Below are 55,147 nucleotides of genomic sequence, written 5' to 3'. Positions count from 1 at the left end.
GTCTATGACCTGAGCTATTTCAACCTCTATCCCGAGGACCCGGGGGCCTTTGACGGGCGGCCACACCGGGCCTACAACCAACCGCCGCACCCGCTGCTGGTGAACTTCAACGCCATCAGTTTCGAGATTAAGCCTACCACCGGCGGCGCCCCGCGCGTGGTGGCCGACCCCCCGCTGCCGGGGCTGACCCTGGACAACCGACTGGGCCTGCGCCAGAGCGGCTGCGGCGGGTTCCAGCGCGGGATCGCCTTCCAGGTGGTCGAGCAGCCCGGCGGCAGCCTGCCCGGGGTGCTGCTGGAGGGGCGGTACCCCAGCCATTGTGATGAGTGGCGCCTGGTCCGCACCGTGCTGCCGGTGGAGGACTATGTCCACCAGTTGTTTACCCTGCTTTGGGGGCAATGGGGCGGGATCTTTGCCGGGGGCTGGCGCGAGGGCCGGGGGCCCGCCCCCGGCGCCGAGCCGGTGGTGGTGCACGAGTCGCCGCCGTTGGGGCAGTTGCTGCGGCTGGTGAACAAGTACAGCAACAATGTGATGACCCGGCATCTGAAACTGACCCTGGGGGCGGAGCATTACGGTGCGCCGGCGACCTCGGAAAAGGGCCGCCGGTCGGTACTGGACGTGCTGCACGCCCACGGCATCGATACCGCGGGCATAGTCTTTGACAATGGCGCGGGCCTGTCCCGTGACACCCGCATCACGGCGCGCCAGGTGGCGCAGTTGCTGACGGTGGCGCGGGAGCGGCCGTGGATGGCGGAGTTCGTCTCCTCGCTGGCCATCGCCGGCACCGACGGCACCATGGGGCGCCGTTTCCAGGACGGTCCGGAGCGCGGGCGGATGCACTTGAAGACCGGCCACCTGAACGACGTGGCGGCCATTGCCGGTTACCTCCACCCGCCGGGGGCGGAGCCGTTGGTGGCCGTGGTACTGGTTAACCACCCGGATGCCCACCGCGGTGCGGGACGCGGGATTCAGGAGGCGGTGCTCCGTTGGGCCTTTGCTCAGTGAGCTGCGCCCCGGAGCGGCGGTCCGCGCCCATGGCGACCGGGCGCGTGGCGCGGTAATCTGGGGACGGTATTGGCAGCGGGTGCCCGGAGGGGTAATGAGATAATGGGGTGTCCAGGGGTGAGGCAACGGATGGATGGCGGGTGCCGGGGCGTAGCCTGATACGCGGGCTCTGGGGTGCAATGCTCCTGGTGCTGCTGCCGTTAGCCGTGCTGGTGGCGCTGGCGGCGGACATCTGGCTGTTCGGCCAGCGCGAGGACGACACCGCCGCCGACGCCGCCGTCATTCTCGGGGCAGCGGCCTGGAACGGCCGCCCTTCGCCGGTGCTGCGCGAACGGATTCACCACGCCCTCAGCCTGTATGAGGCGGGCCAGGTGGACCTGCTGATCTTCACCGGTGGCCAGGCCCCGGGCGAGCCGCTGGCCGAGTCGGTGGCCGCGGCCCGGTACGCGCTGGCCCGGGGCCTGGCGGCGGAGGATGCCTATTGCGAGGTGGCCTCGGCCGATACCTGGAACAATCTGCGCGGGGCGGCCGCCGTGGTTGCCGAACACGACCTCGGGCGGGTGCTGGTGGTGAGCGACCCGCTGCACCTGCGCCGGGCGGTGGCCATGGCGCGCGATCTGGGCCTGGACGCCCACCCGGCGCCCACGCCCACCAGCCGCTTTCGGGGGCTGGAGGCCAAACGTAACTTTCTCTGGGCGGAGGTCCGGCTCTACGGCGGTTATCTGCTGCAGCGCCCCTTCATGGACCGTTCCGCCAATCCCCACGCGATGGGTGATTGTCTGTCCGGGGAGTGACCCCGGGGGCGGGCGGCGCTCAGCCCCGTGGCCCGTCGAGGGCCCGGAGCTTCTCCCGGATCTTCCCGGCATCGTCACTCTCCGCCGGCAGCAGCGCCAGTAGCCGTTCCCAATGGCGGCGGGCCACCGCGGCATCACCCCGTTCCAGCGCGGCACTGCCGGCGAGCCAGAGGGCCAGGCGGTGGTCGGGGTCGATGTCCAACGCCCGGCGCACCAGGCGCTCCGGGTCGCCCCGCAGCCGGCCGTCCCGGCTGCCGGCGAGCAGGTCGGCGTAGCGGGCCAACAGCTCCGGGTGGTTGTCCTGGCCGTGGCGCAGGGCCGCGCGGTAGCTTTCCAGGGCCTGTTCGGTCTTCCCCAGCGCGGTGAGGGTGCGGCCCAGCAGCACCCAGTTGTCGCTGTCCTCCGGGTGGCGTTCCAGGTGGGCCTGAAGGGTGGCCAGCGACGCCTGGACCACCTCCGCCGGGGATTGGTCCGGGTGGGCGCGCGCCGCCGAGGCCTGCAGGCCCTCGTTGCCGGCACCGGTGTGCACGTAAGTGGCCAGGCCGACGGTGGGCACCAGTACCGCCAACAGACCGGCCACCGCCCAGCGCCGGCCACCACCCACCGGGGCGGCGGGTTCAGCGGGGGCGGACGGTTGGCTCAGCAGGTCCCGGGCCAGCTCCGCCTGGATCTCGCGGTAGCGGGTCGGGTCGATGCGGCCGGCGTCGCGCTCGGCGGCAAGTTCCGTCACCTGCTGGCGGTAGATGCGGAGATTGGCGTCGGCCGGGTCGTCCGGGTCGGTCGTATCCGGGCCGGTTTGGCACTGCCCATCGCGGCAGAGTGCGCAGTCCCCGCGCAGCAGCGGGATGAGCAGCAGGGCAATGGCGATCAGGCAGAGCACCATGGTGGTGAGGGGGAAGGCCATCATGTCAACCTCCTGTCGATTGCCTGGAGCCGTGCCCGTTCCTCTGCGGTCAGCGGCGCGGTGTGGCCGCCCCCCCGGCTATGCCGGCGCAGGACGGCCAGATAGAGACCGGCGCCCAGGGCCAGCAGTAGAAAGGGGCCGCCCCAGAGCAGCCAGGTGGCCGCCCGCAGCGGGGGGCGGTAAAGGACGTAGTCGCCGTACCGGTCGACCATGAACTGCTCGATCCGCCGTCGGCTGTGGCCGTCGCGCACCATTTCGTAAATCTGGCGACGGAGATCGCGGGCCAGGGCGGCGTTGGAGTCGAGCAGCGATTGGTTCTGGCAGACGGTGCAGCGCAGCTCGCGGATCAGCGTCTGGTAGCGCTGCGCCTGGGTCTCGTTGTCGAAGGTCAGCGGGGTGCCCACCGGGATGGCGGCCGCCGGCGGCGCCAGCAGCGCCAGCAGGATCAGCCCCAGGGCGGCCAGGTGGGCGGCGCGGGTGTCGAGCATTGGCGCTCGCTTCATGGGGTGGCCTCCAGTTCGCGGATCAGGGGCAGGATCTGTTCCCGTGCGATCTCGGCGGTCAGCGGACCGGTGTGCTTGTGGCGGACCACGCCCTCCCGGTCCACCACAAAGGTCTCCGGCGTGGCGTAAACCCCCCAGTCGATCCCGGCCCGGCCGTCGCCGTCCCGGGCGGTGCGGGCGTAGGGGTTGCCGGCCTCCGCCAGCAGCTCCCGGGCTGCCGCCGGGTCGTCTTTGTAGTTCAGGCCGATCAGGTGCACACCCCGGTCCGCCAGTTGCTGCAGCACCGGGTGCTCCTGGCGGCAACTGGTGCACCAACTGGCCCAGACATTCACCACCGTCACCCGGCCCAGCAGGTCGTCCCGGCTCACGGTGCGGGTGGGGTCCTGTAGATCGGGCAGGTGGAACGCGGGCGCCTCGCGGTCGATGAGCGGCGAGGGAATGGCCCGCGGGTTCAGCCCCAGGCCGACCCAGAGCAGGGCGGCCAGTGAGAGTAGCACCAGCAGTGGCAGCCCGGCCCTCAGCATGACGCCTCCCCGGGGCGAAGCGCTCCTGCCGGGCGGGCCGGTCGGGTCCGGGGGGCGCGCACCAGTCGGTAGCGCCGGTCGGTGGCGGCAAGCAGGGCCCCCAGGGTCAAGAACAGGCAGCCGCCCCAGAGCCAGGTCATGTAGGGCTTGTAGTAGACGCGCACCACCCAGGCCCCGTCGTCCAATGGGTCGCCGAGCGAGACATAGAGATCGCGGAACAGGCCGCGGTCGAGCGCGGCCTGGGTCATGGGCATCGACTGGCTGGGGTAGTGGCGCTTCTCCGGATGCAGCCGGGCGATCGCCTGACCGTCCCGGGTCACGGTCACCCGCCCGGTGTCGGCCAGGAAGTTGCTGCCCACCCGCTCGTGGGTGCCGAGGAAGGTGAAGGTGTAACCGGCTACGGTCACCTCGTCGCCCGGGGCCAGGCGCACGTCCCGCTCTACCTCGTAGGTGCTGACCATCGCCACCCCGATGAGAAAGACCGCCACCCCGGCGTGGGCCAGGTGCATGCCCAGGTAGTGCGGCTTCAGCCCCTTGAGCCGACGGCGCAGCCCGATCCAGCCCGGTGTCGCCGGGCGGAGCCGGCCGTGCAGGTCCAGGGCGATGGCCAGCAGGATAAAGCTGGCGATGACGGTACTCAGGGCGGTGAGCGGCGACCAGGCGCCCAGGGCCAGCGGCCAGAGCCCGCCGATGACCCCGGCGGCGACCACGATGCCGGCGATGGCGCGGGCGAGCTCGCCGGGGGCATGCAGCTTCCAGCGCAGCAGCGGCCCCAGCCCCATGAGGACCAGCAGCGGCAGCATCACCGGTGTGAAGACCGCCTCGAAATAGGGCGGCCCCACCGAAATGCGCCCGCCGCCCAAGGCGTCCATGGCCAGCGGATAGAGGGTGCCCAGCAGCACCGTGAGCGTGGCCACCGCCAGCAGCAGGTTGTTGGCGAGCAGGCCGGACTCCCGCGACAGGTAGCCGAAGGCGGGGCCCGGGCCCACCCGGGGGGCGCGCCAGGTGTACAGGGCCAGGGCGAGCCCCATGCTGAGGACCAGGAAGGCGAGGATGAAGGTGCCGCGCTCGGGGTCGGTGGCGAAGGCGTGCACCGAGGTGATTACCCCGGAGCGCACCAGGAAGGCGCCCAGCAGCGTCAGACCGAAGGTGACAATGGCCAGCATCAGGGTCCAGACGCGAAAGCCGCCGCGTTTGTCGGTGACCGCCAGCGAATGGATCAGCGCCGTGCCGGTGAGCCAGGGCATGAGCGAGGCGTTCTCCACCGGGTCCCAGAACCACCAGCCGCCCCAGCCGAGCTCGTAATAGGCCCACCAGCTGCCCAGGGCGATGCCGAGGGTGAGGAAGGCCCACGCCACCGCGGCCCAGGGCCGGGACCAGCGGGCCCAGGCGGCGTCGAGCCGGCCGTTGAGCAGGGCGGCGATGGCGAAGGCGAAGGTGACCGAGAACCCGACATAGCCCATGTAGAGCAGCGGCGGGTGGAAGATCATCCCCGGGTCCTGCAGCAGCGGGTTGAGATCGCGGCCGTCCAGCGGTGCCGGGATCAGGCGGTCGAAGGGGTTGGAGGTGAAGATCATGAAGGCGAGAAAGCCCACGGTCACCGCCCCCAACACGGCGATAATCCGGGCGACCATGGTCCGGGGCAGGCTGCGGCTGAAGTGGCTGACCGCGACGGTCCAGAGTGCCAGGATGAGCACCCAGAGCAGCAGTGAGCCCTCGTGGCCGCCCCAGACTGCGGTGACGCGGTAGTGAAGTGGCAGCGCCAGGTTGGCGTGCTGGGCCACATAGGCCACGCTGAAGTCGTACTGGACAAAGGCGGTGGTCAGGCAGGCGTAGGCGGTGGCCAGGAATAGCAACACCCCCCAGGCCATCCAGTGGCCAGCCGCCATCCAACGGCGGTCCCCGCGGGCGGCACCGGCCAGGGGCAGCACCGCCTGAACCAGGGCCAGGGCCAGCGCCAATGCCAGGGCCAGTTGTCCGGTTTCAGCAATCACCTCGGCCCTCCCGGTCAGTAAGCGGTGGTGGTCTCCGGATGGCCGTCCGGGCCGGGTGTGCCATTGCCCTGGCCGATACGGTCCAGGGCCTCCTTGGCCTCGGCGGGCATGTAGGTCTCGTCGTGGCGGGCCAGTACCTGGGTGGCGTGGAACCGGCCGTCGGCGCCCAGGCGGCCCTGCGCCACCACGCCCTGACCCTCGCGGAAGAGATCGGGCAGGATGCCGTCATAGCTGACCGTGATCGACTCGGCGGTGTCGGTGACCTTGAAATGGACGCGGGCGCTCGCCGCCTCGCGCTCGACACTGCCCGCCTTGACCAGGCCGCCGATGCGGATGGGCCGGTCGATGGGTGCCTCCCGCGCCATGACCTCCGAGGGCGTGAAGAAGAACACCAGGTTGTCCTGAAAGGCGGTCAGCGCGAGGCCCGCGGACAGGCCCAGCCCCCCCAGCACCAGGGCGATCAGGGTCAGTCGGCGGTGGCGCGGCTTCATGTCTCGTCCTCCTCCCGGGATGCCAGGGCCCGCCGGTGGCGCGCACGGAGCTGCCGAATCTCGAGGATCAGGAGCAGGGCCGCCAGCCCGTAGACGCCCCAGATGTAGAGGCCGTGGCCCCCCATGTGCAGCCACTCGATCATGGGCGCCTCCCCAGCAGGTCGCCGATGGGCGTGGCCGCCAGGCGGGCCGGACGCCCCCTGGCGGCGGCGGGCCGGTGACCCTGGCGCAGCCGGCGTACCCAATGGCTGTTGCCCGCCTGTTCCAGGACCATGCTGCGGGCGCGGTGCAGGGCCGCAGCGGCGGTATAGGCCCAGCAGCCCACCGTGGTCAGCAGCAGGGCGGCGAGCATGCTGGCGCTCATGGTGGGGGCCTCGGAAAGGGTGATGGAGGCCCCCTGATGCAGGGTGTTCCACCACTGCACCGAGAAATAGATGATCGGCAGATTGATCACCCCCACCACCGCCAGCAGGGAGGCGGCCTGCCCGGACCGCTCCCGGTCCTCGAAGGCGCTGTCCAGGGCGAGGTAGCCCAGGTAGAGGAAGAGCAGGATCAGCGAGGAGGTGAGCCGGGCGTCCCAGACCCAATAGGCGCCCCAGGTGGGCTTGCCCCATAGCGCCCCGCTCCAGAGCGCCAGGAATGCAAACAGCAGGCCGGTGGGGGCCAGGGCCGAGGCCATGATGCGCGCCAGCTTGATACGCCAGACCAGGTGAATGAGGCCGTACCCGGCCATCAGGAAATAGGCGAGCATGGCCATCCAGGCGGCCGGGACGTGCAGCCACATGATGCGGTAGCTGTCGCCCTGCTGATAGTCGGGTGGGGCGATCACGAACCCCACGTAGAGCCCGGTGGCCGTGAACGCCAGGGCGGCGGCCCACAGCCAGGGCAGCAGGGTGCCGGTCAGGGCGTGGAAGTGAGCCGGGGCGGCGAACTTGAACCAGCGTATCCGCGACATGATCAGTACTCCTGCCAGTCGACGGCGGTGGCGGCCGGGAACGGCATGATCAATCGAGCGCGATGCGTAGCGCCGCGGCAATGGCCGCGGGGGCGAGACTGAGGGCCAGCACCAGCAGCGCGGCCAGCAGCAGCAAGTGGCCCTGCGGGCTGGCGCCGTGCAGGCTCTGCTCCACCGCGCCGCTGCCCAGGATCAGCACCGGGACAAAGAGCGGCAGCAGCACCAGCGCCATCAGCCCGTTCCCGGCGCGCGCACCCAGGGTCAGGGCGGCGGCGATGCCGCCCAGCAGGGTGAGCACCGGGGTGCCCAGGAGCAGACTGACGACCAGGGTGAGCTGGACGGCCGGCGCCAGTCCGAGTTGCAGGCCCAGCAGGGGGGCGATGACCACCAGCGGCAGGCCCGCGTAGAGCCAGTGCGCCACCAGTTTGGCCAGTACCAGTAACGACAGAGGCTGCGGGGCGAGCAGCAGCGACTCCAGGGTGTGCTCGCCGCAGTCGTCCGCGAACAGCCGCTCCAGCGTGAGTAGACTCGCCAGCAGGGCAGCCGCCCAGATGGCACCCGGGGCGATGCGCTGGAGCAGCGCCGGCTCGGGCCCCATCCCCAGCGGGAAGAGGCTGACCACGATGACGAAAAAGGCCATGCCGTAGAGGGCGTCCTGGCGCCGGCGCATGACCAGCGTCAGGTCCCGGTGCAGCAGCGCGATGAATGCCTGGAACATGTAGGCCCTTCATGCCTCCGTACCCGTCACCCGATCGCCGGCGCTCCGTGCCCCGGCGGGGGCGGGATCGCTCAGCCAGAGTTCATCACAGGGAATGCCCCCAATCCGGAGGTGTTGGTGGCTGCAGGCGACCACGGCACCGCCCTCCTGGCAGTGGCGGGCCAGCAGCGCGTGGAAGCGCTCTGCCCCCTCCACGTCCAGCGCCGCCTGGGGCTCGTCCAGCAGCCACAACCGGCACCGTGGGAAGAGTGCCAGCGAGGCCAGCACCACCCGGCGGCGCTGCCCTTGGGACAGCTGAGACGCCAGGGTGTCCAGATGCCGGGCCATGCCCATGCCGGCCAGGGCCGTCCGCACCGCCTCCCGATCCGGGCGGTGGTGATAGAGCGCCGCCTGCCACTGCAGGTTCTCCAGCACGGTCAGCGCGCCGCGCAGGCCGTCCCGGTGGCCGCGGTACTGCAGGGTGCCGCGGTGGTCGTTGGCCGCCTGGCGGATGCAGCGGCCCGCCCGGAGGATCCGGCCTCGGTGCGGGCGGGACAGGCCGGCCAGGGTGCGCAGGAGGGTGGTCTTGCCACTGCCGTTGGCGCCGCGCACGCAGAGCAGCCCGCCCCGGGCGAGCCGGAAGCCTAGGCCCCGGAACAATGGCCGGCCGCCGCGCGCCACCTGCAGGCCGGTGGCCTCCAGGGCGGGCGCGGCGACGAGGTGCAGCGCGGTATCGCCCATGGTGTCAGACCGTGACGGTGGCCGTGTCGGAGTCGCCGTCCGTGTCCTCCCAGCGCAGGGTGAGGGTGTCGCCCTCGCTCACGCCGCTGATCTCCATGGAGAGGAAGGGGTTCTCGGCGATGGCGCTGCCCCAGCGGGCGCGTACGGCCTCCCCGCCGTTGTGTTCCACCACCAGGGTCTGGATGTATTTGTCTACGCCATCCCGCGCCTGGGTGCGCATGGGATGGTTGATCATGGCGCGGAGTTCGCAGGTATCGCCGGTCAGCCGGCTGCGCATGCGGATGCTGGACATGGGAACCTCCTGGTTTGGTTCAACAACCGGCCGCGCCGATGCGCACGAAGCTGGCGCCCCGGTAGAGGGTGCCGTTCGCCTTGACGACCGCCACTACATCGGCCGATTCGGCCATCCGGATGCGGGTGGCCAAGGTGCCGGGACAGGGGCGGGGGAAGTCGTAGCTGGCGAGCAGCGGCGGTTGGTTGCCCGCGGCGAACAGGCTGATGCTCTCCACCTCGTTCATCCCCGCGCGGACGGTGATGGGGACCTGGCCACCGTCGTCGGCGACGCCGGGCGGGCCCTCCACGACCACCCCATCGCTGTCCTCCAGCGGTAGATCGCCGTACAGGGCCTGGATGGCCTGGTCGATGTCATTGCTGGCGAAGCCCGGCCGGGTCTGGCCGGCCACGGCCTGGCCGAGCGTGATCAGGCCGCTGCCGAGCGCGGCCGCCAGGGCGCCGCCGGCCGCGGTCCCCTTCAAGAACAGGCGTCTGCTGATACCCATGTGCGCTACTCCGTACTGGTTCACATTGATCGGTTGACCACGAAGGGGCTACCGCGCCCCACCTTCAGCCCCGGCGTCGAGCCGGGCCTCCGCCTCGTCGTCGTCCAGCGGTCGGTCTTCGTGGTCCTGCAGGGGGCCGCCGTCGGCGTTCCAGCCCTTCAGGCCGAGCTTGAGCGACCGTACCCGGGCGAAGCCCATGCGCTGGAGGTTGACGCCGGCCAGGGCGCTGCGCCGGCCCGAGCGGCAGATGAGGATCACGACCCGGTCGCGTGCCGCCACCAGCTCGGGCTCGGTCTCCTCATAACCTTCCTCGGCCGCCGGCTCGAGCACCCCCCGCGGCACGTGCAGGCTGCCGGGGATGTGCAGGGCCCGGAATTCGTCCGGCTCCCGGACATCCAACAGCAGTGGCCTTTCACCGGCCTCCAGGGCCTCCATGAGTTCGCAGGGGAAGACCTCGGGCACCTGCTGCAGGGCCTCGTCGACCAGGGTCTGGTAGGTCATCGGGCGGGTCATGGCGGGCACCTCCTAGGCAGGCCGGCGGCGGTTCAGTTCGCCCGGCTCCGCGGCCTTGGGGGTCTCGTCCCCCGGTGGCCGGTACCAGTTGATCTGCTCGTACAGCCGGACCACCTCGCCGATGATGACCAACGCGGGCGACTGAAACCCCTGCTGGCGCGCCAGCCCCGGCAGGGTCTCCAGCGTGGCGGTGAGGGTGCGCTGTTCCGGGGTGGTGCCCTTTTCCACCAGCGCGGCGGGGGTCTCGGCCGGCAGGCCGTGCCAGCAGAGCTGGCGACTGAGCTCGGGCAGGCTGGCCACGCCCATGTAAAACACCAGGGTCTGCCCGGGTTGCACCATCCGTGACCAGTCCAGGTCCAGGCGGTCGTTCTTGAGATGGCCGGTGTAGAAGGCGCAGCTATGGGCGTAATCCCGGTGGGTCAGGGGGATGCCGCTGTAAGCCGCACAGCCGGTGGCCGCGGTGATGCCCGGGACCACCTGAAAGGGCACGCCGGCATCGACCAGGGTCTGCAGCTCCTCGCCGCCGCGGCCGAAGACGAAGGGGTCACCCCCCTTCAGCCGGAGGACCCGGTAGCCCTGGCGGGCCAGGGTGACCAGCTTGTCGTTGATGGCGTGTTGTGGTACCGGGTGGTGGCCACAGCGTTTGCCCACGTCGATCCGCTCGGCATCCTGGTTGACCTTGGCCATGATCGCCGGATTGACCAGCCGGTCGTAGACCACGGCATCGGCCTGTTGCATCAGGCGCAGGGCGCGCAGGGTGAGCAGATCCGGGTCACCCGGCCCGGCGCCCACCAGGTAGACCTCCCCCCGCCGGGTCTGGAGCTCTCGGGTGGCGCGGCCGATGGCCTCTTCCAGGCCCTCACGCGCGGCGTCGTCCTGGCCGGCGAAGACCCGCTCTGCCACCTCACCACTGAGGACCTCTTCCCAGAACCGCTGGCGCTGCCACGCCTCCGGCAGGACCTCGCGGACCGGCCGCCGGTACCGCTCGGCCAGACGGGCCAGCCGCCCGTAGGCGGAGGGTATGTCGGCCTCCAGCCGGTTGCGCAGCATCCGGGCCAGCACCGGGGACGTGCCGCCGGTGGAGACGGCGATCTGCACCGGGCCCCGGTCGACGGTGGCAGGCAGGGTGAAGGAGCACAGATCGGGCCGGTCCACCACGTTGATGGGGATGTTTCGGGCCCGCGCCAGCATGTGCGCGCGGCGGTCGGTGGCCTCATCCGCGGCGGAGATCACCAGGGAAACGCCATCCAGATCGCGGGCCGTGAGGGGGCGTCGCACCATGCGGCAGCCGTGTGCTTCCGTCAGGGCCGCCAGGGTCGGCAAGGGGGCCTCGGCCAGGACCGTCAGTTCCGCCCCTGCCGCCAGCAGGAGGCGGGCCTTGCGTTCGGCCCGGCGGCCGCCACCGACAACCAGGCAGCGTCGGTCGCGCAGTTTCATGAACACGGGGAGCGTTTCCATAGCGGCCTCGATGAATGCTGGAATGTCTATGTGTGACACTTCACCGCAGGCGCGCCGACCAGGAAATATCCCCGACAGGCTAGGGGGCAGGGCGGTCTATCCCTTTTGGGAGGGGGTCGGGCCGCGTTCCGGCGACCCGGGCCCGGTGGATCGGGGAGGTCAAAGACCGAGGTCGAAGCCCGGGTCCTCGTCCTCGCCCGGGAGCTTGTGCACCACGCCCTGGTGGCAGCTGATGCAGGTCTTGCCCTCTTCCATGGCCTCGCGGTGGTTGCGGCCGCCGCGACCGGACTGTTGGGCCAGGTCCATGCTGTCCCAGCTGTGGCAACTACGGCAGGCCAGTGAATCGTCCGCCTCCATGGCGTCCCAGACCCGTTGCGCCAGCACCGGCCGGCGTTCCTCGAACTTTTCAGGGGTGTCAATGGTGCCGGCGAAGTGGTGGTAGATGTCATTGATCGCCCGAACCTTGGCCGCCAGGGTCGCGCCCAGGGTGTCCGGGACATGACAGTCGGCGCACTCCGCGCGCACCCCGTGGGCGTTGGCGTAGTGGCTGCTCTCCCGCCACTCCTCCACCGCGGGGGCGATGCTGTGGCAGGAGGCGCAGAACTCCGAGGTGTTGGTGAAGGCGACAAAGGCGTTCACCGACGCGAAAAAGCCGAGGACGACAATGGCCACGGCCGAGATGACCGCACAGGTGGCCAGCTTGGTGGGCGGCCGCAGTATATAGCGGATGCCACGTTTGATCTTGCCCACGGTGTTTACCTCCGCAATCGATCGAACCGGCCGTGCGACCCGCCGCGGCCCGTTTGGGGTGACCGCGACGGGGGCGTAGTGCCCCTTAAGTCAGACGGCGGTACGGACGTTGTAGTGACGGACCACGTGCCGGGCCTCGACGAAGAACAGCCAGCGCTCCAGCAGGACCCCGGCAAAGGCGATGGGCAGCGCCAGCGCCACCGGCCAAAGGGCGGGGGAGGTGGCCATGGCCAGCAGCATCAAGGCCGGTATCACGAACCCCGCCATCAGTACCAGGCGGCGCAGGACCCGGATGCCGTCCTCATCGGCGCCGTGGATGAACTCCTCCGTGAGGAAGGTGCCGCTGGTATGCCCCGGATCCAACAGGCGGACGCGGCCTCCGGTCAGGCCGGTGGCGCTGCCGGCGTCCGGGCCGCGGTGGGCCTGGCGGCGTTGCCAGTCGTAATGCAGCAATTTGCCCAGTCCGGCCAGGACCAAAAGGAGCAGGGCCAGGGCGGTGACAGGGGTGAGGTCGGCCCCGCCGGTTCCGCGGACCAGCACCAGCAGTAACCCGCCCAGGGCCAGCCCCATCAACAGGTAGTTGATCGGGGTCAGGCTGGAGTGCCAGGCCCGGATGGTGGGCAGACAAGCATAAATCATGCCGGTGGCCAGCACCGTGCCCAGGGCCAGGATGACGGTGAGCACGCCCAGCAGGCCGGTGACCGGCCCGTGGCTCACCCCGTCGCCCAGAAGCAGTCCGAGCAGGTAGAGCGCGGCGACGGGGTAGAAAAGCACGGCCAGCACCGCTTCGCGGGACAGCCAGGAGCTGCGGAAGCGACTGAAGGCGCGCCAGGCGTTGCGCGGGTTGGCCAAGTGCCCGGTGGAGAGCAGCAGGCCGACGGTGATGAGCAGGAAACCGATAATCGCGGCAGCAGTCAGTTCCCCGCCAGCCACCGGTCCGCCGAGCTGAAGCATGGCGGCGATGACGAACAGCGCGATGAAACCGTAGCCTGCGCCGGAGAGGACGGTGAAGCCCACGACGGAAAGTGGTGGATGCATTGAGGCTCCTCCTGTCAGCGGTGGACGACGCGGTTGACCCAGTTCCGCAGCCGGTCGCCCAGACCGGGCTTGGGCTCGACGGTGGGGGTGGCTTGCGGGTTCCGGGGCGGCAGATAGCGGTTCACCGGCCGGTAGCCCAACTCATTCATCAGGCCCTGGCCGCGGCGCTCGCGGACCAGGCGGCTGACATCGGAGTCGGGATCGTTCAGATCGCCAAAGTGGCGCGCCCGGGCCGGGCAGGCCAATACGCAGGCGGGCTGGCGTTCCGCCTCCGGCAGGGACTCGTCGTAGATCCGGTCCACGCACAGGGTGCACTTCTTCATCGTCCCGGTGGCGCGATCCAGCTCCCGGGCGCCGTAAGGGCAGGCCCAGGCGCAGTAGTTGCAGCCCATGCATTTGTCCTGATCGATTAGGACAATGCCGTCCTCCTCCCGCTTGTAGGAGGCCCCGGTGGGGCAGACGGTGACGCAGACCGGGTCCTCGCAGTGCATGCAGGACATGGGTAGGTTCACCGTCTTGCAATGGGGGTAGTCGCCCTCCTCGTAGGTACGCACCCGGTTGAACCAGACCCCGGAGGGCGCCTCGCCCCATGGCTGATAGTCGGTCAGCGGCCCGAGCGTGCCCGAGGTGTTCCACTGCTTGCAGGCCACCGCGCAGGCGTGACAGCCCACGCAGGTGTCCGTGTCGATGACCAGTCCCAGCTTCATGCCCCTCTCCGGTTGAGTATGTCGTGCATGGAACGGTGCAGGCGCACCGGTTCGTGTACGGCGTAGCGCAGCTCATCGGCGGGCGCGCGTTGCACGCCGGGGATGAGTTGCAAGGTCTCGAACTGCGGCCAGCTGCCGGTCTCGCCCGGCTCGGCCTTGCGGATGCGGACCCGCAGGTCGTACCAGGCGGCCTGGCCGGTGATGGGATCGGAGTTAGTGATGTCCCGTCCGCCGTTGCGCTTGGGCAGCAGCTCGGAGATCAGGTGGTTCATGAGAAACCCCTGGCGCGCCTCCGGGGCCTCGGGATCCAGTCCCCAGGCGCCGGATTGCTTGGCAATGGCATTCCAGGTCCAGACGGTGTTCTCCTGCACGCCTTCCATGAGCCGGATCTGGACCCGGATGCGGCCCAGGTGCGACTCCACCCAGACCCAGTCGTCATCGGCCAGGCCCATGCGCTCACCCTGGGCCCGGTTGATGTGCAGCCGGTTATAGGCCTGCAGTTGACGAAGCCAGGCGTTCTGGCTGTCCCAGGAGTGGTACATGAACATGGGGCGCTGGTTGACCGCGTGGAAGGGGTAGGCCTCGCCGTCGCAACGGGTCTCCTCCAGCGGGGTGTAGTGGAAGGGCAGCGGATCGAAGTAGCTGCTCAGGCGCTGACGGTCCTCCGGGTCAGTGGGACAAGGGCCGTCGTAGAGCCCCTGGCCCGCGAGCCGGAACCGCTGCAGGGTCTCGGAGTAGAGTTCGAAGACGATGGGATCGGCGCTGCCGTTGAGGCCGGCATCGCGGGCCCACTCCAGGTAGCCCTTGTTGGCGAACTTGTAGAACTGGTGGGAGAGCGGCAGCTCGTACTTGTAGAAGCAGCCATTCTCCTTGTAGCGCGTCCACTGGTCCGGATTGGGTTCACCGCGCAGGTCCTGGTCCCCCTCCTTGCCGCGCCAGCCGGCGAGAAAGCCCACGCCGGGTGCCTTCTCGAAGCGGGTGATGAAGTCGAGATAGCCGCTGTACTTGGGGCTGCCGTCCTCGTTGGTGAACGCCGGCAGCCCGAGCCGGCCGGCCAGGTCGATCATCACCTCCTGCCAGGGGCGCACGTCGCGGTCCGGCTCCACCACCGGCTGGCGGATCGCGTCCGCGGGCCCGTCCGGCTCGGAGATGGGCCGGTCGAGCATGGAGATTACGTCGTGGCGCTCCAGATAGGTGGTGTCAGGCAGGACCAGGTCGGCGTACTGCACGGTCTCCGAGTGGAAGGCGTCCACCACCACCAGGAAGGGGATCTTGTACTCCCCGTTGCCGTTCTTCTCGCGCAGCATCTTCAGCACGCCGGAGGTGTTCATGGTGGAGTTCCAGGCCATGTTGGCCATGAACAGCATCAGCGTGTCGATGGGGTAGGGGTCGCCCTTCACGGCATTGGTGATCACCATGTGCATCATGCCGTGGTTGGCCAGGGGCGCCTCCCAGGAGTAGGCCTTGTCCAGGCGCAGCGGGTTGCCCTGGTCGTCGATCAGTAGATCCTCCGGGGCCTTGGGGAAGCCCAGCGGCGGGCCGGCCAGCGGTTCCCCCGGCGCCGTCGGTCGCGCGGGTTTGATGGGCGGTGGCACCGGCTTGGGGTAGGGCGGTTTGGCCCGATGCCCCCCGGGTACATCCACCGAGCCGAGCAGGATCTGCAGCAGGTGGATGGCCCGGCAGGCCTGAAAACCGTTGGAGTGCGCGGAGATCCCGCGCATCGCGTGCATGGAGACCGGGCGCCCGATGATGCGGTCGTGCTTACGACCCGCCCAGTCGGTCCATTCGCATTCGATCTCGATGCTCTCTTTGAAGGCCACGTGGGCCAGTTCCAGCGCCAGGCGCTCGATGGTGTCGGCGCTCACCCCGCAGACCTCGGCGGCGCGCTCCGGGCTGTAGTCCTCGCTCAGGTAGCGTTCCGCCATCAGGCTCATCACGGTCTTCACCGGGCGGCCATCGGGCGCCTGGTAGTCGCCGAACAGGGCGGGGGCGATGTCGGGTTGGGTGGCGTCGACGAACGCCTCGCGCTCCAGGTCCCAGCTCAGTGGCTTGTCGTTCTCGTCGCGCAGCAGCAGCCCGTGGCCCGGCTCGCCGGGGGTCTGCACCACCAGGTGGTGGGCGTTGGTGTAGCGGATCAGGTATTCCCAGTCGAACTGCTCCTCGCGCAACAGCACGTGGATCATCGCCATGGCGAGCATGCCATCGGTGCCGGGGCGGATGGGCACCCATTCATCCGCGACCGCCTGGTAGCCGGTGCGGACCGGATTGATGGCGACGAAGCGGCCGCCGCGGCCCTTGAGCTTGCCGATGCCGATCTTGAAGGGATTGGAGCCGTGGTCCTCGGCCACCCCCCAAAGCATCAGGTACTTGGTGCGCTCCCAGTCCGGATCGCCGAACTCCCAGAAGGCATGGCCCATGGTGTAGAGCCCGGCGGCGGCCATGTTGACCGAGCAGAACCCGCCGTGGGCGGCCCAGTTGACCGTGCCGAATTGGGCTGCCCAGAGGCCGGTCAATGCCTGCATCTGGTCGCGGCCGGTGAAGTAGGCGAGCTTCTTCGGGTCCGTGCGCCGGATCTCGGCGAGCCGCTGTGCGAGCACGTCCAGCGCCTTGTCCCAGGAGACCTCTTCGAAATCGCCCTTGCCGCGTTCGCTGCCCGGCTTGCGCATCAGCGGCTTGCTGAGCTTGGCCGGGGAGTACTGCTTCATGATGCCGGCATTGCCCTTGGCGCAAAGGGCACCCCGGTTGACCGGGTGGTCGGGGTTGCCCTGGATGAAGCGGACCTGGCCCTCCTCCAGCGTCACCTTGATGCCGCAGCGGCAGGCGCACATGTAGCAGGTGGTGGTCTTGACCTCCTGGCGGTCATGGGGCTCGAACTCGGGCAGCCGGGGACCGGCCGCCTGCGATGCCGCGGTGGTGCTCATGGACAACTCCTGACGGGAATGGTGTTACGGGATCGGTTCGTCGCGCGGGTGGCGGGCAGCGGGGCCGGCGGGCCGGCCCCGCCGCGGTCTAACCCCAGATATCCTTGGGGAAATTGCGATACCAACTCTCGGTGAAGGCGGCTTCGCGCCGCCGATACGTCTGTGACGCATCGATGGGCGAGACGCCCCCGGCGATGTTGTCGAGGGCGACCCCGGCCGGTGCGTCGGGATCCTCCTTGAGCTTGTAGACGGCGTTGACCGACACCGAGTGGTCCGGCGTGACCAGGCTGTAGCAGGCATTGGCGAACCGCGGGTCGGCCTCCGGCTCCATGCCGTTCAGGTAGGCCGCGATGGCCAGGGCGGTGACCTTGGCCTGGGAGTTGGCCGAGTAGCCGGACTTCGGCATGGCCGCCGCGATGGAGGCATCACCAATGACGTGGATGTTCGGAATGACCGTGGACTCGAAGGTGCGCCGGTCCACCGGACACCAGTCACCGCCGTCGGTGAGCCCCGCCTCAATCGCGATACGGCCTGCCCTCTGGGCGGGAATGATATTGGCCACGTCCGGTTCGAAGTCGTCGAAGGGGGTGTGGACGGTCATGTTGTCCGCATCGACCCGGGTGACACCGCCGGCGGAGTCGGACTCCGGCACCCATTCAATGATGTCCGAGTAGTACATCTCCCAGCCCTGCTCGAACAGACCCTGCTTGGAGAAGGCGTTCTTGCTGTCGAGGATGAGCAGTTTGGAGCCGGGCTTGTGCGCCTTGAGGTAGTGGGCGATCAGCGAGGCCCGCTCATAGGGCCCGGGTGGGCAGCGGTAGGGGTTCGGCGGCGGCGCCAGCACCACCAGCCCGCCCTCGGGCATGGCGCGGATCTGATCGCGCAGCCGAGTGGTCTGGTCGCCGGCGATCCAGGCGTGGGGCATGGTCTCAGCGGCTGCCTCGCTATAACCCTCGATGGCGTCGTACTTCAGCTCGATGCCCGGCGAGACCACCAGGCGGTCGTATTCGAAGGTTTCGCCACCCTCGGTGCGGACGGTCTGCGCCTCGCCGTCGATGGCGGTGGCCTTGTCGATGACTACGTTGATGCCGAGCGCTCGCAGGCCGTCGTAGCCGTGGGCGATGTCATCCAGGTCGCGCAGGCTGGCGATCACCGTGTTGCTAACGTAGCAGGTGTGGTGGACCGGCTTGGCCTCGATGAGGGTGACCTCGGTGCCGGGTGAGGCGCGCTTGATGTAACGGGCGGCGGTGGCGCCACCGGTGCCGCCGCCGATGATCACCACCCGTCCGTTGCTGCTGGCCCGGGCGCCGCCGCTGGTCAGCAGGCCGGTAGCCGGGAGACCGGCGACCAGCCCGGAGGAGCCGGCGAGTTTCAGAAAATCCCTACGATTAAGCTGTGACATGGTGCCTCCTTGGTCGATCCCGCCGGGTTACTCGAAGAGCTCCGGATCCTGCTGACTGACATAGAAATGCACCAGGGCGTCGATGTTCTCCAAAATCTCCTCGGTGGAGTAGCCCTGGGCGATCTCCATGAACTGCGAACGCTTGCCCTCGGTGAAGGGGCGTCCGAACTGGAGGTAATCGACCAGTGTGTAGCGCAGGTGGGGGGCCCATTGGCCGGCAATGATGGGCAGGTCGTCCTCGCCAACGGTGCCGTTGGCGGTGTGGCAGCTGGCACAGCTCTGCTCGTGCAGCTCCGCGCCGCGGCGGGCCAGATCGGTGTCGTAGTCCTGTTGGGCGGGGACATAATCAACGGCGGCGTAGTACTCCGCCATCGCGCGGATCTCAGCGTCGGTATAGCCCTCCCCCACCCGGTTCATGACCGAGCCGGGCGCATCGCCCGTGTGGTACTTGCGCATCACGTAGATGAAGTATTCTTCGGGCTGGCCGGCGATGGTGGGGATGGTGGGGCCATGGCTGACGCCGTCGGTGCCGTGACAGCCGCTGCAGGTGTTGGCCAGCATTTTTCCGGAGGGCGTGGTGACCTCCGCGACCGCCCAGCCGGTGGCAAGCAGCCCGCCGGCGAGCGCCAGGGTGGCCAGAGTGGCCCTTAAGCCTTTGTGTTGCATCTTCACTCTCCTCCAAGCCCGGCATGGTGGCGATGCGGGCCCGAACTTCGGCTTTTTAAATCGTTATATCGTTCTTTGTGGCAGGGCGAAGTATTAGCCCTTTTTCTTTATTAGGAACGTGAATTTGCCGCCTTCCTCGCCGTTCTCCAGCAGTTCGTGGCCGGTTTGTTTGGCGAAGGAATCGAAGTCTTTCACTGAACCGGGGTCCGTGGCGATGATGCGCAGGGTCTGGCCGCCCTCCATTTTGGCCAGTTGTTTCTTGGCCTGCAGAATGGGCAGGGGGCAGTTGAGACCGCTAGCGTCGAGTTCCTGATCAATACTCATGGTTTCCATGCCTCTCTCGCTGTGATGATGACGGGTTGTGGGGTCAATGGCGCTGCCATTGCTGGGCGCTATCGGTGCTCCCGGCCCGGCCGTCCTGGTACCCGGCCTCGTAGGCCGCGGTGACGCGTTGCTCCTCCCGCGGGGGATTGTGGAGATACCCCCCGACCCAGCCCTGGAGGTATTCCGGGTCCACGCCGCGCTCCTCGAGCTGGGTGATGGTCTTGTAGTAGGTCTGATCCATGGGCCCTCCCAGTCATGCGGATTGATGCTCAGGTGGGAGCATCGCCAGTCTGCGCCAGAGCGACAATCCGTCTGATGGGAGGGGGGTGGGGTGGGGCCTATCCCAAAGGGGATAGGGCACGATCGATCCGCCCGGGCGCGCGGTCGGAATACCAAGCGAAAAAATCAGAGAAATGAGATATGACGCAAGAAACGGTTGCGAACCAAGGATTCGCTTGGCCAGACCTTTGCCAATGGAATAACCTTATTGTATTTTTGAATGTAAGAAGCCCCGAAGAGGGCTCACAGCAGTGAATCGCGGCTGCGATGCCCCGGCATCAGGACGACGCGGTTCACCACTATAACGACAACGCCCCCGGGCGGTTGAGGAAGCGTCAGGCCCCTCGGTAACAAGGCCCTGACTGGAGGAGTGCAATGGGTAACGTGAATGCGCCCGCATGGTTCCATTCCGCGGCTCGGTCGATGGTGCCTATGGGAAAACGCCTGCCCGTCTCGCTCGTGGAGGTGCCGGCGGAGAGCAACGCGGTTCCGCCGCATGACCGGGCGGGCCCTGAGAACGACGAGATCGTGGCCCTGCGCGAGCGTGCGCGGGCCATGGAAGTGCTGTATACGCTGAGCACCTCCAGCGAACGCTGTGATGATCTGGAAACCCTGCTCAGTGGAGCGCTGGAGCAATTGATGCGCGCCACCGGGGCCACTGCCGGCGTGGTCCGCCGTATGGACGCAGAGGGCACGCTGCGCCTGGTGGCCGCCCGTGGCGTCGGCGACGACTACCCCGAAAACGACTGTGGGGTCCGGCCGGAGGACTGCGCCTGTGGTGAGGCCGCCCTCCGCGGATGTCTGATCTCCAACCCCGGTATGAAGGGTTGCCGCCATAAGCGCTACCAGCGCCCCATCGGGCACGAGGACCTGCACCTGCTGGCGGTGCCGTTGACCGCTGACGACCGCCGCCTGGGCGTGTTCAGCCTGTTCCTCGAGCCGGTCATGCTGCAGCAGTGGCAGCAGCTCAATCTGCACCGCATGCTGCAGATGGCCGGCGAGCACCTCGGGCTGGCGATGGAGCGCATCCGGCGCGAGAGCGAGGCCCGCCTGCAATCGCTGGAGCAGGAGCGCAGCCAGATCACCCACGAACTCCACGATTGCCTCGCCCAGCGGTTGGCGGCGTTGGGCCTGGAGGTGCGCAACCTGGAGGCCAGCCACGGCGGTGGACGGGCGCCGGGCGGGCTGCGTGCCGGCCTGCGCCATGTGCGGCGCGGCCTGGACCAGGCCTATGGCGAACTGCGTCAACTCATGGGGCAATTCCGTATCGCCCTGGAGGGGGGTGGCCTGGAGCCCGCGCTCAAACGGCTGGTGCACCGTTTCCAGCGCGATAGCGGCATCCGGGTGCTGCTCAGCCATGACTGGCCGCGGGGACGGCTCAGTCCCGACCAAGAGTTCCAGGTCCTGCGTATCGTGCAGGAGGCGCTGAACAATGTCAGGAACCACAGCGGCGCCCGCCATGTTCAGGTGGCCTTGCACCGGATTGGCTGCGACATGGAGCTGGTGGTGGAGGACGACGGGCGCGGTTTCGCCGATTCGCCGCCGGATCACCGTGACGGTGACGACGGCCACCACTTGGGCCTGGGCGTGATGCGCGACCGCGCCGACGCCATCGGCGGCCATCTGGAGATCCAAAGCGAACTGGGGGAGGGGACCCGGATCGCCGTCTATCTGCCTTCCTGCGGCCGTTGCCCCGGTCGGGAGGAACGGGGCTGATGCGGCTCCTGCTGGTGGATGATCACACCCTTTTGCGGGTGGCGCTGGGCGACATGCTCAGCCAGCATGGGTATCAGGTGGAACACGCAGGCACCGAGATCGAGGCCCTCAGTGCGCTGGCCAAGAGCCCTCCCGACGTGGTGCTGCTGGATCTGCGTATGCCGGGCTCCGGCGGGCTGGAGGTGCTCAAGCGCATTCGCAGCCGGGATTCGGAATTGCCGGTGGTGATGCTCACCTCGAGCGACGAGGAGCGTGATCTGCTGCAGGCCCTGCAGGCCGGCGCCAACGGCTACCTGGTCAAGGACGCGGAACCGGCGGAACTGATCCAGGGGCTGGAAAAGGTCCTGGCCGGTCAGACCGCCGTCGCCAGCCGTCTGACCGATACCCTGGTCCAGATGATGGCAGGCGGTCGCAGCCAGCGGGAGGGTGCCGAGGCGTCCCGTCCGCCGGACCCCTTCGCTGCACTGACGCCCCGCGAGCGGGAGATTCTCATGCACGTGGCCCGGGCCGAGAGCAACAAGGTCATTGCGCGTGAACTCGGGGTTTCGGATGGCACGGTCAAGCTTCACATCAAGTCCATTCTGCGCAAGCTGGGCGTGAAATCGCGGGTCGAAGCGGCGGTCAAGGCGGTGGACCTGGGGCTGACCCGCCGCGAAAAGGGTTAGTCATCTTCCAAAAGCTGGGGCCCTCAGGACGGCCCTGTCACGCCGCCCGCAGGCGCATGCCATGACCCGTGTCAGCGTTCGGCGGCGCTGTCCGCGATGCCGGCTTCACCCGCGGGCTCCGGGTTCAGGGGGCAGCGCGCGGGATCAAACCCGGGTACATCCATCCGTTGATAAATCGCCGCCAGGGCGTGGCGTTCGTTGCGGTAGATATTCTCGTCGCCAATTACCTCCTTCAGCCCCGTCCGTTCCAGCAGTTCCTGGAGAGGCAGCTTCAGACCGGCCAGGACCAGGGTGCTGCCGCTGGCGTGGAGGTTCTCCGCCAGTTTGTGCAGGGTCTCCTCGCCCGAGGCGTCGATCTGGTTGATGCCGTTGGCCACCACGAGGACGAAGCGCGCTTCCGGGTGTCGGGCCCGGGCATCGAGGATGGCGTCCTCGAAGTAGCCCACGTTGGCGAAATAGAGATCCCCGTCGAAGCGTACGGCGGCGATGTAGGGGCTGCGGGGCAGGTCGAAGTACTCGGCATCGCGCAGGGTGCCGTCGGGGTGGCGTGCGAGCAGCACCACCCGTGGCTTCATGGTCCGTAACAGATAGAGCACGATGGCCAGCCCCGCGCCGAGCAGGATGCCGTAATCCAGGTGGGGGGCAAAGATCAGGGTGGCGCTGAAGGTGACCACGGCCGCGATCCCATCGTCGCGTTTGGCCTGCCAGGCGTGGCGCACCGCCTTCACGTTCACCAGGCCCAGTACCGCCATCATGATGATGGCCGCGAGCACCGCCAGCGGCAGGTGGTAGAGCAGGGGGGTGAGGAAGAGCAGGGTGAGCGCCACCAGCAACCCGGTGATGACCGAGGACAGCCCGGTCCGGGCACCGGCGTTGTAGTTGACGGCTGAGCGGGAGAAGGAACCGCTGACCGGAAAGGCGCTGGAGAAGCTGCCCACCAGATTGCCCAGCCCCTGCCCGATCAACTCCTGGTTGGGATCGATACGGTCGCGGGTCCGGGTGGCGATGGCCTTGGCGATGGAGATCGCCTCCATGAAGGCGACCAGGGCGATGACCAGTGCCGTGGTCATCAGCGTGGTGACCGTGGTGACGCCGAGTTCCGGGATCCCCAGGGTGGGTAAGCCCTCCGGGATGCCGCCCACCACCGCGCCGCCCATGCCCTCGAAATCCAGCCATAGGCTGACCGGCGTGAGTACGGCGACGGCCAGCAACACCCCGGGGATCCGCGGCAGCCAGCGCTTGCACCCCACCATCATGGCGATGGCCGCCAGTCCCATCAGTACGGTTGGCCCGTGGGCCTGGGGCACCCGTTGCAACAGGTCGAGCACCCCCAGCAGGAAACTGCCGCTGCGGTCCATCGACAGCCCCAGCAGGCTACCCAGTTGGGAGAGCACAATCACGATGGCGGCGGCGTTGGTGAACCCGATGATGACCGGGTGGGAGATGAAGTTCACCAGGGTGCCGAGTCGGAAGGCGCCGAGCAGGAGTTGGATCACCCCGACCATGAAGGCCAGGGCGATGGCCAGGGTGATGAACTCGCCGCTGCCCGCTTCCGCCAACGGGGCCAGCGCCGCGGCCGTCAGCAGCGCCACCACGGCCACCGGCCCGGTGGCCAGTTGCGGTGACGAGCCCCAGAGGGCGGCCACGATCACCGGCAGGAAGGCGGCATACAGCCCGTAGTAGGGCGGCATGCCGGCCAGGGTGGCGTAGGCCATGGACTGTGGTACCAGGACCAGCGCCACCGTGACGCCGGCCAACAGGTCGGCCTTGAGCGTGTCGGCGGTGGGCCGGGGCCAGGCCAGGAAGGGTAGGAGCCGTTTCAGCATGCCTCTGCCTTGGCGCCGATCAGAGCGCTTCGAGCTTGCGCAGGGAGCCGGGCAACAGCTTCATGTCCACCAGGCCGGTGATCAGCGCCTTGGCAAAGGTCGCCTCCTCATCGTATAGCATCTTGTAGTACTGGATTTTCATGGTCAGTGCACTGCCCAGTATGATCGAGCCCAGGGTAAAGAAGCCACTGAGGGCGAGGGTCGACAGCCCGGTGACACCCTGGCCGATGGTGCAGCCCATGGCCATCACGCCGCCGAAACCCATCAAGGCCGCGCCGACCAAATGGTTGAGCACGTCGCGGCCATTGACGAACCACTCGACCCGGAAGCTCCGGCTGAGCAGCGCCCAGAGCAGGGAGCCGAGTATCACCCCGCTGACGGAGACCACGCCGAAGGTCAGATAGGCATTGTCGGCGCCACGGGCCAAATAATTGATCGTCTGCGCGATGGGGCCAATGAAGGTGAAGGACTGGGTGTTCACCCCGCCGGCGCTGGCAGGGCGGAAGGCCTCCTCCCCGTCGGTGACGAAATCCCACTCCTGGACGTAGCCGGGCAGCGAATGCTCGTCGCCCCAGCTATCCTGCAGTCGAATGTTGTCGGTAACCAGCCAGGCCAGGGCAATGCAAAGGCCGATCACGACGCCGGCCACGATGTTGTCGCGGTTGCTTCGGAACTCCGCGGAGCGGAATATCCACCAGCCGACGCCGGCCACCAGGGCGAGGCCGATCATCAACCGGACGCCGGTGGCGTTGTCCGGCCCGGCGAGCACGTGCCCAACGTCCTGGGCTACGGAAAACTCGATCGCCAACGGCGAGCTCCACCACCAGACCAGCAGGCCGCGCAGGTTGTGCTCGGTGCCGGGGATGGGGTTGATGGTGTAGTAGGCGACGATCCCCAGCACCACCATGACCAGAATGGATTTGATGTTGCCGCCACCAACGCGGATGAGCGTCTTGTTGCCACAGCCGCTGGCCAGGGTCATGCCGATACCGAAGATCAGCCCCCCGAGGATGTACTCCACCACGGGAAACTGCGCCCGGCGGTAGGGGGGTTGGGTGCTGCTCAGGTCGATCAGGCCGGCGGCCTCGAAGAGAATGACCCCCAACATGGCCACCAGGATGGCCAGGAACCAGGCCCGCATCCGGCCCCAGTCCTGCATGTTGACCACGTCGGAGACCGCCCCCATGGTGCAGAAGTTGGTCTTATTAACCACCGCACCGAGTATCACTGCAAGGACGAACACGGCGGCGAAATAGGCCGTCAACGCCGTGTTGAAGCTTTCGAAGATCATCGAACTCCTCCGCGTGGTTTTTGTTCCCGGTCAGGATTGTCCGCCGGCCTGTCGGGCGGCGGTGGTGTATGGCCCCGGGGCCTGGCCCCGGCTATGGGCGACGACGAACTCGACAAAGCGGGTCGCCCAGGGGGTGCGCTGGCCGTGGCGCAGGTGCGCGTAGGCCGCCAGGGTGTTGCGATGGACGATCCCGTCATGGCCATTGCCCAACCCGTTGCCGCGCAGCACCCGGTAGGCATAGCGCAGCCCGTCCGGGGCCGTGAGCAACCGCGAGTAATGAAACTCATGGGCCGGGGCCGGCTGGGCGTCGGCCAGTGGATTGAAGGGGCCCTCGCCGGTGGCCTGGATCTGCATATAACCGCGTCCCTGGGGTCGTCGCTCCATCACCAGGTCCACCGGGAGGGCGTTACACATGGCGTACCGTGCGCAGCCGACGCTCAGGCTGCGCGAGAGGTACATGAGGCCGCCGCATTCGGCGTAGATCGGCATGCCCCGTTCACTGGCCTGGCGGATCGCTTCCCGCATCCCGCGGTTGGCGGACAGGGTCGGGGCGTGGCGCTCAGGGAAGCCGCCGCCGATAAACAGCCCGTCCACCGCCGGCAGATCCCGGTCACGCAGGGCGTTAAAGAACACCAGTTCGGCCCCCGCCTGTTGCAGGGCCTCCAGGTCCCCCGGGTAGTAGAAGCCGAAGGCGGCGTCCCTGGGGACGCCGATGCGGACCCGGGCGGCAGGCGGTTCGGTGGTGGGGAAGCCGGCCAGCGGCAGGGGTTCGGTGCCGCAGGCCTGGGCCAGTGCCGGCAGGTCGCAGTTCTGAGCGACGGCCTCCGCCAAGCGGTTGACGGCGGGCAGCGCGTCGGCGCTCTCATGGGCCGGCACCAGGCCGAGATAGGGTTCTTCGATCGCCAGGCTGCGGTCCTCGCCCACCGCCCCCAGCACCGGAATGTCGGTGTGCCGGGCCATGGCCTGGTGCAGCTTGGCCTCGTGGCGGCTGCCGCCGGTGCGGTTGAGGATGACACCGGCGATCCGCGGGCAGCCGGGCATTTGCTGCTGGCCCAGCACCAGCGGGGCGACGCCCCGGGTCATCCCCCGGGTGTCCAGTACCAGTACCACCGGCAGGTCCAGCAGCCGGGCCAGCGCGGCATTGCTGTCGCTGCCGGCGGGATCGACGCCGTCGTGCAGCCCTTTGGTCCCCTCCACCAGCACCACATCGCTGTTCGCGGCACGCCGGTGCAGCGTGCTGAGAATCTCCTCCCGGGTCATGGTGTGGAAGTCGAGGCCGTGGCAGGGCCGTCCGGCCGCCAGGCTCAGCCACCCTGGATCGATGTAGTCCGGCCCTTTCTTGAACGGCTGCACCCGGCAGCCACGCCGGCGCAGGGCCGCCGCCAGACCGATGGCCACGGCCGTCTTGCCCGATGACTTGTGGGTGGCACTCAGCAGTAGCCGGACCATGGCAGCGTCCTCCCGTTCAGGCCGGCACCGGCCGGCGGGCCCAGAGCCGTGCCGCCTCGTCGAAGGCGGCCTGGGGTTTGTCGTGTTGGTTCATGGCCAGCAGAGCGAGACCCGTGGTCCCGATCACTGCCGACTCGGCGTAGCGGTCCTCCAGGTCCCCCTCCCAAACGCGCATCAGTTGCTCGGCTTCCGGCATCACCAGTCCCTTGCGGCCCTGGCGCTCCATCCACGGCCCCAGGGTGATCTCCGAGGGGAGGGGGAGCCCCGACGTGCGGAGTTTGCAGACGGTGTCCGGCATGAACTCCGCCTCCCCGCCGTCACCCTTGACCACCAGCATCTGCTCGCCCAGGGTCTCGGCAGCCGCCAGGTGCACCTGCAGATAGCCGGGGTGGAAGATGCCGTGCAGGCTGGCCGGGGCGTTCGCCGGGTTGAGCAGGCGGGCCAGGGTATGGATGGGCGAGCGCAGGCCCAGCACCGGGCGCAGGTTGATCAACGCCTCCATACGGGGGGAGAGCACTTCGAGCGGGAGGTAGGCGAAGTGGTGCTGATCGAGGGCCCGTCCGGCCTCCTCCCAACTGTTGCAGCGGGGCAGGTCCAGCAGGTCGAGCACGGTCTCGGCATAGAGCCGTCCCGGGGTATGGACCGAGGAGCCGTGCATCAGGATCCGGTAGCCCTGCTGCGACAGGAGCTTCGCCGCCAGCAGGTACCAGGGCAGGCGGCGCTTTTTGCCGGCATAGCTGGGCCAGTCCAGGTCCACCGCCAGCGGTTGATGAGGGCGTTGCAGCCGTGCCCGGGCGGCGCGGGCAAAGCCCGCCATCTCCTCACCCGTCTCCCCCTTGACCCGCAACAGCATGAGAAAGGCGCCCAGTTGCATGGGCTGGACGGCGTCGTCCAGGATCGCCCCCATGGCCGCCTCGGCCTCCTCCTGGCTGAGCGAGCGGCTGCTCTGGGGACCCTTGCCCAGGGTGCGGATGACGGTGGCAAAGGGGTGTTCCGGTGGCAGGGACTTGGTCATGATGCAACCCTCGTTTCAGGCGGTGTCCTGTTGGGTGATGGCCGTCTGTGGCGCAGCTTCACTGTCCGGCTCGCGGGTGGCGGCCTCGGCCTCGCGGCGCTCTTCGGCCTCGCCGGGCAGTGCGTCGGGGACGATGGGCAGGACCCGGGTGGCGAGACAGACCAGCAGCGTCGCCAGGGCGATGCCCCCTATGCCGAGCACGACCTCCGGCAGGGTGGGGGCGTAGTGGGTGACCTGGCCGTCGAAGAAGGTGCTGGACACCGTCATGCCGGGGAACAGCGCCAAGGGATAGGCCTGGGCGCCGATGATGGTGACGTACAGGTGTGCCAGCCCGCCCAGCAACACCAGGCCAGCGGCGGCCACCAACCGCATCGGGGCGCCGGCGCCCGGGCCGGTCAGCAGCAGGAAGAGTGGTAGCACCGCCCCCAGCAGGATCTGGACGCCCCAGAAGAGGGCCGGGTAGACCCCGCCCTCCAACAACAGGAAACGCAGGACGCCGTGGCGGTCCGGCATGTAGGCGTGGGTGACCAGGTAGATGGCCAGCAGGTAGACGGTAGCGAGAATAAACAGCACCTGCAGGCGGCCCAATCCCCTGAGCAGCTCTTGCGGCAGCCGGCGGTTCTGTACCCGAAGGAGGCCGCTGGCCACCAGGATGAAGGCGGCGGTGCCGTAACTCAGGGATGCGGCGATGAACAGCGGGGCGAGTAGGGCGGTGTCGAAGGCGCTGCGGGCCACCAGGAAGCCGAAGATCGAGCCGGTGCCGGTGGTGAGCACGATGCGCCAGGCGAAGGCCACAGTGCCCGCGGCGTTGGCATGGCGGTTCATCCGCCGCTCCATCTGGAACCACAGGTACACCGCCACCACGACAAAGAAGCCGGTGTACAGGAAGATGTTCCAGGCGAAGATGGACTGCAGGTTGTAGTGGGTCATGGCCACGATCAGCCGGTCCGGTCGGCCGAGGTCCAGGACCAGCACCGCCAGCCCCCCGGCCAGCAGGGCCATGGCCAGCACGCCGGAAAGGCGCGAGAGCGGTTTGTACTCGCTGCGGCCGAACACCGAGGCCAGTGAGGCGACGTTGAGCGCCCCCGAGGCGGCCAGGATCAGCAGCACGGCGAAGACGTGGGGCGTGCCCCAGACCACCTGGTTGTCCATGCCGGTCACGTAGTGCCCGACATTCATCATCCACAGCGCCACGCCGGCGCCCAGCAGGACCAGCAGTGCCAGGCCGGCCTGCACGGCCAGATAGCCCGTCCCGTTGTCGGTCAATTCGCGGTATTGGATGCGTTGACTCATTGCCGAATCCCCTCAGATGCCCTGGTACCGCACGCCGGGGTTCAGCCCCAGGTCCTGGCGGATGGCCCGGCCGCCGTGGCGGCTCAGGGCCTGCGAGATGTCGCTGTCCGGATCGTTGAGATCGCCGAAGACCATAGCCCCGCCCCCTTCTGAGGCGCAGCGGGTCACGCAGGCGGGCAACTGGCCCCGGTCGATCCGGTGCACGCACAGGTGGCAGGACTCCACCGTGCCCTTGCCCCGGGGGCTGTTGGGGGAGAACTCGGTGACCGGCTCATGAACGAAGGAGCGCGCCTTATAGGGGCAGGCCATCATGCAATAGCGGCAACCGATGCAGAGGTGCTTGTCCACCTGGACGATGCCGTCGGCCCGCTGCATGGACGCGCCGGTGGGGCAGACCTGGACGCAGGGCGGATGGGCGCAGTGCTGGCACATCACCGGCAGGCTCTGGCTGTGGCCGGTGTCCGGATCGCTGACCGTCACCTTGCGGATCCACTGGGCATCGGTCGGTGCCTGGCCCAGATGGGCCCAGCCGTTTTCCTCCCGGCAGGCGCGCACGCAGGCGTCACAGCCCTCGGCGCAGCGGGTGGTGTCGATCAGCAGTCCCCAGCGGACCCGGGGGGAGGCCCCGGTGGCGGTGCCGGCGTCCGATGTGGCGCCGGCCTGCATCAGGAATACCCCCGGTGCCACCGACAGGCCCAGCAGCCCGGCGCCGGCAGCGAGCATACGGCGGCGCGTCGGGTTGCACGGGGTGTCTCCCCCGTTGCGGGCGCAGCCCTGTTCGCGCGGATCACTGCTCATCGTTGGCCCCTCCCTGTTCGCGGCTGGTGCTGGGGGTGTCCGCGGCGTAGGCCCGGGACAGCGCGCCCAGGTCCAACCCCTCGAGCCGTGGCTTGCGGTAATGGCCGGTGGGCACCCCGGTCCCCTCCAGCGTGTGCCTGTGGTCCGGATCGCTCGGTGTCGACGAGTGGCACTCAAAGCAGTCCAAGCGCACGGCGTTGTAGCTGTGGCAGTTGATACAGAAGGCCATGGGCTCACGGCTGCCCAGGCGGCTCTGCTCGGCCAGGGACTGCTCCGGGCGCACCGCGTGGCAGTCCACACAGGCCTGTAGGCTTTGGTCGTCGCGGCGGATCCCGTGCCGCACGCCGTCGCGCTTCTGTTTCGCCAGCAGGTGCATGTGCTCGCGGCGCATGGTCTCCGGGTCAGCGATGCAGGCCTCACCCGCCGCCTCCGGCAGCAGCGGCACCGGCACGCGCCCGGCCTGATCCCGGTCCGGCGCCGTGGGGGTGAGGGCATAGGTGGCACCGGCCAGTATCACCAGCAGCACGGCCGCGCCCAGCAGGTAACGGTGTCGCATAGACGGCTCCTCCGGGGCTTATTCCCCCAGCCCCATCTCGATGTAACCGGTGGGGCAGACATCGCGGCAGATATGACAGCCGATGCAGCGGGTGTAATCGGTCTGCACGTAGCGACCGGTCGCGCGTTCCTTTTTCGGCACCCGCTCGACCGCGTCCTGGGGGCAGTAGATCAGGCAGTTGTCGCACTCGAAGCAGAGGCCGCAACTCATGCAGCGCTCGGCCTCAGCGACGGCCTCCTCATCGGACAACGGATGGAGCCGCTCATCGAAATCACCGATCACCGAGTCTTCACTGATCTCGCGATGCTGGCGCTGGTGGCGTGGTGTCGGCTTGAAATGGCCGAGGAAGAGCTGGTCGTGTTTGATGATCTCGACCTTGGAGCGGTCCTCGTAGTTGTGGACGGCGAAAGCCGAGTCGGCGGTGCCGCGCACCGGCTGCGGCTCGTAGGGCGTCGGCTCCTGGCCCGCCTTGCGCATCGCCTGCAGCAGGTTGAAGTGCAGGACGTTGATCTTGGGGAACTTGGCGGGTTCGCCGGTCTGGAAGTAGTGATCCATGCTGGCGACCGCGCTGCGGGCCTGGCCGATGGCGGTGGTCAGCAGGTGCGGGCGGATGATGTCCCCGGCCACGAAGTGCCCCGGTCGACCCTTGACCTGGAAGTGGGGGTCGCAGTCCATGAAGCCGTTGCCGTTGTCCAGCGCCTCCAGCCCCTCCAGGTTGCCCATCTGGCCGATGGCCGAGATCACCAGGTCGGTCTCGACCTCGAACTCCGTGCCTTCCAGGGGGACGGGGCGGTTTTTCTCCATCCGGCATTCGGCGAAGCGCACGGCGGTGGCCCTGCCCTCGTCATCGGTGATTACGGCCACCGGCATGACGCCGGCCTTGATGTCCACCCCCTCGCGCAGGGCGTCCTCCACCTCTTGGTCGGTGGCAGTCATCTCCTCGCGCGGGAACAGGGAGGTGAGGGTGACCTTGGCCCCTTCCCGCACCGCCAGGCTGGCGGCATCGTGGGCGGTATAGCCCATCACCACGTGCTCCACGCCCTGGTTGTCGCCGAGCTCCGAGCTGTAGCCAAGCCGGCGGGCGACCGAGGCCACGTCGATGGAGGTGTCACCGCCGCCGATCACGATGACCCGGTCGCTCACCGCGTGCAGCCGGCCCTCGTTGAAGGCCCGCAGGAAGTCCACACCGGTGAGGCAGTTGGGCGCCGCCTCGAAGCCCTCCACCGGCAGGTCGCGCCCTTTGTGGGTGCCGACCGCCCAGAGAACGGCGTCGTAGTCGTTGTCGAGCTGTTCGATGGTGATGTCCCGGCCGACCCAGACCCCGGTGCGGACCTCCACGCCCAGGTCGAGGATGCGCTGGATCTCGGCATCGAGAACCTGCCGCGGGACGCGGTAGCCCGGGATGCCGTAGCGCATCATGCCGCCCAGTTCCTCCTGGGCCTCGAACAGGGTGCAGGCATGGCCCCGTTTGCGCAGTTGGTAAGCCGCGGCCATACCGGCCGGGCCGCTGCCGATGATCGCCACGTGGCGGCCGGTGGGCTCGCCCGGGGCATCGAATTTCAGATCATTTTCCCGCGCCCAGTCGCCAATCTTATGTTCCACGGCGTTGATGCCAACGTGATCCTCCACCGCGTTACGGTTGCACCCCTGTTCGCAGGGGGCGGGGCAGACCCGGCCCATTACCGCAGGAAAGGGGTTCGCCTCGGTGAGGCGACGGAAGGCATAGGCCTGCCAGGGTTCGTCCGCCGTCGGCTTGTCCAGTCCGCGGGCAATCTGCAACCAGCCCCGGATATCCTCGCCCGCCGGGCAACTGCCCTGGCACGGCGGTGTCCGGTGCACATAGGTGGGGCACTTGTGCGACCAGCCGGCCTGGAAGATCTGCTCCTGCCAGTCCTTGGGCTGATGGTCGCCCTCCTTGAATCGGCGCAGGGTCAGCGACTGCATCTCGTTGGTGGTGGTGCTCATTTGGCTTGCTCCCCAATCTTGTGCGGGCCCGGGGGCCCGGTATCTGGCTAGACGTCCGAGGCGTCCATACGGATGGCGTTGCCCACGACTTGGTGCAGGCTCACGATCATGTCCGGGGGCATGTCGTAATAGGGCAGCACCTTGCTGAACTGGGTCTTGCAGATGGCGCAGATGGCGGCCATATGCGTGGTGCCGTGTTGGTCCATGGCCTCGCGCAGCGCCTGCATGCGGGGCATGGCCCCCTTGACCCGGATCTCCATCAGCTCGTCGGTGAGCAGGCCGCCGCCACCGCCGCAACAAAAGGTGCGGTCGCCGATGGTCTCTGCCGCCATGTCGTGGAAGTTGTCCCGGGGCAGGCTGGCGCGGAGCAGGCGGCGCGGAAGTTGAAATTGGCCGCCGGGGGCGCTGCCCATGCGCGAGGCCCGGGCCACGTTGCAGGAGTCGTGGAAGGTCAAGCGCATATCGGCATTGGCGTCGGGGTCGAGCTTGACGACGCCACGGTCCACCAGGTCGTTGGTGAGTTCCACGATGTGCTGTGGCACCGGGTAGTTGGGATCGAGCTGGTCCTGCAGGATCCGCGCGTACTCATCGTCGGGCTCGGCGCCGTGGCCGATCCCCGCCAGGGTGTTCCAAAAGCTGTAGGCGACGCGCCAGGCGTGACCGCACTCGCCCACCACGATGCGCTTAACCCCCAGCTTTACCGCCGCCTCGCGGATACGCAGGGCAACCTTGCGCATGTTCTCGTAGCTGCCGATGAACATGGCGAAGTTGGCGGCCTCCGAGGCGTGGGTGCTGAGCGTCCAGGACAGGCCGGCCTGGTGAAAGACCTTGGCGTAACCCATCAGCCCGTCGATGTGAGGCTCCGCGAAGAAGTCCGCCGAGGGGGTGACCAGGAGGACATCGGCGCCCTCCTGATCGAGGGGGAGCTTCACCGGCTGACCGGTCTCGTCCTCCAGGTCCTCCTCCAGGTCCTCGAGGGTGTCCTCCAGGGCCGGGCCGGGCAGGCCCAGGTTGTTGCCGATGGTGTGGACCTTGCCGATGATCTCGTTGCTGTATTTCTGGCCGTAGCCGGCGGCGTCCAGGATCTCGCGGGCGGCCATGGAGATCTCGGCGGTATCGATACCATAGGGGCAGAAGACCGAGCAGCGCCGGCACTGGGAGCACTGGTGGAAGTAGGTGAACCACTCATCCAGGACGTCGCGGGTGAGATCGCGGGCGCCTACCAGCTTGGGGAAGGTGCGGCCGGCCGGGGTGAAGTAGCGCCGATAGACGTCGCGCATCAGGTTCTGACGCGCCACCGGCATGTTGCTCGGATCACCGGTGCCGAGGAAGTAGTGACACTTGTCGGTGCAGGCACCGCAGCGGACGCAGGCGTCCATATAGACCCGCAGCCCGCGGTTGCGCTCCAGCAGTTCCTCGAAACGGGTCAGGGCACGGTCCTGCCAGTCGTCCGGCAGCTCCCCCGGGAAGCCCAGGGGGGTCTGGTGCTTCTCCGCGGCCACATAGGGCTTGACCTCTGCGGTGGCGCCTGGCTGAAGCTCCGGGGTGTCCACGTACTCCGGCAGGCTCGGGGTCTCGAAGCTGGGTTTCTTCACGACTGCACCTCTTCGCGGGCCGGGTTCGGATGGGCAGAGGCCGTCCCGCGCTCCAGGGCCGCGGCCCAGGGCGCCAGGTGGCGACGCTCACGTGGGTTGTCGGGTTGGTTGCGGGTGGGGCTGAAAAACACCCCGGGGGCGTGCAGCAACTTACTGAACGGGAAGACGATCATCAGCGCAGCGACCAACAGCAGGTGGAGGATGAGCAGCGGGTCGCCGGGCAGCGGCTGCCAGTCGAAGCGCATCAGCCCCAGCATGTAGGCCTTGACGCCGGTGATGTCGGTGGGCTGCAGGTACTTCATGCCCAGGCCGGAGAGCCCGATGGCCACCAGCAGGGCGAGCATGAGGTGATCCGAGGGCCCCGTGATGGCCTTGATCCGGGCCACGCCGATCCGGCGGATCCAGAGCCCGATCAGGGCGGCCACCATGACGAAGCCGGCGTAGAGCCCGAAGGGCTGGATCAGCACCACCCAGCCCCAAACCGGCTCGATGAAATACCGCAAGTGACGCAGCAAGACGAGCAGCAGGGCCACATGGAAGGCCCAGCCGAGCAGCCAGATCCACTTGTTGGCGCGGAACAGGCTTTGAAAAAGGACCACCTCGCGGGCGACACGCAACGCCGCGCCGCCGCGGGTGGTGGGGGCGGGGGTGGTGGGAATGCGCAGCGGCGCGGGCGTCCGGGCGTATAAATAGATGCGCCAGGCCAACCCCGCCAGCAATACCGCTGTGGCCAGATAGAAGAGTAGGGCAATCAGTGCCGACACTGCGCTTTCCTCCCCGCCGTGGGTCAATGGCTATTGAGAAACGGGTTACACACAGCCCGTGGGCTTGGGCAGGCCGGCGTAGCGGCAGGCCTGCTTGGCCGGGCCGTAGGGGAACAGCTCGTAGAGGTACTTGCTGTTGCCCTTCTCCTTGCCGAAACGCTTGCCGATCTGCTTGGTCAGCACCCGGATCGCCGGTGCGATCTGGTATTCCTCGTAGTACTCACGCAGGAAGTTGATGACCTCCCAGTGGTTCTCGGTCAGCTCCAGGTCGTCCTCCTGGGCCATGAGCTCGGCCAGCTCCGGGCTCCATTCCTCCAGATTGGTGAGGTAGCCTTCCTCGTCGGTCTCGATGGTGGTGCCGTTGACTTCAATCGCCATGGTTTCCTCCGTTGGCTGTCGTTCAGCGCGTGATGTGATTGATCGATGGGTTTCCGTTACAGCCAGGCCTGCGGGGTACCGTGCTCGACCACGAGTTCGACGAAACCCTGGTAGTCCACCGGCTTGACGCCCGGGATCAGTTGGTCCTGGGAGACCCCGCGGGCCTGCAGGTCGTTGGCCAATACGTAAACCGCGTTCTGGGAGGCGACCTGTTCCACTTGGTCCGCCACCCGGGTGCCCGGCGTGGCCGCGTATACGGCATCCTCAATGAGCAGCAGGGCGCCGTCGCCGAGGTGCCGCAGGCAGCTCTGCAGGTCGTTGGTCCGAAACGGGGATTTGTTGACGGTGTGCAGCATCTTTCCCACTCCCTTAGAAAGACAGGACCACGTCCTGCTCGGCCATTGTTCTGGCCATGGCGGCGCGATCCAGCACCTCCACGTCCACCACCAGGTCCTCTTCCGTCAGGCCGCGTTCCGCCAGCGAGTCCTTGCAGACGTAGAGCTTCTCGATGTCGTAGCCCTCCAGGGCGCGGTAGGTGCGCGAGAAGTTCTTCATGTCCACCGCGGCCGGGTCCTGGTCCTTGCGCAGCTGGTAGACGCCGTCGTCCAGGAAGGCGAGGCTGACGTCCTGGTCGAAGGCGGCGCTGATCAGCACCACCTCCAGGGATTCCAGGGCGTAGATGGTGCCGTGCGGCGCCTTGCGGTTGACGAACATGAAGCGCTTGATCACGCCGGCATCGTCCTCAAATTCATCCATTGGGTTGTCCTCCCGTTCAGTCGCCGAAGGTCACCAGGCGGTCCGCCTCGACCCCGATTTCCACCAGCTGGCCCAGCCCGGAGATGCGAAACCCCGGGGCGAGGATCTCGTCCTTGATGCCGCGGCGCAGGGCGGCCGCGACACAGACCACCAGGTCCACCTCGTGGCTCTCGGCCAGCTCCGACCAGCGCTGCACCACGTTGCGGTCGTCCTGCTGCGGCTCCTGCAGCTTGTTGGCGTTGTTCACGCCGTCCATGTAGAAGAACACCCGCGGCACTTCGTGCCCCATCTCCAAGGCCGCCTTGGCGAACAGGTAGGCGCTGTCCGCGGCCTGGTGCTGGTAGGGCCCTTCATTGACCAGGATTCCGAATTTCATGCCACCTCCCGCTTAGAAGCGCACATGCGCAGAGGCATTGAGGGTTTGCCGGGAGCCGCGCCAGTTCTCGATGTGGAACTTGGTGAACGGCAGGTTGGTGAGCTCGAAGAAGCGCGGCCAGCCGATGCGCTCCACCCACTCGCCCACCCGCTCATAGTCGCGGGCGTCCTCGCGGTAGACGTGGAGGATCTTCTTGACCACCTCGGCCACCTCCGGCCAACGCGGCGGGTTGTTGGGCAGCCCGGAACAGACCAGCTTGTGGAAGGTGGGCGCGCCACGGGCGTTGGAGTGGTTGCCCCCGATCCAGATCGCCAGTTTGGAGTGCTCCGGGTCGTTGATCTCCATGGGGGGACAGGGCGGATAGCAGGCGCCGCAGCAGATGCACTTCTGCTCGTCCACCTCCAGCGACGGCTTACCGTTGACCAGCGCCGGGCGAATGGCCGCCACCGGGCAGCGGGCCACCACCGAGGGGCGCTCGCAGACGTTGGCCACCAGATCGTGGTTGATCTTCGGCGGCTTGGTGTGCTGGATGTTGATCGCGATGTCGCCCTGGCCGCCGCAGTTGATCTGGCAGCAGGAGGTGGTGATGTGCACCCGGTTGGGCATGTCCTCGCGGACGAACTCGTCGTGCAACTCGTCCATCAGGGCCTTGACAACACCGGAGGCGTCGGTGCCTGGGATGTCACAGTGCAGCCAGCCCTGGGTGTGGCTGATCATGGCCACGGAGGGGCCGGTCCCGCCCACCGGGAAGCCCTCGGCGCGCAGCTTGTCGATCAACGGCTGCACCTTGGCCTCGTCCGCCACCAGGTACTCGATGTTGGAGCGGATGGTGAAGCGGAAGTGGCCCTCCGCGAACTCGTCGGCGATATCGCAGAGCTTGCGCACGGTGGCCAGATCCATCTGGCGCTGGGTGCCGGCGCGCACCGTGTAGAGGGCCTCGCCGGACTCGGCCACGTGCTTGAGCACCCCGGGCTGCGGCCGCTCGTGGTATTTCCACTGGCCAAAGTTGCGGATCGTGGTCGGGTGCATGTACTGGAACGGATCGGGTACCCCGCTCTCGATAGGGGTACGCGGTTTTGCTGCGGGTTCAGCCATTTCTCTCGTCCTCGCTAACCTGTCGCTCGGGGCTTACTCGGCGGCCTTGCCGGTCTCGGATTCCATCTGCTTGCGCCGGAACCACTTCTCGGCTTCCTCATCCCAGTCGTCCATGCGGACGTAGGAGACGGTGCGCGGGTGGCGGACCATGTTCGGGTCCACCTCCAGGCCGACGCCTTCCAGGAAGTTGACCAGGCCGATGCGCTCGATCATCTCGCCGGTACGCTCGTGCTCCAGGGCGTTCTCGGCGAAGAAGTCGATGATCTCCTCGGCGATCTCCACCACCCGGTCGTAGTCCTCTTCGGTGTTCAGGGGCAGGAAGGGCGCCACCACGGTGCCGAAAAGGTCGCCGATCTTGAGGGTGCGTTTGCCGCCGATGAGCAGGGTCATGCCCCGGTCCTTGCCCGGGCTGAGCGCCTTGTTCATGACGTTGAGGCAGTGCATGCAGCGCACGCAGCTACCGTTGTCCACATCCAGGGTGTCGTCGTCGTTGAGGCTCAGGGCGTTGGTGGGGCAGCGGCTGATGACGTTGTCCACCACATACTTGCGGCCCTTGCGGGCGACGAAGGCCTTGACCTCCTCCTGGTCCACCTGCATGTCGTCCCGCCAGGTGCCGATGGCGGCAAAGTCGGCGCGCTCGATGGAGTTCATGCAGTCGTTGGGGCAGCCCGAGACCTTGAATTTGAACTTGTAGGGCAGGGCCGGGCGGTGCATGTCGTCGAGGAAGTTGTTGACCAGCTTGCGGTGCAGGTGCTGCTCGTTGAAGCAGGACTGCTCGCAGCGGGCGGCACCGGCGCAGGACATGCCGGTACGGACCGCCGGGCCGGCGCCACCGAGGTCGAAGCCCAGCTCGTTCATCTCGTCGAAGCAGGCCTGGATGTTCTCGGTGTCGATACCCTGGAACATGATGTCGCCACTCTGACCGTGCATGGCGATCAGGCCGGAGCCGTACTTCTCCCAGATGTCACAGAGCTTGCGGACGATCTCGGTGTTGTAGTGCATGCCGGCCGGCGGCATCACGCGCATGGTGTGGAACTCGGCGGCGTCAGGGAACTTCGCCTTGCCGTTCTCGTCCTTTAGCTCGGTGAAGCGGGGGATGATCCCGCCCCCGTAGCCATAGACACTGACGGTGCCGCCCTTCCAGTAACCCTTGCGGTCCTGGTAGCTGGTCTCCAGCTGACCCAGGAGGTCGTTGATCATGGGTTTGTCCTCGGCCAGGTGCTTCAGGCCGGTGACAAAACTGGGCCAGGGGCCGCTTTCCAGTTGATCGAGATTCGGTGTGTCGTGAGACTTCTTAGTGGCCATGGCGCTGCCTCTCCTCCGTCACCGTTTTTGCGGCCAGCAGGCGAGCTGGCGCACGGTCGCTGTCGATGTATTCAACAATGCTTAACCTACGCAGCCCTACCCGGCGGTAAAATATCCATTGATGGATGCGGCTGATCGGGGCTGTATCCCAAAGGGGATATGCAGTGGCCTCGTGCCCTTGATTAAGGTGTGACCTTAAGGCTCACAGCCCGGAGGTGCCCGATGGCCACCATCGCCGACAAGCCGCCGCTCGCCGGCCGCTCCGCCCTGCTGGACGATTACCTCGACGGTTACCAGCGGTTTCTGGATTCACCCTTTGTGGAGATTCGCGACCCCTCCCGGCTCAGCACGGGAGAGCGTCGGGCGCTGCAGGCGCGCTGCCGGCAGGCCGGTATGGCGTTATACCGGACCGGTCCGGGGCGGCTGCAGACGCCGGCGCAGGTGGTCGCACTGGGCGAGCAACTGGGGCTGCGGACCCTGGATCGCCATCCGCTGGTCCGGGAGGATGGGGTCAGCACTTTGATGCAGGCGCCCGCGGGCGAGCGGCGTGCGGAGTACATCCCCTACACCGACCGCCCGATCAACTGGCACACCGATGGCTACTACAATCCGCCAGAGCGCCGGGTGCGCGGACTGATCCTGCATTGCGTGCGCCCGGCCCGGGAGGGCGGTGTCAACCGCCTGCTGGATCACCGGCTGGTCTGGCAGGCCCTCGCCGTCTCCCGGCCCGATGCCCTGAAGGCCCTGCAGCACCCCCGGGCCATGACCATCCCGCCGGACCCGCGTGCCCCCGAGCAGGGCGACCGCAGTGGGCCCGTTTTCCTGCTCGAGCCCACCGGGCTGCATATGCGTTATACCGCGCGCACCCGCAGCATACGCTGGGCGCCGGATGGGCCTGCCGAGGCCTCCGTGGTGCTCCGCGAGATGTTGGACCACCTGTCCCCGTGGGTCCTGGAGCACCGGCTGGCGCCGGGTGAGGGGCTGATCTGCAATAACGTGCTGCACACCCGTACCGGCTTCGTTGACCCCACGGATGGCCCGGGCCGTTGCCTGTTCCGGGCGCGGTATCACGAGAGGGTGATGGCGACATGATGCTTAATGGTAAGGAGCACGACCTTCCGGAGGAGGGGGGTGTAAAGACCCTGCATGAGTTATCCCTGGCCTGGGGTGCCGACTGCGAGTTGCAGGCGGTCACCCACCCCGGTGGGTTGCCGATGCTGCGCATACGTTTGCGCCAGGGAAGGCGCTTCACCGATGTGGAGTTGACCGAGGAGATGGCCCTGGAGATGGCTCAGTGGCTGCAGGCCTGGGCCCGGGCGAAGGGAGGGTGAGCATGTACTGGGAGACCGATGAGTCCACCCCCGCGCCCGGTCCTGCGGAGGCCGTGGACGTCACCTTTCGGCTGGAGGGGCACAGTCTGCCCGCGGATTACGCCCCGGCCCTGGCCGAGGCGCTGGCCGACCCGCTCGCCGATTTCAGCCGCCTGCCCGGTTTCGGCGTCAAGGTGTTGCATTTGCCGGTCAGCGGCAATGGCTGGCACCGGGGCGAGGGCCAGCCCATCTACCTCTCGCGCCGGGTGCAATTGCTGCTGCGGGTGCCACGGGACCGCGCCCGGGCGGCGCTGGCCCTTTCGGGCACCGCCTTTGAGGTGGACGGCGAGGCCTGTCGGCTGGCTCGGGGACGGGTGCGGGAGCTGCAGCAAGTGGAGACGCTCTACGCCAGCCGGGTGGTGCCGCTGGTTCACCCGGAAGAGGACGAGGCCGAGTTCATGGAGGCGGTGGCGCGCCGACTGGCGGCGATGGGGGTCAAACCGCGCAAGATGCTGTGCGGCCGCCGGCAGACCCTGCAGACCCGGTGGGGGCCGGTGACATTGCGCAGCCTGATGGTCGCCGAGATGGGGCCTGAAGGGAGCTATCGTTTGCAGTCCCGCGGTCTGGGGGACGGCGGCCTTTGGGGCTGTGGCCTGTTCATGCCACACAAGTCGGTGACGGAGGTGGAATAGCGCATGGCGATGAGGATGAAGACCCGTTGGTTCCGCCACGGCCAAACGCGCGACCCGGAGCAGGTGGGAGGGGCCGCCGCCATGCTGGCTTGGCGCATGGCAACGCAAACCGTGCGCGATATCTCGGAGCATGGGCCGGTGACTGATCGTGCCGGTGGGCATCTGGCGCTGGTGGAGGAGCTGGCCCTGTTCGCCGTGCAGATGGTGGACCGGCTCGCCTGGCTGCGCGGTGTGGACGACGACCACCGCCGCCGGCTGGTGGCCGCCATGGTCGAGCGCATGAGCAGCGGCGCCGCCGAGAGCGTGGCCGACCCGGAGGCCGGGGTGGCCCTGGTGCGCCGGGCCCACGAACGGCTGGCCACCTATGCGCGTGCCGGCTATGACGGTGAGATGCCGGGTTACGCCGCCTTCAATTGCCTCGGGGCCCTGGGCGGGCGCGCGGCCGGCCACGAGGACGATGTCTGGCTCCACGCTCAGTTGACCGAGGTGGAGGGGCCGGCCATGGCCGAGCGCCTGCACAAGGCCATCGGTGAACTGCTGGAGCCGCTGATTTCCGGGGCGCCGGCAGCCGCCGAATCGGACCCCCAAGTGAACCGTGAGGAGAACCGCTGATGACCCGTACCGCCTTCAGCCCCGAAGTGATCGAGGCCGCCCAGACCCGACTGGAGGCCCATCCGGTCTATGGCGCCATTGAGACCCGCGAGCAGCTCTGCCGGTTCATGGAGCACCATATCTATTCGGTCTGGGATTTCATGTCCCTGGTGAAATACCTCCAGAACCAGGTGGCGCCTGCGAGCTATCCCTGGGTGCCCGTGCCAGGACAGGGCCCCCTGCGCTATTTCATCAACAGCCTGGTGCAGGAGGAGGAGTCGGACGAGGCGCCCCCCGGCAGTGCCCAGGGCCACGCCAGCCACTTCGAGCTTTACTGCCACGCCATGCGGGAGATGGGGGCGGACACCCGTGTCCCACTGGCCTTTGTGGAGCGGGTCGCGGAGGCGGGCATCGACCGGGCCCTGACGCTGCCGGAGGTGCCGGCGCCTGCGCGGACGTTTATGCAGACCACCTTCGGCTTTATCCGTGAGGATCGCCCCCACTGCGTGGCAGCGGCCCTGGCGCTGGGCCGCGAGCACATCATACCCGGTATGTTTCGGGCCTTCCTCGCCCGCATGGGTGTGACGGAGGCTCAGGCGCCCACCTTTCACTACTACCTCAACCGGCACATCCATCTGGACGCGGACTTCCACGGTCCGCTCTCGCTGCAGCTACTCGATGCCCTGTGCGAGGGGGACCCGGATCGATATGCCGAGGCCGAGGCGGCGGCACAGCAGGCGGTGGATGCCCGCATCCGGTTCTGGGACGGGGTGCAGGCGGCACTCGCGGCGGGAACCGCCGAGGCATAACGCGCACAAGTAGCGACCCCTCATCCGGATGAGCGCCCCGGTCCGGATGAGGGGCCGAAGTGTCGGTCAGGGCCGGGCCAGGTCGCCGCCCTGGTGGGTCCACTCGTGCAGGGAGCCGTCGTAGAGCCGGGCCGGCTTCCCGAGCAGTTCGTTGAGCACGAACCAGTGCAGCGTGGCGCGTCGACCGGTGTCGCAATAGACCGTCAGCGGGCCGTCGGGCACGGCGGAAAAGGTGGCCTGCTGCCGCTCGGTGTCGTGCAGGTAGGCCGGGCGGCCACTGCTCCCCAGGTCCCCCATGGGGATATGCAGCGCGCCGGGCAGGTGCCCACGGCCCGCCACCGAGCTGCTGTCCAGGAGCCCCCTGAACTCGCCACCAGAGCGGCCGTCCACCAGGGCCCCGGCCTCACCCGCCTCGATCTGTCCGCGGGTGGCCAGCAACGTTGCGTCGCCGGGGCCTGCCTGAAAATCACCGGGCTCGAAGGGGAGCTGCCGGGTGGCGAAATCGTGGCCGGCGTCGATCCAGCCGGCGACCCCGCCGTCGAGCAAGGCTACCGAGTCATGGCCGAAGTGGCGCAGGGCGAAGTAGAGGCGAGTGGCATTGGCCATGTCACTGATCGACAGCCCCTGGCTGGTCACCACCACCGGCTGCCCCGCATTGACACCGGCCGCCTGCATGGCCGCCTGGAAGGCGGCGGGCTCTGCCAGCATGCCCCCGATGGGGCCGTTCGGGCCGGGGTATTGACCGGTGATGTCCGCGAGTCGGACCAGCCGCGCCCCGGGGATATGCCCCTCAATCCGGTGACTGCCCATGGGCAGTGGGTCTGAGCACAGCCCCATGCCCTCCTCGTCGTCCGAGGGCGCCAGACCGGTGCTGAAGCTGTCGATGTCGGTGCGGATGTCGAGGACCACCACGTCATCCAGATGCGCCGCCAGCCAGTCGGCGCTGACCAGGGGGCCGGGGAGCGGGTCACCCTGGCGGGCGGCGGCGGACAGCGGCAACAGCAGGGCCAGGGCGGTGAGCAGGATGATTCGGCGCATGATATATCCATAGCCAGTAATGTGTGGCCTCAGGATAGCGTGACCGCCCGCCGCCGTCATCCCCGGAGCGGCCTGAAGGGGGCGCCGGAGGCAGGGGGAAGCACAAAAAAAGCCCGGCCGAAGCCGGGCTTTCAGGACAGGCCGTTAGCGACCGTTTAGGCCGGTTCAGGCACCGAACTTGGCCTTGGCCTCCCGACGGCGGCGGTGTAGCACCGGTTCGGTGTAGCCGCTGGGCTGCTCGCGGCCCTTGAGGACCAGCTCGCAGGCGGCCTGGAAGGCCACGCTGCCGTCGTAATCGGCGGCCATGGGCCGGTAGTTGGGGTCGCCCGCGTTCTGTTGGTCCACCACCTTGGCCATGCGCTTCATGGTCTCCATGATCTGCTCCTCGGAGCAGATGCCATGGTGCAGCCAGTTGGCCAGCAGCTGGCTGGCGATACGCAGGGTGGCACGGTCCTCCATCAGCCCGACGTTGTTGATGTCCGGGACCTTGGAGCAGCCGATACCCTGGTCGACCCAGCGCACCACGTAGCCCAGGATGCCCTGACAGTTGTTGTCCAGCTCCTGCTGGATCTCCTCGGCGGACCAGCTGGGGCTGGGCTCCAGCGGGATGGTCAGTAGATCATCCAGGGTGGCCCGCCGCTGACCGGCCAGCCGATCCTGCACTTCGGCCACGTTGACCTGGTGGTAGTGGATGGCGTGCAGGGTGGCCGCAGTGGGGGAGGGCACCCAGGCGCAGTTGGCACCCGCCTTCGGGTGGCCGATCTTGGCCTCCATCATGCCCTTCATCAGGTCCGGCATGGTCCACATCCCCTTGCCGATCTGAGCGCGGCCGCGCAGCCCGCACTCCAGGCCGATGTCCACGTTCCAGTCCTCGTAGGCATTAAGCCAGCGGGAGCTCTTCATCTCCGCCTTGCGGATCATCGGCCCGGCCTCCATGGAGGTGTGCATCTCGTCGCCGGTGCGGTCGAGGAAGCCGGTATTGATAAAGATGATGCGTTCCTTCGCCTCCCGGATGCAGGCCTTGAGGTTGACGGTGGTGCGCCGTTCCTCGTCCATGACGCCGATCTTGAGGGTGTTGCGCTCCATGCCCAGGGCGTCCTCGATGCGGCCGAAGAGCTCCACCGCGAAGGCCACCTCGTCCGGCCCGTGCATCTTCGGCTTGACGATGTACATGCTGCCGGAGCGGGAGTTGCGGTAGCGGCCCAGGCCCTTGAGGTCGTATAGCGCGATCAGGGAGGTGACCATGCCGTCGAGGATGCCCTCGGGGATCTCGTTGCCGTCCGCGTCGAGCACCGCCGGCGTGGTCATCAGGTGGCCGACGTTGCGGATCAGCATCAGGCTGCGCCCGGGCAGGGTGAGGGCGCGGCCATCGGCGCCGATGTAGTCGCGGTCGGCATTCAGTCTGCGCTGGATGGTTTTGCCGCCCTTTTCCAGACTGGTCTCCAGATCGCCGTTCATCAGGCCCAGCCAGTTGCGGTAGACCGCTGTCTTATCCTCCGCATCCACCGCGGCCACGGAGTCCTCGCAGTCCATGATGGCGGTGACGGCCGCCTCCATGACCACGTCCTTCACGCCGGCGGGGTGGTCCTTGCCGATCAGGTGCTCGCGATCGATCTGGATCTCCACATGCAGGCCGTTGTGGCGCAGCAGCAGGACGGTGGGGTCGTCCTCAGCACCGTTATAACCCGCCAGGCCCTCCGGATCGGCCAGCCCGGTCTCGCTGCCGTCCGACAGCCGGGCCTGCAGCCGTTTGCGGCCGTTGTCATCCACCAGGTTGTAGGCCACCACGTCGCCGTGCCGGCCTTGAGCCAGCGGTGCGACCTCATCCAGCACCCGGCCGGCATATTCCATCACCTTCTTGCCGCGTACCGGGTTGTAGCGGGTGCCCTTCTCGGCGCCGTCGTCCTCGGGCAGGACGTCGGAACCGTAGAGCGCGTCGTACAGGCTGCCCCAGCGGGCGTTCGCGGCGTTCAGCGCAAAGCGGGCGTTGTTGATGGGCACCACCAGCTGGGGGCCGGCCACCTCGGCGATCTCCGGGTCGACGTTCTCGGTGGTGGCCTCGAAGTCCTCGCCCTCGGGCTGGAGGTAGCCAAGCTCCTCAAGGAAGGTCTTATACGCCGCAGCATCGTGCGGCTGCCCCTTGCGCTCCAGGTGCCACTTGTCGATCGCCTGCTGGATTTCGTCGCGTTTCTGCAGCAGTTCACGGTTGCGGGCGCCCAGATCGCGTACGATGGCGCCGAGGTGGGTCCAGAAACCATCCGCGTCCACGCCAGTGGCCGGGGCGATCTCCTTGGCAACCAGATCGTAGAGCTCCTGGGCGACCTGCAGGCCGCCGACTTCGATACGTTGGGTCATGAGTCTCCTCGCTGTATTCGGGCCTAGCGCGTTTCCGGGGCTGCCCGGGGACACCGGCCGGACCGGTGCGGTGTGAGTCGGGGCAGCGCCCCAGCCAAACAATGAGTGTAGCGTGCCCAAGGCGGACTGGGGTAACGCCGCCGGGACGACAGTTGTAACCGCTCTGCGGGCATCATGCAACAAAAATGGAACCTGTTTCCATAAAATGAATAACCTTGAGTCCTTGAGGGACATTCTGTGGTAGGCTCGATGCCAGCCACGGTGGCACCACTCTGCGGGGGAAGGGGCGGCCATACGGCCCTGCCAACAGATGTTGAAAGCGTCGGCAACAAAGCGAATCCTCGGCTGGCAGCCCTTTTATCTCTCGCTGCTGAGCATTGCCCTGATCGCAGCGGCGGCGGTCTGGTACGTCTGGGCGGATTGGGACACCCGGCGGTCGCTGCTGATCCGGGAGCACGTTGCCGCGGTGGACACCGCGGTGCAGGCCGCCAGCGGCGGCATGGCCCTGGCCAGTGAGCTGTTGCACCAGGGGATGATCCTGCGGCCCCCGGTCACTGGCGCCGTGGCGGCGGCCGGGCAGGGTGATCCGGCCGTCCGGGCGGAGTTGCGGGACTGGCTATACCGGGAGCTGGGCCCGGTCTATCAGATGCTGCAGGCGCGGGGCCTGGATCAGATGCAGTTCGTGCTGGCCGATGGCGAGAGCCTGCTGCGTTTCCATGCCCCGGAAAGCCATGGCGATAACCTGTTACCGGACCGCGGTGACATTGCCCACGTGCTGGCGACGGGGGAGCCCCTGCAGGTCACCGGGCCGGGCCGCTTCACGCAGGCGCACCGGTATATCACGCCCCTGTATCATGGGGGCGAGCTGCTCGGTGTGGTGGAGACGGGGATGTCCATGGCCGCGTTGCACCGGCGGCTGGATGAGCTCGCCCCGGGCATGGCCTTCCGCATGCTGCTCCGAGCGGACCGGGTCACCGAGGTGGCCCGAGAGGAGGTGGCGGCCCGGTTTCACGCCAGTCCCTTGTCCGACGCCTATGTCCTCGATCATGGGCACGACCTGGCGGACTGGTATGCCGACGAAGATGGCGAGGGGCTGGCGGCGGTGGAGGCGCAGCTGTCGCGGCAACCGGGCCTGGAGGGGGCGCTGGCCCGCGGGGAGGCCTTCGGCCGTGCCCTGGAATACCGGGGTCAGGGGTACCTGGTGGCGTTCGTGCCGATGCTCGACGCCCGCGGCGAGGTCGTCGGCTATGTGGTGGGCTACGGCCGGACCGGGGCCCTGGGCAGTCTCAAACACCAGTTCTATGCCGGCGCGGCCTTCGCGCTCCTGTTGGTGCTCGGGGCCGGCGGGGTGTTGTTGCGGTTCCTGGCGGTGCAGCGTGGCCGACTGCAGGACGAGGCCCGACTGCGGGCGATCTCCGACACCATGAACGAGGGGATGTACGTCTTCGACGGCGAGGGTCGGATCACGCACGTCAACCGGGCGGCGGAGACCTTGCTGGGCTACCGTGCCAGCGAACTGATCGGGGCCCATGCCCACGACCTCTTCCACGCCCATGGGCCTGAGGGCCAGTACATGCCGGCCGCTGAGTGCCCCGTTTATCGGGCCGCGGTGCGAGGGGAGCGGCTCCAGTTGGACTCCGAGTGGTTTCGTCGCCGCGACGGCAGTCACGTGCCGGTTCAGATCTTCGGGGCACCGATCGGGGACTGGCCGGAGGGCCATGCGGGGTCGCGGCCAAACCCGACCTACGTGGTCACCTTTGTTGACGAGACCGAGCGCCGGAGAGAGCGCGAGGCCTTGCGCAAGCTCTCTGCGGTGGTGGAGCAGGGGCCCGGTGCAGTGATGATCACGGACCCGCAGGGCGTGATCGAGTACGTCAACCCGGCCTTCGAGCGGATTACTGGCTACACCGCGGAAGAGGCGGTGGGGCAGACACCGCGCATCATCCAGTCGGGTCTGATGCCCTCGTCCTGGTACCGGGAGATGTGGGCGGCCCTGAACCGGGGCGAGCCTTGGTGGGGTGAGTTCCACAACCGACGCAAGACCGGTGAGCTGTTCTGGGAGGCCGGGGTCGTGTTCCCTCTGCGTGACGATCAGGGCGGGATCACCCACTACATCGCCATCAAACAGGATGTCACAGAGCGCAAAGACGCCGAGCGCCGGCTGGAGTATCACGCCACCCACGACACCGTGACCGGCCTGCCCAACCGGGCGCTGGCCATGGACCGCCTGGAGACCGCGGTTCGCCGGCTGGCGCATCGGCGTGGTCGGGGCTCAGGGGCGTTGTTGGTCCTGGACCTGAGCCAGTTTCGAAAGATCAATGAGAGCCTGGGCCATGCCTCCGGCGATGAGTTGCTGTGCCGAATCGCCGAGCGCCTGCAGGGCGCGCTCGGCCCACACGACACCCTGTGCCGGCCCGGTGGTGATGAGTTCCTGGTCATCCTGCCGGAGCTGCGCACCGCCCGACAGGCCGAACAAGTGGCCAAGGCGCTCCTGGCCACCCTGAAGGCCCCACTGGTGCTGGCCGACCAGGAGATATTCATGGACGCCAGGGTGGGGGTGACCCTGTTCCCGGAAGACGGGACCGATAGCAGTACGCTGTTGCGTAACGCTTACGCCGCCCTGTCCCAAGCCAAGCAGGTGGCGCGGGGTGACTTCCGCTTCTTCAAACCCGAGGCGAATGAGCGGGCCCACCGCTGGCTGGCGCTGGAGGGGCGGCTGCGCCGTGCGCTGGAACAGGAGACGCTGCACCTGGTGTTTCAACCGCTGGTCGATGCCCGGACCCTGCGGCCGACGGGGTTCGAAACCCTCCTGCGCTGGACGCTGGAGGAGCACGGGCCGGTCTCTCCGGGTGAGTTCATTCCCATGGCCGAGGAGACCGGGCTGATCATCCCCATGGGCGAATGGGTTCTGCGCAAGGCCTGTCAGCAGGCCGCCCGCTGGCGGGCCCAGACCGGGCATTGCTATCGGATGGCGGTGAATGTCTCGCCCATCCAGATCACGGGGAGCGATTTCGTGGCCACCGTGCGCACCAGCCTCAGGCGTACGGGTCTGCCCGCCGAGTGCTTGGAACTGGAGATTACCGAGCGCATGCTGCTTGGGGGCCAGCGGCGCGTGCTGCAGAGCCTGCAGGCGCTGCGCGATTTGGGGGTGGGGCTGTCGTTGGACGACTTCGGCACCGGCTACTCAGCCCTGAGCTACCTGCGCCAGATGCCGTTTTCCGTGCTCAAGATCGACCGCAGCTTTGTCCAGGGCGCGGCGGCGGGCCCCCGCGGCGAGCAGCTGTTGTGCTCGATCATCGGTATGGCCCAGGGCCTGGGTCTGCGGGTGGTGGCCGAAGGGGTGGAGACAGAGGCCCAGGTGGCCCTCCTGCAGCGCGAGGGCTGTGATCTGCTGCAGGGGTACCACTTCGCCCGACCCATGGCGGCCGAGGCCGTCACCCGTCTGCTCCAGGGCCCGGAGCGCCCTTAAAGGTTAGTAACCCCGTCGGGGCGGCTCCAGTCGAGCACCCTGTCCACCGGGGGCAGCCACCCGGGGTCGTGGCTGACGATGACAGCGGTGCGGCCCTGGAGCCACTCGTGCAGGCGTCCGGCCAACGCCCGGGCACTGGCGCCATCCAGGCCGGCCGCCGGCTCGTCCAGGAGCACGATATCCGGATCGTGAAGCACCACCCGGGCCAGGGCGAGGCGTCGGGCCTCGCCCCCCGACAGGGTGGCGCCCGATTCGCCCAACCAGGTCTCCAAGCCCTCGGGCATGGCCCGCACCCGCGTATCCAGCCCGGCGACCGCGAGCGCCTGCCACAGCCGCGCCTCGTCGGCCTGCGGCGCGGCCACCCGCAGGTTGCCCGCCACCGTGTCGCTGAACACCGGCGCGTGCTGCTCCAGCATGCCAACCCGCCCGTGCCAAGCCTCCAGGGGCAGGGTGTGCAGAGGCGTGTCGCCGACCAGGATCTGCCCCGACCAGGGGTCGTCCAGGCGGGCGAGGAGTTTGAGCAGGGTCGTCTTGCCCAGTCCGCTGGGGCCGGTGATGGCCAGGTGGCTGCCTTGGGGGATGCGCAGGCTGAAGTCCGCCAGCACCGGGCGCCCCGCATGGTAGCCGTAGCGGACGGCCTTCAGCGTTAGGTCGAAGCGCCCGGGCATGGCTGCCGGTGTCGCCGGGCTTACCACGCGGGCGGGGTGTTCCGCCTGTGCCAGCAGCCGTTCCGCCGCCGAGCGGGTGCGTCCCAGGAACTGGAAGGCCAGCGGTAGCGGCGCCAGCGCCTCGGTCAGGGCCATGAAGGCGAACAGGGCGAGCACCCATTGCGGGCCGGTGATCAGCCCCTGCTGATGCAGCCAGAGCCCGAGGACCAGCGCGGCCAGCAGGGCGAGTTGGCCAAACAGACCGTTCAACGCATTGCCCAGCCCGGTCAGGTGGGCCATGCGGCGCTGCAGTTGCGACCAGGCCCGGCCGTGGCGTCCGATCAGGCGGCGCTGGCGCTCACCGCCGCCATAGACCCGCAGTTCCGCCAGCCCCCTGACCCCCTCGATGATCACCGCGCGGAAACGCGGTTGCAGGTGGCTCATGCGCTCGCCGCTGCGACGCCCGCGCCGGGTGGCCGTCCAGGTGAGCAGGGCGCCGGCCAGCAGCAGCGCCAGTGCCACCAGCGCCAGCCGGCCATCCACCCAGCCCAGCAGTCCGAGGGTGGCCAGCCCCGCCAGGCCAGCCGCGGCAGTGGGACCCAGCACGCGGATGTAGAGGTTGTCCAGGGCCTCGATATCCGCGGTCAGCCGGTTGAGCAGGTCGCCCCCGCGCAGGCGGCCGAGGGTGAGCGGATCCTGTCGGGCCAACCGGGCGAACAGCCAGCAGCGGATGTCCGCCAGTAGTCGGAAGGTGGCCTCATGGGTGACCAGTCGTTCGCCGTAACGGGAGACGGTCCGCGAGACGGCGAAAAAGCGGATGCCGCCGCCGGGCACGTAGATGTCCAGCCCCACGATCAGGCCCAGTCCGGCCAGCGCGGTGGCGGTGATGAACCAGCCGGAGAGGGCCAGCAGCCCGAGGTTGGCCAGCAGGGTGGCGAGGGTCAGCAGGGTGCCCGCAAGCAGCCAGGGCCAACGGCGCAAAAAGAGGCGGGTGAAGTGCGTCAGTGGTTGCTGGGCGCTCATGGCGTCGCCTCCCGCAGTTGTCCATCCCGCAGGGTCAGCACCCGGTCCGCCCACGCCATGCCTGCCGGGCGGTGTGTGGTCATGATCACCGTCCGGCCCTCGGCCGCCTCGGCGAGGGTGGCCAGCAGGGCCTGCTCGTTCTCCGGATCCAGGTGTGCCGTGGGTTCGTCCAGCAGCAACAATGGGGTATCGCGGAGCAGGGCGCGGGCCACCGCCACGCGCTGCGCCTCGCCGCCGGAGAGGCCCTCGCCCCGTTCCCCGATGCGGCTGTCCAGGCCGGCGGGCAGTAATCGGCTGAAGGCGGTGACCCGCGCCTTGCGCGCCGCCGCCTCGATCTGGTCGCGGGGGGCGCCCGGGTAGCCCAGGGCGATATTGTCGGCGAGGGTGCCGTGGAACAGGTGGGCGCGCTGGCCCACCCAGGCCACGTGTTCCCGCAGCCAGGTCGGGTCCAGGTCCCGCAGCGGGTGGCCGTTCAGGCGGATATCGCCTTGCCCCTCCACCAGCCCCAGTAGTAGGTGGATGAGCGTGGACTTGCCGCAACCGCTCGGCCCGGCCACTACGACCCGCTCACCGGGGGCGACATTCATGCTGCAGTCGCGCAGGGCGGTGACGCCGCCGGGGAGCGTGACGCTGACCCCCTCCAGGCGCAAGGCCGGGGGGCCGTCCAGCGTGGGCCGCCGGTTGCCGTTCACCGGGCGGATCGGCGGCGTCTCCAGCAACTCGATCAGCTCCTCGGCCGCCCCGATGGCGCCGGCCCGGTCGTGGTAATGGGTGGCTAGGGTGCGCAACGGCTGGAAGAACTCCGGGGCCAGCAGCAGGATGAACAAACCGCTGAACAGCGTCAGCTCCGGGGAGGGACCGAAGGTGATATAGCCGAGCAGGCCCAGGCCGATATAGATGGCCAACATGGCGATGGCTACGGAGGCGAAAAACTCCAGCACCGCCGAGGAGAGGAACCCCACCCGCAGGACTTTCATGGTACGTTGGCGGAAGTCGTCCGAGGCCTCCCGCAGGCGGGCTTGGTCATGCCCTGTGTGGCCGAACAGCCGGAGGGTGGTCAGGCCGGTGATGCGGTCCAGCATCCAGCCGGAGAGCCGCCCCAAGGCCACCAGTTGCTGCTGCTGCAGTTGTTCCGCGCCGAACCCCACCAGGGCCATGAACAGGGGGATCAGCGGGGCGGTGAACAACAGCAGCAGTGCCGCCAGCCAGTCCAGCGGGAAGACCACCAGCAGGATGAGGAGGGGGACGCCCACGGCGATGATCATCTGCGGGTAAAAGCGGGCGTAGTAGCCCTCAAGTGCCTCCACCTGCTCAAGCAGGGCGGTGGACACTGTCCCGCTCTGGCGCACGCCCAGGCCGACCGGGCCGAGGGCCAGCAGATGCGCATACAGCTCTTCGCGCAACCGGTCCTTGATGCGCGTGGCGGCCCGGACGCCGGCCACCTCCTGGCCCCAGGCGCAGACCGCCCGAACGAGGAAGATCACCGGCAGCCCGAGCAGGGCCGGCCAGAGGGTGTCCAGGCGCACTTCCTCGATCACGGCGGCGTGCACCACATGGGCGATGAGCGCCGATTGCAGTATGATCAGAAGGCCTTGGGTCAATCCGGCCCCGCTGGCCAAGACCAGCAGGTTCCGGGCTGGCCGTGCCCGTTGGGCCAGCCAATGGCGGGCCCGTTGTTTATCCACTTTGTTGCTCACACCTGGGTCGATCCCGCGGTTGGTCTCAATGGGACGGCTACTCTCATTTTTTAGGCTACCGCTAGGTTTTTGTTGCGGTGCTGTGGCGCGTTGTCGCAGCGGTGGGCCGCCGGGTGCTGAATCTCGTTAGGATGCAGGGAAACAATCACGTGTTGACTCAGATGCAGGATACCCTTCGGTTCAAGCCCCGTCAGGTGCTGCGGATACTCATGTGGCTGCGGCTGTGCGCTGTGATAGGCCAGACTATCACGGTGCTGGGCGTCTATTACCTGATGGGGCTGGACCTGCCGCTGGCCGCCCTGCTGACCTGTGTGGGGCTGCTGGCGGCGTTCAACGCCGCGGTCTATGTCCGCCTGCGGCTGATCAAGGAGGCCAGTCACCGCGAGGTCTTCATCCACCTGATGGTGGACTCCCTGGTGCTCACCGCCCTGCTGTTCCTCTCCGGCGGCCCCAGCAACCCCTTTGTCTCGCTCTACCTGGTGCCCATCGCCCTGGCGGCAGTGGCCCTGCCCAGCAGCTATGCCTGGTGGGTGGGCGCGGCCAGCGTGGTGCTCTATGGCTTCCTGCTGGTCTGGTTCCTTCCCATGGAGGCCCCCTACGAGGTGGTGGCTGGGGATATCAACCTGCATCTGTTCGGCACTTGGGTGAATTTTATCCTCAGTGTCGTCCTTATCACCTTTTTCGTCAGCCTGATGGCCGCGACCCTGCGGCGCCAAGATATGAAACTGGCCGAAGCCCGCGAGGGTACTCTGCGCAATGAGCAGATCGTGGCCATCGGCACGCTGGCGGCCGGGGCGGCCCACCAGCTCGGGACGCCGTTATCGTCCATGTCCATGGTGGTGGAGGAGCTGCGCGACAGCCGTGAGGACGATGAAGCGCTGCAGGAGGACCTGGACATCCTCGAATCCCAGATCCAGGTCTGCAAGCAGACCCTGGCGGAACTGATGGAGGCGGCCGGCAACGGCCAGGCGCGCAGTGGCGGCCAGGCCAGCCTGCGGCAGTTCATCGGGCGGATCATCAACACCTGGAGCATCATGCGGCCTGATGTGCGCCATCGGCTGCATTTCCAGGAGCCGTTCGAAAACCCCTGCATCTTCACCGAGCAGACCCTGATGCACGCCATCATCAATCTGCTGAACAACGCCGCCGATGCCTCGGTGGCCAACGGCAGCGACCGGGTGCAGATCGACGTGGCCTGCCGCGACGGCGAGCTGACCCTGAGCGTCATCGACGAGGGCCAGGGGTTGGACGCCGATGCCATGGAGCAGGCCGGCCGGGTGATCCATACCACCAAACCGGAGGGGCTGGGGATTGGCTTGGTGCTGTCCAACGCGACGGTGGGCCGGTTCGGGGGCAGTGTGACGCTCCTGCCGGCGGACACCGGCGGGGTGCTCTCGCGCATTACGCTGCCGCTGAATGATTTACGCGTCAGTGATAAATTAGCGGATGAACCGGGCGGCTGCCGCCAACCGCAGGCCGCCGATCACCCGCTAAACAAGCAGGGAGAGAGCACGTGACCGAGAAAACGTCCGGGACCCGCGTCCTGTTGGTCGATGACGACGAGGTGTTCTGCTCGGTGCTCGGGCGGGGGCTGACCCGCCGCGGCTACCGGGTGGAGAAGGCCCATGACGCGGAGCAGGCCTTAGTGGTGGCCCGGGACTATCAGCCGGAGCACGTGGTGTTGGACCTGAAGCTGGGCGATGACTCGGGGTTGAAGCTTATCCAGCCGTTGCTGGAGGCCGTGCCCGAGGCCCGCATCATCGTGCTGACCGGCTATGCGAGCATTCCCACGGCGGTGGAGGCGGTCAAGCTGGGGGCGGCCAACTACCTGCCCAAGCCGGTGGACGTGGACACGGTGGTGTCCGCCTTCAGCGGCCAGCATGAGGAGCCGGTGCCCACGGCAGAGCCGCCACCCCAGCCCATGTCGTTGAAACGGCTGGAGTGGGAGCAGATCCAGCGGGTGTTGGCCGAACACGACGGCAATATCTCGGCGGCCGCCCGGGCGCTGGGCATCCACCGCCGTACCCTGCAGCGGAAACTGGGTAAGCGTCCCGTCAAGCGGTGAGCCGCGCCGGGCCACCGCGCCGCCCGGGCTGGAGGATCAAAGGGTGATGCCCTCCTGCGGTTGCTCCGGGCGGCGGCGCGGATCCGGCACGTCTGTGGAGAGGGAGGCGGACTGGCGCTTCCCGTCCTGCCACCAGACCACCTCCACCGGCTCGCCATGGGGCGTGGCCCGTACCTGGTGCAGAAAGTCCATCGGCCGTTCCGGGGCCTCGCCGTTCACCTCCAGAATGAAGGCCCCCGCCGAGATGCCGGCATCGGCGGCCTCGCCGATGGCATCGCTGACCAATACGCCCGGCTCGTCGGGCAGCCCCAGCGCCTCGCGCAGCTCCCCCGTGGCCTCCACGACGGTAACGCCCACGGCAGTGACCACCTGATCATCATGCAGCGGCTCGTAGCGCAGGTCGTCGCCGGCCTGCAGCACTTCGGGGGCGACGTGGATGGTGGCGCCGGTGCGCGCCGCCAGGGCGATGGCGTCACTGGGGCGGCTGTCTACCCGAACCGGGTCGTCGCGACCCTCCACGCGGAATTCCATGACCCCCATGTAGGTGCCGGCGAGTAGGCCGTCTACGAAGACACGCTCCAGCGTCCCGCCCAGGGCCGTGGTCACGTCGTCCATCAGGTCGTGGGTCATCGGCCGCGGCGTCGTGGTGCCGGACAGGGCCTGCAAGATGGCACGGGCCTCGTTGGGCCCGATGAAGATCGGGACGACGTCGCCCGATTCCGGCTCCCGAAGCAGCACCACCGGTACCCCCGTCGGCTGTGCGATCCCCACGGTGGCCAGTTCCACCGGCACCAGCTCGGCCTCGTCCAGCAGGAGGTCACGGGCGTGGCTGCCAACCTGGGACAGGAGCAGGGTGAGCAGGATCAGGGCCGCGACGAGCGGGTACCCTGGTCTGAAAACGCGGAAGTGGTTGTGCATGTCGGCCCCGGCTGTAGTGACGCCTGCCTTCCAGCATCGCACCGGAGGCGCGCTTGTGCCACCCGCCCCCCTGGTTTTCCGGTGCGGCTGTTAGACTGTCCCGCTCCCGATCACCGCAGGCAGCCGTCGTGCCCCTATGACCACTGAGGAGATGTTGCGTGCCGGCCTGGGCCGGACGCTGTTCCGCATGACCTGGCCGATGCTCTTCGGTGTGCTGGCACTGATGAGCTACCAGTTGGTGGACA

At 68.1% G+C, this 55,147-nt stretch carries 55 protein-coding genes (2 of these 55 cut by a window edge); 13 read left to right on the top strand and 42 right to left on the bottom strand.

Annotated elements, in window-relative coordinates:
- Positions 1-1,005, top strand: the 3' portion of a protein-coding gene (dacB, locus tag MLG_RS08640) for a D-alanyl-D-alanine carboxypeptidase/D-alanyl-D-alanine endopeptidase (protein WP_011629432.1). Its footprint begins 438 nt before the window's first position; the window shows 1,005 of its 1,443 coding nt (coding positions 439-1,443); its start codon lies off the left edge, out of view; it ends in the stop codon at positions 1,003-1,005.
- A gap of 140 nt (positions 1,006-1,145) precedes the next feature.
- Positions 1,146-1,799 carry a YdcF family protein gene (locus tag MLG_RS08635; RefSeq protein ID WP_156774660.1) on the top strand — a complete coding sequence of 218 codons (654 nt, stop codon included), beginning with the start codon at positions 1,146-1,148 and terminating at the stop codon, positions 1,797-1,799.
- Between the two features lie 19 nt (positions 1,800-1,818).
- Here the strand turns inward: MLG_RS08635 and ccmI are convergent, their stop codons facing one another.
- The 21 genes from ccmI to MLG_RS08535 form a co-directional block, all read right to left on the bottom strand.
- Positions 1,819-2,706, bottom strand: a complete 888-nt coding sequence (ccmI, locus tag MLG_RS08630; RefSeq protein WP_011629430.1) for a c-type cytochrome biogenesis protein CcmI — start codon at positions 2,704-2,706, stop codon at positions 1,819-1,821.
- Positions 2,703-3,206, bottom strand: a complete 504-nt coding sequence (locus tag MLG_RS08625; protein WP_011629429.1) for a cytochrome c-type biogenesis protein — start codon at positions 3,204-3,206, stop codon at positions 2,703-2,705. The genes ccmI and MLG_RS08625 overlap by 4 nt, the downstream gene beginning before the upstream one ends.
- Entirely contained in the window at positions 3,203-3,730 is a 528-nt protein-coding gene (locus MLG_RS08620; protein ID WP_011629428.1) for a DsbE family thiol:disulfide interchange protein, read from the bottom strand. Before MLG_RS08620 ends, MLG_RS08625 begins: the two co-directional genes overlap by 4 nt.
- Positions 3,724-5,724, bottom strand: a complete 2,001-nt coding sequence (locus tag MLG_RS08615; protein ID WP_011629427.1) for a heme lyase CcmF/NrfE family subunit — start codon at positions 5,722-5,724, stop codon at positions 3,724-3,726. The genes MLG_RS08620 and MLG_RS08615 overlap by 7 nt, the downstream gene beginning before the upstream one ends.
- A gap of 14 nt (positions 5,725-5,738) precedes the next feature.
- The gene (gene ccmE / locus MLG_RS08610; RefSeq protein ID WP_011629426.1) at positions 5,739-6,215 is read right to left on the bottom strand and encodes a cytochrome c maturation protein CcmE; all 477 of its coding nucleotides are present in this window, start codon (positions 6,213-6,215) and stop codon (positions 5,739-5,741) included.
- Entirely contained in the window at positions 6,212-6,358 is a 147-nt protein-coding gene (gene ccmD, locus MLG_RS15135) for a heme exporter protein CcmD (RefSeq protein WP_083761855.1), read from the bottom strand. Before ccmD ends, ccmE begins: the two co-directional genes overlap by 4 nt.
- Positions 6,355-7,170: a heme ABC transporter permease CcmC gene (gene ccmC / locus MLG_RS08605; protein WP_011629425.1), complete on the bottom strand. Its 816-nt coding sequence runs from the start codon at positions 7,168-7,170 to the stop codon at positions 6,355-6,357. Before ccmC ends, ccmD begins: the two co-directional genes overlap by 4 nt.
- A gap of 49 nt (positions 7,171-7,219) precedes the next feature.
- Entirely contained in the window at positions 7,220-7,888 is a 669-nt protein-coding gene (gene ccmB / locus MLG_RS08600) for a heme exporter protein CcmB (RefSeq protein ID WP_011629424.1), read from the bottom strand.
- A 9-nt stretch (positions 7,889-7,897) separates the two neighbouring features.
- A complete protein-coding gene (gene ccmA / locus MLG_RS08595; protein ID WP_011629423.1) occupies positions 7,898-8,608 on the bottom strand; it encodes a cytochrome c biogenesis heme-transporting ATPase CcmA in 711 nt (236 codons plus the stop codon).
- Between the two features lie 4 nt (positions 8,609-8,612).
- Positions 8,613-8,900 carry a thiosulfate oxidation carrier complex protein SoxZ gene (soxZ, locus tag MLG_RS08590; protein WP_011629422.1) on the bottom strand — a complete coding sequence of 96 codons (288 nt, stop codon included), beginning with the start codon at positions 8,898-8,900 and terminating at the stop codon, positions 8,613-8,615.
- Between the two features lie 19 nt (positions 8,901-8,919).
- Positions 8,920-9,387 (bottom strand): thiosulfate oxidation carrier protein SoxY, encoded by a 468-nt coding sequence (locus MLG_RS08585; RefSeq protein ID WP_011629421.1) that lies wholly within the window; start codon positions 9,385-9,387, stop codon positions 8,920-8,922.
- Positions 9,388-9,435: 48 nt separating this feature from the next.
- The gene (locus MLG_RS08580) at positions 9,436-9,900 is read right to left on the bottom strand and encodes a rhodanese-like domain-containing protein (protein ID WP_011629420.1); all 465 of its coding nucleotides are present in this window, start codon (positions 9,898-9,900) and stop codon (positions 9,436-9,438) included.
- A 12-nt stretch (positions 9,901-9,912) separates the two neighbouring features.
- Positions 9,913-11,358, bottom strand: coding sequence for a siroheme synthase CysG (gene cysG / locus MLG_RS08575; protein ID WP_011629419.1), 1,446 nt, complete (start codon positions 11,356-11,358; stop codon positions 9,913-9,915).
- Between the two features lie 159 nt (positions 11,359-11,517).
- Complete coding sequence (locus MLG_RS08570) at positions 11,518-12,108, bottom strand: NapC/NirT family cytochrome c (RefSeq protein WP_011629418.1); 591 nt, start codon at positions 12,106-12,108, stop codon at positions 11,518-11,520.
- A 90-nt stretch (positions 12,109-12,198) separates the two neighbouring features.
- Positions 12,199-13,146: a dimethyl sulfoxide reductase anchor subunit family protein gene (locus tag MLG_RS08565; RefSeq protein WP_011629417.1), complete on the bottom strand. Its 948-nt coding sequence runs from the start codon at positions 13,144-13,146 to the stop codon at positions 12,199-12,201.
- 14 nt (positions 13,147-13,160) lie between these two features.
- Positions 13,161-13,853 (bottom strand): 4Fe-4S dicluster domain-containing protein, encoded by a 693-nt coding sequence (locus MLG_RS08560; protein WP_011629416.1) that lies wholly within the window; start codon positions 13,851-13,853, stop codon positions 13,161-13,163.
- A complete protein-coding gene (locus MLG_RS08555; protein WP_011629415.1) occupies positions 13,850-16,774 on the bottom strand; it encodes a molybdopterin oxidoreductase family protein in 2,925 nt (974 codons plus the stop codon). Before MLG_RS08555 ends, MLG_RS08560 begins: the two co-directional genes overlap by 4 nt.
- Positions 16,775-16,862: 88 nt before the next feature.
- On the bottom strand, positions 16,863-18,176 hold the full coding sequence (locus MLG_RS08550; RefSeq protein ID WP_011629414.1) for an NAD(P)/FAD-dependent oxidoreductase: 1,314 nt from the start codon (positions 18,174-18,176) through the stop codon (positions 16,863-16,865).
- A 27-nt stretch (positions 18,177-18,203) separates the two neighbouring features.
- The gene (locus tag MLG_RS08545; protein ID WP_011629413.1) at positions 18,204-18,842 is read right to left on the bottom strand and encodes a c-type cytochrome; all 639 of its coding nucleotides are present in this window, start codon (positions 18,840-18,842) and stop codon (positions 18,204-18,206) included.
- A gap of 93 nt (positions 18,843-18,935) precedes the next feature.
- Positions 18,936-19,166 (bottom strand): sulfurtransferase TusA family protein, encoded by a 231-nt coding sequence (locus MLG_RS08540; RefSeq protein ID WP_011629412.1) that lies wholly within the window; start codon positions 19,164-19,166, stop codon positions 18,936-18,938.
- Between the two features lie 43 nt (positions 19,167-19,209).
- A complete protein-coding gene (locus MLG_RS08535; protein ID WP_011629411.1) occupies positions 19,210-19,407 on the bottom strand; it encodes an Alvin_2107 family globule sulfur oxidation protein in 198 nt (65 codons plus the stop codon).
- Positions 19,408-19,877: 470 nt separating this feature from the next.
- Here MLG_RS08535 and MLG_RS08530 point away from each other — a divergent pair, with 470 nt between their 5' ends.
- On the top strand, positions 19,878-21,161 hold the full coding sequence (locus MLG_RS08530) for a GAF domain-containing sensor histidine kinase (RefSeq protein ID WP_041717985.1): 1,284 nt from the start codon (positions 19,878-19,880) through the stop codon (positions 21,159-21,161).
- The gene (locus tag MLG_RS08525) at positions 21,161-21,826 is read left to right on the top strand and encodes a response regulator (RefSeq protein ID WP_011629409.1); all 666 of its coding nucleotides are present in this window, start codon (positions 21,161-21,163) and stop codon (positions 21,824-21,826) included. Before MLG_RS08530 ends, MLG_RS08525 begins: the two co-directional genes overlap by 1 nt.
- A gap of 71 nt (positions 21,827-21,897) precedes the next feature.
- Here MLG_RS08525 and MLG_RS08520 read toward each other — a convergent pair whose 3' ends face one another.
- From MLG_RS08520 to dsrA, 16 genes are read right to left on the bottom strand one after another with little or no spacing between them, the layout of a single operon-like run.
- Positions 21,898-23,652 (bottom strand): SulP family inorganic anion transporter, encoded by a 1,755-nt coding sequence (locus MLG_RS08520; RefSeq protein WP_011629408.1) that lies wholly within the window; start codon positions 23,650-23,652, stop codon positions 21,898-21,900.
- 19 nt (positions 23,653-23,671) lie between these two features.
- On the bottom strand, positions 23,672-24,943 hold the full coding sequence (locus MLG_RS08515) for a YeeE/YedE family protein (RefSeq protein WP_011629407.1): 1,272 nt from the start codon (positions 24,941-24,943) through the stop codon (positions 23,672-23,674).
- 30 nt (positions 24,944-24,973) lie between these two features.
- Complete coding sequence (locus MLG_RS08510) at positions 24,974-26,392, bottom strand: cobyrinate a,c-diamide synthase (protein ID WP_011629406.1); 1,419 nt, start codon at positions 26,390-26,392, stop codon at positions 24,974-24,976.
- Positions 26,393-26,408: 16 nt separating this feature from the next.
- Entirely contained in the window at positions 26,409-27,407 is a 999-nt protein-coding gene (locus MLG_RS08505) for a glycosyl transferase family protein (RefSeq protein WP_011629405.1), read from the bottom strand.
- Between the two features lie 15 nt (positions 27,408-27,422).
- Positions 27,423-28,700 carry an NrfD/PsrC family molybdoenzyme membrane anchor subunit gene (gene nrfD, locus MLG_RS08500; protein ID WP_011629404.1) on the bottom strand — a complete coding sequence of 426 codons (1,278 nt, stop codon included), beginning with the start codon at positions 28,698-28,700 and terminating at the stop codon, positions 27,423-27,425.
- A gap of 12 nt (positions 28,701-28,712) precedes the next feature.
- Positions 28,713-29,498 (bottom strand): sulfate reduction electron transfer complex DsrMKJOP subunit DsrO, encoded by a 786-nt coding sequence (gene dsrO / locus MLG_RS08495; RefSeq protein ID WP_011629403.1) that lies wholly within the window; start codon positions 29,496-29,498, stop codon positions 28,713-28,715.
- Positions 29,488-30,054, bottom strand: a complete 567-nt coding sequence (locus tag MLG_RS15570) for a hypothetical protein (protein WP_011629402.1) — start codon at positions 30,052-30,054, stop codon at positions 29,488-29,490. Before MLG_RS15570 ends, dsrO begins: the two co-directional genes overlap by 11 nt.
- Positions 30,055-30,072: 18 nt before the next feature.
- Positions 30,073-32,019, bottom strand: coding sequence for an NAD(P)-binding protein (locus MLG_RS08485; protein ID WP_011629401.1), 1,947 nt, complete (start codon positions 32,017-32,019; stop codon positions 30,073-30,075).
- A gap of 47 nt (positions 32,020-32,066) precedes the next feature.
- Positions 32,067-33,614, bottom strand: coding sequence for a sulfate reduction electron transfer complex DsrMKJOP subunit DsrK (gene dsrK / locus MLG_RS08480; RefSeq protein ID WP_011629400.1), 1,548 nt, complete (start codon positions 33,612-33,614; stop codon positions 32,067-32,069).
- Positions 33,611-34,378 (bottom strand): respiratory nitrate reductase subunit gamma, encoded by a 768-nt coding sequence (locus tag MLG_RS08475; RefSeq protein ID WP_011629399.1) that lies wholly within the window; start codon positions 34,376-34,378, stop codon positions 33,611-33,613. Before MLG_RS08475 ends, dsrK begins: the two co-directional genes overlap by 4 nt.
- 45 nt (positions 34,379-34,423) lie before the next feature.
- On the bottom strand, positions 34,424-34,756 hold the full coding sequence (locus MLG_RS08470) for a TusE/DsrC/DsvC family sulfur relay protein (RefSeq protein WP_011629398.1): 333 nt from the start codon (positions 34,754-34,756) through the stop codon (positions 34,424-34,426).
- Positions 34,757-34,812: 56 nt separating this feature from the next.
- Positions 34,813-35,112 (bottom strand): sulfurtransferase complex subunit TusB, encoded by a 300-nt coding sequence (gene tusB, locus MLG_RS08465; protein WP_011629397.1) that lies wholly within the window; start codon positions 35,110-35,112, stop codon positions 34,813-34,815.
- Between the two features lie 13 nt (positions 35,113-35,125).
- Positions 35,126-35,512, bottom strand: a complete 387-nt coding sequence (tusC, locus tag MLG_RS08460) for a sulfurtransferase complex subunit TusC (protein ID WP_011629396.1) — start codon at positions 35,510-35,512, stop codon at positions 35,126-35,128.
- 16 nt (positions 35,513-35,528) lie between these two features.
- A complete protein-coding gene (gene tusD / locus MLG_RS08455) occupies positions 35,529-35,888 on the bottom strand; it encodes a sulfurtransferase complex subunit TusD (protein ID WP_011629395.1) in 360 nt (119 codons plus the stop codon).
- 12 nt (positions 35,889-35,900) lie between these two features.
- Positions 35,901-36,983, bottom strand: a complete 1,083-nt coding sequence (gene dsrB, locus MLG_RS08450) for a dissimilatory-type sulfite reductase subunit beta (RefSeq protein WP_011629394.1) — start codon at positions 36,981-36,983, stop codon at positions 35,901-35,903.
- A 33-nt stretch (positions 36,984-37,016) separates the two neighbouring features.
- Positions 37,017-38,288 carry a dissimilatory-type sulfite reductase subunit alpha gene (gene dsrA / locus MLG_RS08445; protein WP_011629393.1) on the bottom strand — a complete coding sequence of 424 codons (1,272 nt, stop codon included), beginning with the start codon at positions 38,286-38,288 and terminating at the stop codon, positions 37,017-37,019.
- A gap of 222 nt (positions 38,289-38,510) precedes the next feature.
- Here dsrA and MLG_RS08440 point away from each other — a divergent pair, with 222 nt between their 5' ends.
- The 5 genes from MLG_RS08440 to MLG_RS08420 are packed head-to-tail and all read left to right on the top strand — an operon-like array spanning position 38,511 to position 41,690.
- Entirely contained in the window at positions 38,511-39,380 is an 870-nt protein-coding gene (locus tag MLG_RS08440; protein WP_011629392.1) for a TauD/TfdA family dioxygenase, read from the top strand.
- Complete coding sequence (locus MLG_RS08435; protein ID WP_011629391.1) at positions 39,377-39,619, top strand: DUF6967 family protein; 243 nt, start codon at positions 39,377-39,379, stop codon at positions 39,617-39,619. Before MLG_RS08440 ends, MLG_RS08435 begins: the two co-directional genes overlap by 4 nt.
- Before the next feature lie 2 nt (positions 39,620-39,621).
- The gene (locus MLG_RS08430; RefSeq protein WP_011629390.1) at positions 39,622-40,290 is read left to right on the top strand and encodes a type I-MYXAN CRISPR-associated protein Cas6/Cmx6; all 669 of its coding nucleotides are present in this window, start codon (positions 39,622-39,624) and stop codon (positions 40,288-40,290) included.
- Positions 40,291-40,293: 3 nt separating this feature from the next.
- Positions 40,294-40,902 (top strand): hypothetical protein, encoded by a 609-nt coding sequence (locus MLG_RS08425; protein ID WP_011629389.1) that lies wholly within the window; start codon positions 40,294-40,296, stop codon positions 40,900-40,902.
- On the top strand, positions 40,902-41,690 hold the full coding sequence (locus MLG_RS08420) for a DUF3050 domain-containing protein (RefSeq protein ID WP_011629388.1): 789 nt from the start codon (positions 40,902-40,904) through the stop codon (positions 41,688-41,690). The genes MLG_RS08425 and MLG_RS08420 overlap by 1 nt, the downstream gene beginning before the upstream one ends.
- Before the next feature lie 66 nt (positions 41,691-41,756).
- Here the strand turns inward: MLG_RS08420 and MLG_RS08415 are convergent, their stop codons facing one another.
- Together MLG_RS08415 and MLG_RS08410 are read right to left on the bottom strand one after the other, a co-directional pair.
- Positions 41,757-42,728, bottom strand: coding sequence for a sulfurtransferase (locus MLG_RS08415; RefSeq protein WP_041717983.1), 972 nt, complete (start codon positions 42,726-42,728; stop codon positions 41,757-41,759).
- A gap of 165 nt (positions 42,729-42,893) precedes the next feature.
- Positions 42,894-45,083, bottom strand: a complete 2,190-nt coding sequence (locus MLG_RS08410; RefSeq protein WP_011629386.1) for a malate synthase G — start codon at positions 45,081-45,083, stop codon at positions 42,894-42,896.
- A 310-nt stretch (positions 45,084-45,393) separates the two neighbouring features.
- Between MLG_RS08410 and MLG_RS08405 the strand changes: the two genes are divergently transcribed.
- Positions 45,394-48,552: a bifunctional diguanylate cyclase/phosphodiesterase gene (locus MLG_RS08405; RefSeq protein ID WP_011629385.1), complete on the top strand. Its 3,159-nt coding sequence runs from the start codon at positions 45,394-45,396 to the stop codon at positions 48,550-48,552.
- Here the strand turns inward: MLG_RS08405 and cydC are convergent.
- Positions 48,549-50,222, bottom strand: coding sequence for a thiol reductant ABC exporter subunit CydC (cydC, locus tag MLG_RS08400; RefSeq protein WP_011629384.1), 1,674 nt, complete (start codon positions 50,220-50,222; stop codon positions 48,549-48,551). The genes MLG_RS08405 and cydC overlap by 4 nt on opposite strands.
- Positions 50,219-51,919, bottom strand: coding sequence for a thiol reductant ABC exporter subunit CydD (gene cydD, locus MLG_RS08395; RefSeq protein WP_011629383.1), 1,701 nt, complete (start codon positions 51,917-51,919; stop codon positions 50,219-50,221). Before cydD ends, cydC begins: the two co-directional genes overlap by 4 nt.
- Before the next feature lie 161 nt (positions 51,920-52,080).
- Here cydD and MLG_RS08390 point away from each other — a divergent pair, with 161 nt between their 5' ends.
- Both MLG_RS08390 and MLG_RS08385 read left to right on the top strand, forming a co-directional pair.
- On the top strand, positions 52,081-53,436 hold the full coding sequence (locus tag MLG_RS08390) for an ATP-binding protein (protein ID WP_156774659.1): 1,356 nt from the start codon (positions 52,081-52,083) through the stop codon (positions 53,434-53,436).
- The gene (locus tag MLG_RS08385) at positions 53,433-53,984 is read left to right on the top strand and encodes a response regulator transcription factor (protein ID WP_011629381.1); all 552 of its coding nucleotides are present in this window, start codon (positions 53,433-53,435) and stop codon (positions 53,982-53,984) included. Before MLG_RS08390 ends, MLG_RS08385 begins: the two co-directional genes overlap by 4 nt.
- Before the next feature lie 36 nt (positions 53,985-54,020).
- Here MLG_RS08385 and MLG_RS08380 read toward each other — a convergent pair whose 3' ends face one another.
- Entirely contained in the window at positions 54,021-54,902 is an 882-nt protein-coding gene (locus MLG_RS08380; RefSeq protein WP_011629380.1) for a bifunctional nuclease domain-containing protein, read from the bottom strand.
- Between the two features lie 136 nt (positions 54,903-55,038).
- Here MLG_RS08380 and MLG_RS08375 point away from each other — a divergent pair, with 136 nt between their 5' ends.
- A protein-coding gene (locus tag MLG_RS08375) for an MATE family efflux transporter (protein ID WP_011629379.1) crosses the window boundary here: on the top strand, positions 55,039-55,147 show its start. Its footprint extends 1,292 nt past the window's final position; 109 of the gene's 1,401 nt are visible here — the first part of the coding sequence; the start codon lies at positions 55,039-55,041; its stop codon lies beyond the right edge, outside the window.

The sequence above is a fragment of the Alkalilimnicola ehrlichii MLHE-1 genome, from assembly GCF_000014785.1.
In the GTDB taxonomy this organism is placed as follows: domain Bacteria; phylum Pseudomonadota; class Gammaproteobacteria; order Nitrococcales; family Halorhodospiraceae; genus Alkalilimnicola; species Alkalilimnicola ehrlichii.
Note: the sequence above shows the minus strand (reverse complement) of the source record. Positions and strands in the feature narration are given on the sequence as shown.

What these genes read in the sequence shown, in the direction of transcription:
- MLG_RS08510 (WP_011629406.1), bottom strand. Translation starts at nt 26,392, where the DNA reads ATGGTCCGGCTACTGCTGAGTGCCACCCACAAGTCATCGGGCAAGACG.
- MLG_RS08540 (WP_011629412.1), bottom strand. Translation starts at nt 19,166, where the DNA reads ATGAGTATTGATCAGGAACTCGACGCTAGCGGTCTCAACTGCCCCCTG.
- soxZ (WP_011629422.1), bottom strand. Translation starts at nt 8,900, where the DNA reads ATGTCCAGCATCCGCATGCGCAGCCGGCTGACCGGCGATACCTGCGAA.
- MLG_RS08550 (WP_011629414.1), bottom strand. Translation starts at nt 18,176, where the DNA reads ATGTCACAGCTTAATCGTAGGGATTTTCTGAAACTCGCCGGCTCCTCC.
- ccmE (WP_011629426.1), bottom strand. Translation starts at nt 6,215, where the DNA reads ATGAAGCCGCGCCACCGCCGACTGACCCTGATCGCCCTGGTGCTGGGG.
- MLG_RS08620 (WP_011629428.1), bottom strand. Translation starts at nt 3,730, where the DNA reads ATGCTGAGGGCCGGGCTGCCACTGCTGGTGCTACTCTCACTGGCCGCC.
- MLG_RS08515 (WP_011629407.1), bottom strand. Translation starts at nt 24,943, where the DNA reads ATGATCTTCGAAAGCTTCAACACGGCGTTGACGGCCTATTTCGCCGCC.
- MLG_RS08585 (WP_011629421.1), bottom strand. Translation starts at nt 9,387, where the DNA reads ATGGGTATCAGCAGACGCCTGTTCTTGAAGGGGACCGCGGCCGGCGGC.
- MLG_RS08580 (WP_011629420.1), bottom strand. Translation starts at nt 9,900, where the DNA reads ATGACCCGCCCGATGACCTACCAGACCCTGGTCGACGAGGCCCTGCAG.
- cydC (WP_011629384.1), bottom strand. Translation starts at nt 50,222, where the DNA reads ATGAGCGCCCAGCAACCACTGACGCACTTCACCCGCCTCTTTTTGCGC.
- ccmI (WP_011629430.1), bottom strand. Translation starts at nt 2,706, where the DNA reads ATGATGGCCTTCCCCCTCACCACCATGGTGCTCTGCCTGATCGCCATT.
- MLG_RS08380 (WP_011629380.1), bottom strand. Translation starts at nt 54,902, where the DNA reads ATGCACAACCACTTCCGCGTTTTCAGACCAGGGTACCCGCTCGTCGCG.
- ccmB (WP_011629424.1), bottom strand. Translation starts at nt 7,888, where the DNA reads ATGTTCCAGGCATTCATCGCGCTGCTGCACCGGGACCTGACGCTGGTC.
- MLG_RS08405 (WP_011629385.1), top strand. Translation starts at nt 45,394, where the DNA reads ATGTTGAAAGCGTCGGCAACAAAGCGAATCCTCGGCTGGCAGCCCTTT.
- MLG_RS08485 (WP_011629401.1), bottom strand. Translation starts at nt 32,019, where the DNA reads ATGAGCACCACCACCAACGAGATGCAGTCGCTGACCCTGCGCCGATTC.
- MLG_RS08530 (WP_041717985.1), top strand. Translation starts at nt 19,878, where the DNA reads ATGGGAAAACGCCTGCCCGTCTCGCTCGTGGAGGTGCCGGCGGAGAGC.
- MLG_RS08545 (WP_011629413.1), bottom strand. Translation starts at nt 18,842, where the DNA reads ATGCAACACAAAGGCTTAAGGGCCACTCTGGCCACCCTGGCGCTCGCC.
- MLG_RS08435 (WP_011629391.1), top strand. Translation starts at nt 39,377, where the DNA reads ATGATGCTTAATGGTAAGGAGCACGACCTTCCGGAGGAGGGGGGTGTA.
- dsrA (WP_011629393.1), bottom strand. Translation starts at nt 38,288, where the DNA reads ATGGCCACTAAGAAGTCTCACGACACACCGAATCTCGATCAACTGGAA.
- MLG_RS08565 (WP_011629417.1), bottom strand. Translation starts at nt 13,146, where the DNA reads ATGCATCCACCACTTTCCGTCGTGGGCTTCACCGTCCTCTCCGGCGCA.
- tusB (WP_011629397.1), bottom strand. Translation starts at nt 35,112, where the DNA reads ATGCTGCACACCGTCAACAAATCCCCGTTTCGGACCAACGACCTGCAG.
- MLG_RS15570 (WP_011629402.1), bottom strand. Translation starts at nt 30,054, where the DNA reads ATGCGACACCGTTACCTGCTGGGCGCGGCCGTGCTGCTGGTGATACTG.
- MLG_RS08535 (WP_011629411.1), bottom strand. Translation starts at nt 19,407, where the DNA reads ATGGATCAGACCTACTACAAGACCATCACCCAGCTCGAGGAGCGCGGC.
- MLG_RS08415 (WP_041717983.1), bottom strand. Translation starts at nt 42,728, where the DNA reads ATGCGCCGAATCATCCTGCTCACCGCCCTGGCCCTGCTGTTGCCGCTG.
- MLG_RS08560 (WP_011629416.1), bottom strand. Translation starts at nt 13,853, where the DNA reads ATGAAGCTGGGACTGGTCATCGACACGGACACCTGCGTGGGCTGTCAC.
- MLG_RS08425 (WP_011629389.1), top strand. Translation starts at nt 40,294, where the DNA reads ATGGCGATGAGGATGAAGACCCGTTGGTTCCGCCACGGCCAAACGCGC.
- dsrB (WP_011629394.1), bottom strand. Translation starts at nt 36,983, where the DNA reads ATGGCTGAACCCGCAGCAAAACCGCGTACCCCTATCGAGAGCGGGGTA.
- MLG_RS08420 (WP_011629388.1), top strand. Translation starts at nt 40,902, where the DNA reads ATGACCCGTACCGCCTTCAGCCCCGAAGTGATCGAGGCCGCCCAGACC.
- tusD (WP_011629395.1), bottom strand. Translation starts at nt 35,888, where the DNA reads ATGAAATTCGGAATCCTGGTCAATGAAGGGCCCTACCAGCACCAGGCC.
- MLG_RS08410 (WP_011629386.1), bottom strand. Translation starts at nt 45,083, where the DNA reads ATGACCCAACGTATCGAAGTCGGCGGCCTGCAGGTCGCCCAGGAGCTC.
- MLG_RS08430 (WP_011629390.1), top strand. Translation starts at nt 39,622, where the DNA reads ATGTACTGGGAGACCGATGAGTCCACCCCCGCGCCCGGTCCTGCGGAG.
- ccmA (WP_011629423.1), bottom strand. Translation starts at nt 8,608, where the DNA reads ATGGGCGATACCGCGCTGCACCTCGTCGCCGCGCCCGCCCTGGAGGCC.
- MLG_RS08505 (WP_011629405.1), bottom strand. Translation starts at nt 27,407, where the DNA reads ATGACCAAGTCCCTGCCACCGGAACACCCCTTTGCCACCGTCATCCGC.
- MLG_RS08625 (WP_011629429.1), bottom strand. Translation starts at nt 3,206, where the DNA reads ATGAAGCGAGCGCCAATGCTCGACACCCGCGCCGCCCACCTGGCCGCC.
- ccmD (WP_083761855.1), bottom strand. Translation starts at nt 6,358, where the DNA reads ATGATCGAGTGGCTGCACATGGGGGGCCACGGCCTCTACATCTGGGGC.
- dsrO (WP_011629403.1), bottom strand. Translation starts at nt 29,498, where the DNA reads ATGAGCAGTGATCCGCGCGAACAGGGCTGCGCCCGCAACGGGGGAGAC.
- MLG_RS08520 (WP_011629408.1), bottom strand. Translation starts at nt 23,652, where the DNA reads ATGCTGAAACGGCTCCTACCCTTCCTGGCCTGGCCCCGGCCCACCGCC.
- MLG_RS08390 (WP_156774659.1), top strand. Translation starts at nt 52,081, where the DNA reads ATGCAGGATACCCTTCGGTTCAAGCCCCGTCAGGTGCTGCGGATACTC.
- nrfD (WP_011629404.1), bottom strand. Translation starts at nt 28,700, where the DNA reads ATGAGTCAACGCATCCAATACCGCGAATTGACCGACAACGGGACGGGC.
- tusC (WP_011629396.1), bottom strand. Translation starts at nt 35,512, where the DNA reads ATGGATGAATTTGAGGACGATGCCGGCGTGATCAAGCGCTTCATGTTC.
- MLG_RS08525 (WP_011629409.1), top strand. Translation starts at nt 21,161, where the DNA reads ATGCGGCTCCTGCTGGTGGATGATCACACCCTTTTGCGGGTGGCGCTG.
- ccmC (WP_011629425.1), bottom strand. Translation starts at nt 7,170, where the DNA reads ATGTCGCGGATACGCTGGTTCAAGTTCGCCGCCCCGGCTCACTTCCAC.
- MLG_RS08555 (WP_011629415.1), bottom strand. Translation starts at nt 16,774, where the DNA reads ATGAGCACCACCGCGGCATCGCAGGCGGCCGGTCCCCGGCTGCCCGAG.
- MLG_RS08440 (WP_011629392.1), top strand. Translation starts at nt 38,511, where the DNA reads ATGGCCACCATCGCCGACAAGCCGCCGCTCGCCGGCCGCTCCGCCCTG.
- MLG_RS08470 (WP_011629398.1), bottom strand. Translation starts at nt 34,756, where the DNA reads ATGGCGATTGAAGTCAACGGCACCACCATCGAGACCGACGAGGAAGGC.
- cysG (WP_011629419.1), bottom strand. Translation starts at nt 11,358, where the DNA reads ATGGAAACGCTCCCCGTGTTCATGAAACTGCGCGACCGACGCTGCCTG.